This window comes from Shewanella glacialipiscicola (genome assembly GCF_023283485.1).
In the GTDB taxonomy this organism is placed as follows: Bacteria; Pseudomonadota; Gammaproteobacteria; order Enterobacterales; family Shewanellaceae; genus Shewanella; species Shewanella glacialipiscicola.
This window is the reverse complement of the sequence record NZ_JAKILU010000007.1, coordinates 57,672-115,342: the sequence shown is the minus strand read 5'-3', so window position 1 is coordinate 115,342 and position 57,671 is coordinate 57,672. Positions and strand designations below refer to the sequence as shown.

Sequence of the window (57,671 nt, the reverse complement as noted above, 5' to 3'; positions counted from 1 at the left end):
ACGTAAAACAGTATCATCATAATGTACCCAGTTTTGGCGAATGGGGCTGGAGCATTGCCACCACAGACGGCCTTGATGCACAGCACAGGTTGGCCAAGCTGACTGAGCTGCCCATCAAAGATGACTGGCTCACCTTAGGCTTAGTGGATGGTGCTTTTGAATTTCCTGCAAACTTTTACCAAGATGCCGCTAAGATTAAGCCAAATGAATTGGGTTCGTTGCAACTGTATCACTACCATTTGCAAGATTGGTCCGAGAATCAAGGACTGAATCTTTTTTAATAGGATGCGATAGTGCTTGACATATTATGTCTCAGTGCTATCTTTGAACACAGACATAATATGTCAACAAGGACAAATATGAATATCCATACCATTGCCAACCACCTCAACAGTCTAGGCAACAACAGCCAAACAGGCTTCCAGTTTGATTGTTATCCAATTACTGGTGAAGTCGAAGTGTTGCAAGTGAATGTCGTTGGCCGTGAAGAAATCCCGGTATTTGTATCGGTAACGGACAATCAGATTTTGTGCATCAGCTATTTGTGGGGCGAGAACGAAGTAAACCAAGAGCGTCGCAGTGAAATGTTTGAAACTATGCTAGAGCTCAACATTCCAATGCCCTTGTCAGCCTTTGCAAAAATTGATGACAAATACGTGGTTTACGGTGCGCTATCACTTCAATCTAGCATGCTTGAAATTGAACAAGAATTAGCAGTTTTATCCGATAACTGTTTAGAAGTTATTGATGAAATGGTCGACTATCTTAAATAAGGAGCCACAAAATGGGCATTTTAAATAAAATTTTAACAGCGTTTCGCGGTGGTGCCACCGAAGTTGGCCAAAGTATCATTGATGCCAACTCAACCCGTATTTTTGAACAGGAAGTCCGTGACGCTGAAAAGCATTTAACCAATGCTAAACGTGAACTAACTGATGTGATGGCGAAAGAAATGCAAGCCAGCCGTGAAATTGATCGCCTAAAGCGTTCAATTGCCGAACACGAAAGTTATGTGACGCAGGCGCTCGATAAGGGTAATGAAGCATTAGCGATTGAAGTGGCTGAAAAAATTGCTATGTTAGATCAAGAGTTAGCAGAGCAACAAAGTGCTAACGACAGCTTTAGCGCCCATGCAGCACGCTTGAAAGATTTAGTGAAAAAGACCGAGCGCCAGCTATCTGATTATCAACGCCAGTTAAGCATGGTTAAAACCACTGAAAGCGTACAAAAGGCGACGGCAACCATTACTGACTCGTTCGCGTCTAGCAACTCTAAGTTGATGAACGCCAAGGATTCATTAGAGCGCATCAAGGCTCGTCAGCAACAGTTTGACGACCGCTTGAAAGCCGCAGAAACCTTAGCCGATGAAAATAGTGACAAATCGCTGCAATCTAAGCTAGCTGAAGCTGGCATTGGTGAACAGAAATCCAATGCAAATGCCGTGCTAGACCGAATTAAAGCACGTAAAAGCTAAGTTATGATTGACCGAATGCCGAGTTCTAGAGGGATAATCCCCTACTGAACTCGGCATTTTTTGTTTTATCTATAAAATAATGATTATCTTGCCCGTAAGTATTCGCAGCGAATCGATTTAAAGCCGCACCCGAGCAAGCATCACTATCGCATGCAAATCGCAGCAGGAGTCACGATGGGATTTTTCAATAGTATGTTTGGTAAAAAAGCGCCGCCACCACGCGAGCTCAATCACCCATCACAACTTAATGTGGGCGATATGATTACCCTCGATGATAGCTTTGCACTGCCGCCACAACTACGTGGCCAGCAATTACGGGTTGAAGCCGTCAATACCTATGAATCAGAGCGTAATCAACAGCCAGAGTGGTTACTTAAAGGTCATGGTCACGACACGCTGTTTTTAAGTATTGAAGAGGACGATGAAAGCTATCTTGCTTTTTCTATTAAGATTTCTCGCGCTCAAGTGGAGCAATTGTTCGCTCTCGAGCAGTTCAGTGCCATATTCGATGAACCCGGCCACGCCGAACTCACGACCCAAGCACTGCCTTCAGAGTTAGCAACGCAATTTGAACAGTGGCTTGGTAAACAGTACCATCAAGTCACTTTTGCCGGTTTTGGCTATTTCCATCGTCAGGATTATCGCGGCCAAAAGCCACCACAAGATGCTAATGGCGCCACGGGTGAACCCTTCGAGTATTATTTACTCCTCGATGACGATGAGAACCGAGCCGTCGAAGTTGAAGTTTATGAAGGTGGCGATACCGATGTCGTATTGACCTTATATCGCCCACTGACGGATATTCGCGATTACTGGCCTGCTAAATGATCTCAGAATAAGATAAAGTGCGGGCTCGCACTTTATCAATAATCCCAATACAATCTCACAGATAAGCGCGATAGAAACGATTGATAGCAATAGGTAATACGTTATGAGTAAAACCAAGCACGCTCTCCCTGAGCAATGGTTGAAAAACCAACAGGCCGCGAAAGCAACACAAGTGGCTTTCGATCTCGATGAAAAATTTCAATATTCGATTCGTAAAGCCGCATTAGATGCTGGCGTTAGCCCCTCCGATCAAATTCGCACTATTTTGGGCTTAACGGTCTCAAAACGCCCTTCTCGCCCACGCCTAACCGTATCACTCAACGCCGATGATTACGTTCAGCTAGCAGAAAAGTATGGTTTAAGTGCCGATTCACAACTCGAAATTAAACGTCGTGTACTTGATGACCTCGTCCATTTTGTTGATAAAGCCTAATACTCATATTCTGAACCTGTATGCGGGTCTTAAGTTAAACGCGCTGTGATAATAGGTATTCTCATCCATAAAAGTGCCCTTTAATTTACTAAGTCAATTTACTCACAGTCGAAAGTCTTTTACTTTAGTGATTCACCGCACTTAAACAGGAATCATGTTTGGCATGACAGATAAAACCCCATGGTCACTTCGCACCCTTGGCACGCCTTCCCCATTCGAAATGGCAATGATGATTTTATCTTTGCTGTCAGTGATTATTGTGCTCGTCATGACATTTGGCCGTCTGGATAGCGAAACCTACCGCTTACTCTTCTTTATTGACACCAGTATTTGCATGATTTTCATGCTTAACTTCTTTATCGGATTATTCCGCGCTCGTGATAAATTATTTTTTATTAAGCATCACTGGGTCGATTTTATTGCCAGCATCCCAGCAATAGAAGCACTGCGAATGGCGCGTTTGTTCCAAATTTTGCGGGTAATCCGCCTGATCCGCATGAGTCGCTCACTACTCTTACCGCTGATAAAACAACGCAAACAAGCCACCTTAGCCAGTTTATTGGTCGCTATGGTGACAATTTTAACCTTGGCCTCTGTCATTATACTCATCGTCGAAAGCGGCACTGAAGGGGCTAATATTCAAACCGCCGAGCAAGCGATTTGGTGGGCATTGGTCACCATCTCTACGGTCGGTTATGGCGACCATTATCCGGTGAGCACGGCTGGCCACATCATAGGCGGTGTAGTCATTGTCAGTGGCGTGAGTTTTTTCGGGGTTATTTCAGGCTATATGGCCTCAGTATTTGTTGCACCCGATGAAGCCGAACGTCAGGAGCGCCACGATGCAAGTAAAGCTGAACTCAAATCTGAGCTTGAATTAGCGTTAGCAAGAATGGAAGAAAACCAACTGAAGATGGAGCAAAACCAAACGCAAATGCTCGCCAAAATAACGGAGTTGCAGCTGAGTCTTGATAAAAAATCTAACCATTAATGCCGATAAAAAAAGGCCAACCCGTTATTGGATTAGGCCTGTATATCAAGCTATTACATTCAAACAACATTAACCGCTAAAGACTACCAATAAACAAGTTGTTGTAACGCGTTGTGGCGTGTTGACTCCATCGCAAACAGCAGGCTCTGCTGTTTATCATCAAGCCACTCATGTAAATCAATACCCAACTTGCAGCTCGCATGTTCTAAGGCGCTGTAACACGCTAAGGTTTTAATCCCTAGGGTTAAATCAAGCCAAGGGGCGCGAAACATATCCCGCGATTTAACATCGTACAGACTACCATAAGCCTGACCGACGAGAATGCTCTCATCAAGCACTGTAGACGCTTGTAAGTAATGTGTGCTCGTCATGGCAGTGTTACATGACATCACCTCAAATATTGCCTGCCAAGAAGCTTGTAGAGCACTATCAGCATGCTGGCGCAAACTTGGCGGCTTAATACTGCCAAGCTCACCCGCACTCACCTTAAGCAACTGTTCCACTGCCGCTAACTGTAACTGACCGTATTCAGGCTGCTGCCAAAGTGAGCTTAATTGTTCATCGAGCTTAATATTGTCTAAGTCAAACCGTAGCTGTTGTTTTAATTGACGGCTCTGCGACTGTCGATGAAACAGAAGGTACTGACTACCCAGTAACGCTGTTAACGCCTGCGCTGGTTCAATAAAATCGAGTTGCTTTTCAATCAACATGAATTGACTCAAAAGCCTTGCATCCAATAAAGCAAACTGACTTAGGGTAATGCGCAGTAAACGGATACAGGCGCGCATACGCCACCAGAGTGCAATACAGGCCTCTGGCTCATGCTCATGCTCATCTGCAATCATACTTTCTAATAATTGCCAGCGCTCAAGGGCGATTTCGAGTAATGTTTGACAGCTTGCGGTTAAATCGGGTGAGAGAGTCTCGTTGTGTTCGGCAAGCGGTAAAAATTCTAACGCGGTTAAGTGAAGCGGCGGAGCTTTACCGGCTAACCGATATCCTCGCTGCGCTTTACTGGCTTTACCTAAACGAACAGGCACAATACTCGCCACTTGAATGGCAAGCTTAAGTAAGGCTTCGGTATCGCCACTGAGCAGCTCGAATTCCAGTTCGCATAAAGCTTCTTGCTGACCATTGGCAGTGATTTCACCTATGTCTAAGGCGACTTCAACCAAACTATCATCTATATGAATATGCCAAGCGCGGCGATAAAAATCAGTATGGAAAATACAGCCCAATTGGACTTGAGTAGAAGCTAAATCGGCATTACTCGGCCAGATACTGCTGGGGAACAGGCTTAAATTTGGGCTATCCAATTGAATGGTCACATTATACTCAGGCCGAGAATGAATCCCCCCAATGACTTGTCCCGCAGTTTTTATGGTTTGTTCTCGATGTTCATCATCGCCACGCACTCTCAGTCCCATATCCCATTGGCGCAATTGCAGATCAGGCGTATCAAAGTAACCGTTTGTTAAACGACGCTGACCTTGAGGCACGCTATTATCGAGGCTATCTAACTTATTTATCAGGGATTGTTGATATTTTGGCAGGAAAAATAGTTTTAATTCAATCTCAGCATTCATTGCATAACCGCTCATTTTGTCATCAAATATTCATTGATACGTCATGTTTCGTTCATAATGTCACAAATGTGTCATAAAAATCCCGTAGGATTTGCTTTTGCAGTTGGTAGATAACCCGTTAGAATAACGCTGTGGTTTTTTCTTAAAAAACACAGTTTCAATATGCGGACGCTTAGGTTAACATGCGCCCGCTTTTTCCAATAATGGAACAATCTAAATAGGTAAACGGCAATGCCAGTAAACTCTATTTTGGGCGTGTTTGCAAAATCGCCAATTAAGCCCCTTCAAGAGCACATGGACAAAGTACACGATTGCGCATCGTTACTGGTCCCCTTTTTCGAAGCGACTCTCGCAGATGACTGGGACAGTGCAGTTCAATTACGTAAGCAAATTAGTTTAGCCGAGAAGCAAGCAGATTCACTAAAGCGTGAAATTCGCCTCACTCTGCCAAGCGGTTTGTTTATGCCTGTAGAACGTACCGATCTATTGGAACTATTAACCCAACAAGACAAAATCGCCAACAAGGCAAAAGATATTTCAGGCCGTGTTATCGGCCGTCAGTTGTTAATTCCTCAGATCATGCAAGTTCCTTTTATCGCTTACCTACAACGCTGTATCGATGCGGTTGCCCTTGCAAAACAAGTCATTAACGAACTCGAAGATCTACTCGAAACCGGTTTCCGTGGTCGTGAGCTCGACTTAGTGGCCAAAATGATCAACGAACTCGATATTATCGAAGAAGATACTGACGATCTACAAATTCAGTTACGCCGTCAGTTATTCGCTATGGAGTCGCAATTGAATCCTATCGATGTAATGTTCCTCTACAAAACGATTGAGTGGGTCGGTGGTCTTGCAGATCTTGCCGAACGCGTCGGTTCGCGTCTTGAGCTTATGCTGGCTCGCGTTTAATAAATTAAGGTTATCAAGGTATCAATATGGTTGATGCAGGTATTGAGGTGGCTAACGTCTTAGTCACTAATGGCCCGTGGCTTATTGCCATTGCGGCTGCATTTGGTTTTCTCATGGCATGGGGTATTGGCGCGAATGATGTCGCCAATGCGATGGGAACCTCTGTCGGTTCAAACGCAATTACAATTAAACAAGCGATTATTATCGCGATGATCTTTGAGTTTTCCGGTGCATTTTTAGCTGGGGGCGAAGTTACCAATACTATTCGCAGCGGTATTATTGATACGAGCTATTTCACTGCCACGCCTGAATTGCTGGTTTACGGCATGATAGGATCATTGTTGGCGGCTGGTATTTGGCTTGTAGTCGCATCAGCTCTAGGTTGGCCAGTATCAACTACTCACTCTATTGTCGGTGCCATTATTGGTTTCGCTGCCGTGGGTGTTGGCGCAGATTCAGTCTCATGGGATAAAGTGGGTGGGATTGTAGGTTCTTGGATCATAACCCCTGCTATTTCGGGCTTTATGGCATTCATCCTCTTCCAAAGCGTACAAAAACTTATCTTCAACACTGATGACCCTTTAAGTAATGCTAAGCGTTTTGTACCTTTCTATATGGCATTTGCTGGTTTCATCATGTCATTAATGACAATTATGAAAGGGTTGTCTCACGTTGGTCTGCATTTCTCTATTACCGAATCTTACCTACTCGCAGCTGCTATTGCCGCCGTAGTTGGCATCACAGGTAAAATTGCCATTTCACGCTTACAAATGAGCGATAAAGCAGATCGTCAAACACAGTTCAAAAACGTTGAAAAAGTGTTTGCGATCTTGATGGTACTGACAGCCTGTTGTATGGCTTTTGCCCATGGTTCAAACGATGTCGCAAATGCGATTGGCCCATTAGCTGCGGTTGTGGCTGTAGTGAATAGTGGTGGTGAAATAGCCGCTAAATCAGCTCTAGTCTGGTGGATTTTACCTTTAGGTGCAGTCGGTATTGTGATGGGTCTGGCTATTTTTGGTCAGCGTGTAATGCAAACTATCGGTAAAAACATCACTCACTTGACGCCAAGTCGTGGCTTTGCGGCAGAATTAGCTGCGGCAACCACTGTCGTTATCGCTTCAAGCACTGGTTTACCTATTTCGACCACACAAACCTTAGTGGGTGCGGTATTAGGTGTAGGTATGGCCCGTGGTATCGCAGCTATCAATATCGGTGTAGTACGTAATATTGTTGTCTCTTGGGTAGTGACTCTACCTGCAGGAGCAGGTTTATCTATTATTTTCTTCTTTATGATTAAAGGTGTCTTTAATTAATAAGTCTCGCAGGGGCGCTTATAACGAGTAAGTCATCCCCACACCGAGGGCAAGAAGATTGTCGAAAATCGTGCATTAAAGTGGAATATACATAGCATGGATGCAGTAAAGTAGAGGGAAGTCTATGACTTCCCTCTTGCATTACAGGCCTCAAATCCATAGCATGTGCAGACTATTTCGTTGATGAGAATACAAAAGTGTTTAGACTCCTTACTCTGGTAGGAATGATGTTACTGTCTTCCAACCTGCTGGCCGAAGGCCAATCCCGCTACATATCAGATAATGTGTTTCTTTATCTTCTAGGCGGCCCAGGTACTGAGTTTCGAATAGTAGGATCAATCGAAGCTGGGCAACCTGTGACACTGCTCAATGAAACTCAGGGCGATTATTCCAAAATAATCGATCATAAAAATCGCGAAGGCTGGGTGCAAACGAGCTTAATTAGTTCAACTCAAAGTTTTCGTGAACAGGTGCCAGCCTTAACCGCGGAATTAACCCAAGCTAAGGCTAAATTGACCGAAGTGTTAGGGTCAACGGATAACCACGCTGACGAAGTTACCGAGCTAAAAGCTAAGTTAACCGAGCTAGAAAGCAATCTAGCCACCACCACCCAAGAACGTGATAAGCTCAAAGTTGCCTTAGATCGCACCGCACAAGATGAACGTTTCGAATTATGGCGTCAAGGCGGATTAATTGCTGGTATGGGCTTGCTCGTAGGGATTATTTTAGTTTATTTACCTAGACCACAGCGTCGCAATAAAAAGCGCTGGATGTAGTCTAATACGCTTTTCTTTAGCCACTAAAGCCAGTGTTTTTAAACACTGGCTTTTTTGTCAACTCCGCATTACATCTGGCTATTAACAAACCAGTCAAACAAGCCTTACAATTACTCACACTATGGTGTTGTCCGTCACATTTTGGTTGTATAATCGGCGCGCGCAAACCTTCATATTGTATACAAAATACTAAATGCGTTTAGCGCCTCCCCATTTGTTTCAACAATAACGCCCTAAAAACGGCCAAGATGGAAGCGATTACTATGTTCAAAGCGAGTGAAGTGCTGGCAGGCCGCTACGATTCTGCCAATCTCGACGAACTGTTCCAAGCTGTCAGCGATAACTATATTGTCGACGAAGAACAATACTTGTCAGAGCTAATCAAACTAGTTCCCTCCAGTGATGAAACCATAGAGCGTGTCACTCGTCGCGCCCACGAACTGGTCAGTAAAGTTCGTCAATTCGATAAAAAAGGCTTAATGGTCGGTATAGACGCCTTTCTGCAACAGTACAGCTTAGAAACGCAGGAGGGGATTATCCTAATGTGTTTAGCCGAAGCGTTGTTACGTATTCCCGATGCAGCCACTGCAGATGCACTGATTGAAGATAAGCTTTCAGGGGCTAAGTGGGATGAGCACATGAGCAAGAGTGACTCAGTGCTGGTTAACGCATCAACTTGGGGGCTGATGCTCACAGGCAAAATCGTTAAGCTGGATAAAAAAATCGATGGTACCCCGAGCAACTTACTGAGCCGTTTAGTCAATCGCCTCGGCGAACCTGTGATCCGCCAAGCCATGATGGCTGCAATGAAAATCATGGGTAAGCAGTTCGTGTTAGGGCGCAATATGAAAGAAGCCCTTAAAAACAGCGAAGACAAACGTAAACTCGGTTATACCCACTCCTACGATATGCTCGGTGAAGCGGCATTAACCCGTAAAGATGCCGATAAATATTTTACCGATTACGCCAATGCCATCACTGAGCTGGGGGCGCAAAACTATAACGAAAATGAATCACCGCGACCAACTATCTCAATCAAACTATCAGCGTTGCATCCACGCTATGAAGTCGCGAATGAAGATCGCGTCTTAACTGAATTATATGACACCGTTATTCGCCTGATTAAATTAGCGCGCGGCTTAAATATCGGTATTTCTATCGATGCTGAAGAAGTCGATCGCCTCGAGTTGTCACTGAAACTGTTCCAAAAACTGTTTAATTCAGAAGCGGCAAAAGGCTGGGGATTACTCGGCATTGTGGTTCAAGCTTACTCTAAGCGTGCCCTGCCCGTACTGGTTTGGTTAACTCGTCTTGCGAAAGAGCAAGGGGACGAAATTCCCTTACGTCTGGTAAAAGGCGCCTATTGGGATAGCGAACTTAAATGGGCCCAACAATCTGGCGAAGCCGCTTACCCACTTTACACTCGCAAAGCCGGTACTGACGTTTCTTACCTTGCTTGCGCCCGTTACCTGTTATCGGATGCGACCAGCGGCGCTATATACCCACAGTTTGCTAGCCACAATGCGCAAACCGTTGCTGCGATTGCAGATATGGCGGGCGAACGTCACCATGAGTTCCAACGCTTACACGGTATGGGGCAAGAGTTGTACGACACCATTTTGTCAGAAGCGGGCGCCAAATCGGTACGTATTTATGCGCCCATCGGTGCCCATAAAGATCTACTGCCCTACTTAGTGCGTCGTCTGCTAGAGAATGGTGCTAACACCTCGTTCGTCCACAAATTGGTTGACCCAAAAACCCCAATCGAGTCATTAGTGGTACACCCGCTAACAACGCTTATGGGCTATAAAACCCTGGCTAACAAAAAAATCGTTTTGCCTGCCGATATATTTGGTAGCGATCGCAAAAACTCCAAGGGACTCAATATGAACATCATTTCCGAATCTGAGCCATTTTTCGCCGCATTAGAGCAGTTTAAAGATACCCAATGGCAAGCAGGTACTCTGGTTAACGGTAAAACCTTAACTGGCGAGTACAAGACCGTTGTTAGTCCATACGACACCACTCAAACCGTAGGTCAAGTGGCCTTTGCTGACGATGCTGCCATAGAGTTAGCACTGGCGTCTGCTGACGCGGCATTTGCTTCGTGGACGCGTACGCCTGTAGAAATTCGCGCCTCTGCGCTGCAAAAATTAGCTGATTTATTAGAAGAAAACCGCGAAGAGTTAATTGTCCTTTGTACCCGTGAAGCGGGCAAGAGTATTCAAGATGGTATCGATGAAGTGCGTGAAGCCGTTGATTTCTGTCGTTACTACGCCATACAAGCCAAGAAGATGATGGCAAAACCTGAACTGCTTCCAGGCCCAACGGGTGAATTAAACGAACTGTTCCTCCAAGGCCGCGGTGTATTCGTGTGCATTAGCCCATGGAACTTCCCACTAGCTATTTTCTTAGGCCAAGTTTCTGCGGCGTTAGCGGCAGGCAATACCGTTATTGCTAAACCTGCGGAGCAAACCTCAATTATTGGTTACCGTGCGGTGCAGCTGGCTCACCAAGCCGGTATTCCTGTTGAAGTACTGCAATTCTTACCAGGTACTGGCGCCACTGTGGGTAGCGCGATTACAGCGGATGAACGTATCGGTGGCGTGTGCTTTACGGGTTCCACTGGCACGGCAAAACTGATTAACCGCACACTCGCCAACCGTGATGGCGCGATTATTCCTTTAATTGCTGAAACTGGCGGCCAAAATGCCATGGTAGTGGACTCTACCTCGCAACCTGAGCAAGTGGTTAACGATGTGGTGTCATCGTCATTCACTAGTGCGGGTCAACGCTGCTCGGCGCTGCGAGTGCTCTTCTTGCAAGAAGATATCGCCGATCGCGTTATTGAAGTATTGCAAGGCGCGATGGACGAATTAGTCATTGGTAACCCAAGTTCAGTTAAAACTGACGTGGGCCCTGTGATTGACGCCACCGCAAAAGCCAACTTAGATGCGCATATCGACCATATCAAGCAAGTCGGTAAGCTTATCAAGCAAATGCCGCTGCCTGCGGGCACTGAAAACGGCCATTTTGTATCACCTACGGCGGTTGAAATCGATTCGATTAAAGTACTTGAGAAAGAACACTTCGGCCCAATCCTGCACGTTATTCGCTACAAGGCGGCAGAACTTAGCCAAGTGATTAATGAAATCAATAGCACAGGCTTTGGTTTAACGCTGGGCATTCATAGCCGTAACGAAGGCCATGCATTAGAAGTCGCGGATAAAGTGAATGTAGGTAACGTGTATATTAACCGTAACCAAATCGGCGCAGTGGTTGGCGTACAACCTTTTGGTGGCCAAGGTTTGTCAGGCACTGGTCCTAAAGCCGGTGGTCCGCACTACTTAACCCGTTTTGTGACCGAAAAGACTCGCACTAACAACATCACCGCCATCGGTGGTAATGCGACCTTGCTATCATTGGGTGACGGTGACGAATAAACTCACTGCATCATTGTCTTAAGTAGTCACGATATTTCTTGATATCGCCCTTAAATATTGTGACGCTCTAAGCCTAAGCAAATAAAAAACTAAGCCAACAAAAAGCCAGACTTTCGTCTGGCTTTTTTATTTATGATATCAATTACATAAGCTGTTACTAGGGTCAGAACAAGGCACATACCGACTATTTCGTTGTCCTTATAAATTAACATTAAGCCATCACATATCGGTCATTAATACCGGCTGACCAAAACCTTTGAGTTCGGCATGGGATGATGCAAAATATTGCTGCCAAAACTGCTTTAACGGCAACATGACTTGGCCACCACGAAATCCTTTTGACGTTGCCGGAACCCAGCCTGCACCTAGAACATAAATATCTGCCTGCTTAAAATCACTGAGCATATTAGCTTTAGTAATTTTTTGCATTTCTTGCTCAGGAGCAATAACTTTTAAGGCATTTTTACTGTAAAAGCTGGTGACATCCGAGTTCTCAACCATATCAGAGACCAATAACAACACTCGTCGCCCTTCGTTATCAGCTGCCACTTGCGGCGCTATTACTTGCGAAAGGTTGCTGAGGATTTCCGTTTTGGGTAAATCCACATCATCAGCTTTAAAAGCATGTTTGATATGAGCATCAATTTTACTCTTAACAAACTGAGCCTGTTTATTCATGCAGCTATCAAAGGTCATCAAGTTTTTCTTTGAAACATCATCTCTATCAGCAATGTTGGTGTCCAATCGGCCACTAAACAAGACATCGGTATAATAATCTTTCACATAAGCACTAAAGCTGATGATGGTGATTTTGTCGCCTGGCTGAAGAAAAAGGTGCACCTTTTCATGTACTGATTGTTTGATATTAAGATCAGGGGAAAAGGTGCCATCGATTGCCACAAATAAGTGCCGCCCTGGGACTGATGTCGCGGTACTGGGATCAATTTTGGCAAACTCGTAGCAACTTTTAATGTCATTTCGCTCGGCAGCGATGAGCGGTAAGCTCGCAGAAATAGCGAAAGACCCCAATAGGCCACCGATAACGAACTTAGCGAGCTTTGTCACGCATGCCATTAACTTAATTCTCCCAGCAACTCTTTGCGTAAACGATCGCGCATCTGCTCTTCCGTTTCAGCCACCTTTGGTAGTGGCGCCATTTCAGCAAGCAATTCTTGGCGAATACGCTGCTCAGCTTGCTCAGGTGTTTCTACTTGAGCTGCGGCTTTAGCTTCTGCTGCTTGCTTTGCAGCTGCATCGGCAATCAACTCAGCTTTAAGTCTGGCTTCCATTTGTTCTGGCGACTCAGTGACAACATCGTCTACCACTTTGACCACAGCGACTTTTTCTGCCGCAGCAGGTGCATTTTTCAGCGCCTGATGACTGGCTAACGTTTGGTGTTCGCGTAAACGTACCGATTGATCATAGCGATTTTCGGCATTGCCTAAATCTTCCATATACATCAAGAATGAACGATCGCCGCACGCTTCTAATACTTGCAACACTTTAGGATCTTGGCAGTTAATCTCAGCCTTTTGATTCATTCTTTGTTGTAAGTTGGTTAAGCGTTTTTGCGCCACACGTGCAACTTGCTGCTTTAAGCGTGAATAATGCGTCTTAAACTCACGCTCACTCTTAAAGTTACCGATTTCTTTACGGGCATCTTTAGAGTGCTTACCTGCAAATCCGGTTTTAAAACCAATCAAAATACCGAAAATTTGTAACAGTACAAACAGGAATGCCAAGAAGATGAAGGTTCCCCAACCACCTTTCTGTTCACGTTCCCAAATATCACCACCGGCTTTATCGTCGGCACTTTTCGCTTCTGCCACTAAAAATGTGGGCGGCGCTTCAGCGTAGGGATCTTGAGTTTGATACATTTCACCAGAAGTTTTTATCAACACTTCGTCAATGTGCATTTTTTCAAGCACTTGACCACGAACATACGTCGCCAACACTGCAATGACAATAATCGCAATCGCGGTAACCGCCGTGATGAAATAACGGGGTTTAACTTCAGCATTTGTAGAAATCCGATTAATGACTTGTTTGTATTGCGGCTCGTCATCATCGTCAAAGGTTTTATCTAAATTAATGCGGGTATTAGGCGCGAGTTCTGGGGTGGCTTTATCACGATTTTTAGCATTTTTCCACCATACCTTCGCCTTTTTAATCAGCGAGTTGGCATGTAATTCATGCCCAGTAAAATGGGTTAAACCAACCAGTAAAACTGAAATGATAAAAGCAATACCCACAGCACCTTGCTGTTGCAACTTTTCTGATGCGCCAGGGATAGTGAAACCAGACAGCACATAGCTAAATCCCATCGCCTCCACAAAAACCAAGGCGGCGATCAGGACCCAACCTAAAATGTGTAAGTTATTACGACCGTTTTCAGTCACTTTACCCAAGTAATCTTGGCTTTTACTAAACAATTCTTCGTCTTTATTTACTTTTTCATAATGAGCAGCAAAGTCGGTACACAGCGCGACTTCAGTGTTCAGCCAATCTTTATCGTAAATCTTAACTTGGGTTTCATAATCTTTCGCTAGGCGACTTTCCTTACCGATCAATGGGAAGGCATACCACATATTGAGCCACCAAAAGCTCACTTTATCCCACCAAAGGGTCATCACGACCACTAAGACCATTAAAGAAAGTAACAGCGACACTAACGCGCGATACTCGTTAAACAGCGTAGACACCAAATCCATTTCTAACTCCTAAGCGCGTTTCTTATAACAATTTTGGTTCAAAATCGGCTTCATAAACCGCTTTATTCTTCTCGTAATACAGTTTGCCGGCAATCGCAGCAGCTGAACGATCAATGGGCATCACTAAATCCATGCAGCGCACTGGCGAGTCTTTCTCACTTGTAAACACTCGATATAACAAACCTTTATCGCCATAATAAGTTTCTACATGACTAGTCAGTTGATAATTAGGCGCGTCTTTGCTTGAACCTTTATAATTCTTCCAAATATTTACCTTGGGTGCAGAGACCGCTGTGCCACTGTCTTTAATGACAGCCACCGGTGTTAAACCAATATAATGGCCGTTAACCTTACTCACCCAAACCGTCCCGTTCATGCCGGGTAAGTAATCTGCGGTGTTATAATCATTACGATTGTAGCTCTCACCCGTAGATAAACTCTTCACATCACCCGTCACCCGAGGCCCTTCTACGGCGCAGTTTAAACTGGATATTTCTGACGCATAGGCCTTGCTGAATAATGCAAAACCGCTCTCTTTTTTAACTCCCACTAATTGGGCAAAGTTAGTCGAGGCGTCTGCCATTTTTTTGCCACCAAAATCAACGAGGGCTTGTTGCTGCTTTACGGGCTCAAGTAATTTCACGATTTCTGACGGCGTCATTTCGATTGATGCAGACTCTGCGGTCGATGAGCTTGGGGCTGGAGTAGTTTGAGCGGTTTCTTTTGTCGGTTGAACCGTAGCCACTTTATCCTGCGAACGGCGGGATAAATAACTCAGATTCGTTTTTTGCTTATAGGAGTAAGCCAATAATTGATCCGGTTTACCCTCAATTTCAACAATCTCAACGCGGCGATTTTTAGCCTTACCCGCATCATCACTGTTGACGGCAACCGGTTGTGATTCGCCCGCACCTTGGAAGAATAATCGTTCTGTCGGAATACCCGCTTGATTAAAAAGCGTTGCGACATAGCGCGCTCTTGCTTCGCTGAGTTCCTGATTTAGCGCCTCTCCACCACTGGCATCTGTGTGCCCAGTAATCAAGATATTTTGTTTAGAATCTTTATAAATAGCAGCGAGTTTTTGAAACTTTTGTTTAGCCGTTGCCGTGGCTTCAGCGGATCCCGAAGCAAACATCACCTCATTACTCGAAACGGTCGCAGCCATACCCACAACTTGATAATCAGCATACTTTTGCTGCTCATCCTTAGACATAGTCTGCTCAGGAGAACTAATCAACAGGCTGCTTTGTTGCGTATCACTGTCCTGTGAAGCACTAATTGAAGTGAATTGAATATCGAGGTTTTCAGTTTTGGCTAATTGTTCTAACGCTTCACGTTTCTTCTGAAAATCATAACCGACGGTACAACCTATCGCCGCGCCTGCAGCGCCGCCATAAACCATGCCTTTCTTCCCACCCAAATAATTACCAATCAGTACGCCTAAACCTGTACCAACGGCGCAACCAATAACGGTTTCTTTATTATTTTCGACAGATTGAGTGATTGCACAACTACTGAGCGATAATACGCCAGCAATGGCTAGCGATATGGATTTGAAATTGAACGTCATCGTCATCCCTAACTTTTTTAAAATTCAAACGGAATTCTATACATAAAATAAGTTAGGGATTAGAGTGAATTAGCCTTAAAAAGTCAATCTAAAGTTGACAATTATGTAATCAAAACATTAATTAAAGCTGCAATTTGTAAGTAATTTTCTACCTAAAATAGCTTTAATGACCGATGCCTAAGCGTTTGCAAAACAGTTTAATGTGAACTCTTAAACACTATCAAAAAAAATTATCCAAGGTCGTCGTTTCTCTGTTGCGCCGACTCTTTCAAACAGCCCATAATTAGCACCTGACGCTGTTCTCGTTTTATCTCATGTTAATTTTACTAAGGTTGCTATGACATTTTCGCTGTTAGATATTTCTGCATTGATGTGGTTTATCGTTTCTTGGGCTGGCTATACCGCCTTTGCCCGTATTAAGGCGAAAGATACTGATTGTATTGCCCGTGGCCTGAATAAGCATAGAATTTATTGGATGCTTGAGGTAATGACCCGTAATGTGCGTGTTGGTGATGCTGCGCTACTGGCCAACCTTGAACGAAATATTGCTTTTTTTGCCTCAACAACCCTATTTGTTCTCGCGGGTGTGCTGACTTTATTTGCCCAAGTTGAACGGTTAGAGAGCGTGATATCGACGATTCCTTTCGCTGCACCACCCAATCATTCACTGGTGCAAGTCAAACTTGCCCTATTAGTTGGCATCTTTGTGATGGCCTTCTTTCAGTTTACTTGGTCAATGCGCCAATATGGATTTGTGAATGTCATGATTGGCGCGGGGCCATTAGACAGCGATGGCTCAAACGATAATCTCAAAGCCTACGCCAGACAAATGGCAACGGTACAAGATCAAGCCGCACACTCCTATAACTATGGGTTGCGAGCCTATTATTTCTCGATGGCGGTATTGTGCTGGTTTGTACACCCAATATTGTTTATCTCAGCGAGTTTATTTGTGGTGGCAACTTTATATCGCCGCGAGTTCAAGTCCCGCGCGGTTACTGCTATTACAGCAGCACAAGGCTACTTACTGGTAGAAAGCCAAATAAGAGGAGACTCGCACGATCATCATAGCTAATTAAATTCGCTAATTAGCGCGTGTTCAAGGTTTTCATTATTGTCCTATACTGCTGTTACCGTAACGAAATGATAGGAAAGCCCAATGAATGAGAACTTACTGACCTTAGATGAAGTATGCAAAATGCTCGATAAGACACCAGCAACGATCAAACGCTTTGCGCGGGAAAGCTTACTATCGAGTGTGCAAGAAGGTGACGAATTAAAATTCAACGAAGCTGAAGTAAAACGTTACCTTTCATTTTCGCAACGCTTAGGTTAATTGTTAATATCTGGCCGTATAACAGCCTGATATTTATGCGAATATATAAGTATTACGAATATATCAGCAATATGACTACTTAGTTAACAAGCCCCAATCATCTTGGGGCAATATCATTTTTTAAGCCCGTTGGTCTTCAAAGCTTGAGAGAGTTGTCGGTAGGATAAAAGCTCCCGCTGCGCTTCACATAAACCTAATTCGGTAGCTAGTTGCAGTAATTGCGCTTCAAACTCAGGCAGCAGGGCTTCATCATCGGTCATAATCGCCAGCTCAGCAAAATCCCCTAGCCCATCGAGATTGTCCAGTGTTAGATGAAATTTACCGAGAAAATAAATACTACGGCGCTTTTTGATTTCAAGTACACACTCGTAACCTAAGGTATGCAGCATACTCTTAGCCTTAGTCGCATCTGTGATATTAACTGCTTCACAGCGGTCTTTTTCAGGGCCTTTGACTATCCACAACATAATGCCCGATGGCTGCATCTCACGGATACACAAACTCTTATGCTCGCTTATCAGTGAGTGTGACGCTAAATCAAAGTAACAGTCATGCTCTAGATTATCTTCGAGCATGACCTCGGGGTTTCTTGTTTGCAAAACCGCAAAAAAGGCATCTCGATCTAGTAAGCGATATTTAAGCTCAACCTCAAATTTACCACTAAAGTGGGCATTAATTTGAGGGGCAAAGGCGACTGGCATTGCAGGGTTCATCGACACGGTTCCAGTTTTAATATGCAAAATATAGCGTGATGTCTTTTATATAAATACTTATGCAAGCCTTTGATATAAAGCTTGGTACTCTTTACTGTTTGCCATCAAACTTTGATGAGTGCCAGAGGCATTAATTTTGCCCTCTTGCAGCAGATGAATTTGGTCCATCTTCGCCATTGCGGTCAAACGGTGGCTGATCATCAGTAAGGTTTTATCTTTAGCAAACTCAAATAGTAAACTTAAAATTTCTCGCTCAGTACGCTTATCTAAGCCTTCGGTTGGCTCATCGAGCAAGAGTAATGGTGCGTCACGCAATAAGGCGCGCGCGACACCAATACGGCGCTGCTCGCCGCCTGAAAGCTGCCGCCCACCTTCACCAATCCATAGCTCCAGCGGTTTATCACCCGTCAACAAAGCGCTAAGCCCGACTCTTTGTAGCACTTCAATCAAACGCGCATCATGGGCGGTGCGTTTTTCACCTTCGACAACCGGTAAGGCCAATACTAAGTTTTCGCGCAAGGTGCCTGCAAATAGATAAATCCGTTGACTCACCACAGTAATCGCCTCACGCAGACCGCGCTCGCTATAATCTGAAAGTACATGACCATCGAGTTTGATAAGTCCTTGCTGCGCCTGCCATTCACGGGTGATGAGCGCCAATAAGCTCGACTTACCGCAACCCGTTGGCCCAAGTAGCGCCACTTTTTCTCCGGCTTTGATTTCAAGGGACAACCCTTGCAGCACACTTTGCCCTTCACGATAGCCAAAATGGATATCTTCAATCAACAGCGCCCCCGATTTAGCTCTTAAGCCTGTATCGGTCATAAATTGAATATTGGCCTCTTGTTCGGTGATTTCATTAATCCGCGTCGCCGCGAGCACACAGCCAGACAGATGCTGAAACGCGCCCGCAATCGGCATCATCATTTCAACGCAGGCCATTGTGGCAAACACCATAAGCGCAAACATCGGCCCTGGCGGCACTGCATCGCCTACCCCTTGAGCGGCTAAATACAGCATCATAATCAAGGCTGAACCCGTTGAGATAATCAACATGGCTTGGCTAAGCGCGGTAATATTGGCCATCGCACTTTGGCTTTTGAACAAACTAGCCTCTGCCTCATTCAGTTTTTGCCTAAATCTGTCGTTAGCACCAAATAAGCTCAGCTCGGCTTGGCCTTGCAACACATCTAATAATTGCACCCGATATTGACGTTTTGTTTCGAGCATCGTGCGGCTTGGCGTGTGTCCCAGTCGATAAAATAGTAATGGCATCACTAACCAAACCGCCACTAAGAACAGGCAAAGACTCAGGGCAAGCTTGGCATCAAACCAAGCGAGGAACAGATACAACAGCCCCGTCATCAATAATGATGCCGCCATTGGCGTGAGCAGACGAAGATAGAGATGATCAAGGGTATCAATATCGGCAACTAAGCGATTGAGCATGTCGCCACGGCGTAACCCTTGTAGGTTTTTAGCACTGAGCGGTAACAACTTACGCCACGCCCAGACGCGCAGCTCAGTCAGTAGTTTAAAGGTTGCTTCGTGGGTGGCTAAACGCTCACCGTAACGACTGGCGGTGCGCGCTATTGAGAAAAATCGTACCCCGCCCGCGGGCGTAAAAAAGTTAAATGTTTGTGCTGTGACTATCGCTAAACCCGCTACCGCAGTAGCAGAAAGAAACCAGCCCGACAGTGACAGCAAACCTATACCTGTGATGAGGGTAATAATGGTCAACAATAAGCCCACGGACATCATGAGCCATTGGCGCGAAAACAATCGAATAAAGGGGATCAGCACTCTCATTGGCGGTCTCCTTGAGTGATATCTGCGGCAATATCGAGCGTGGAGTCAACCAAGCTAGTGTTTGATAACGGTACAAGTTCAATATCTGCCACAGATTCAACATTCTCCCGCAATAGCGTTTGAAATAACCCTGGCGTGTTAGACAAAGTGGTAAAGTTGCCGCGCTGCGCTATCGAGCCTTTATCGAGCACGAGAATGCTGTCCATTTCATCGAGCTTATCTAATCTGTGAGTCACCATAATGCACATCTTGCCAGCCATCGCAGTGTTTAAGGCTGCGCTTACCGCTTGCTCACTCTGGCTATCTAAACTCGCAGTAGGCTCATCAAGTACAAATAAACTTGCCTGCTGTCCAAGCGCCCTTGCTAGCGCAATACGCTGGGCTTGGCCAACGGACAACCCTGAAGATTGCTCCCCAATCGGCGAGTCTAAACCCAATGGCTGCGCTTTAATAAACTCGGCTATATTGGCCGCAGTTAACAACTGCCAAATCTTATCTTCTGCCATCGCTTGATTGGCTAAGGCAACGTTATCACGCACTGTGCCGTGAAATAACTGCGGCTCTTGTCCAAGCCAAGCTAAGTGTTGCCGCCAGTGGGGTAAATCGATTGCAGATAACTCATGGCCATTAATCAATAAATGACCTTTGTAGGGTAAAAATCCCAGTAGCGCATTGAGCAAGCTGGTTTTACCCGCGCCACTTGGGCCAACCAAAGCTAAATGTTCACCACTTTGGACATCAAAACTCAATGGGCCCAATAAACGCGTGCCATCTACACTGAATACTTCAAGATTATCAGCGCGGAGCGTCTGGATATTATTAATACGGATTGTTCCCACAAACTCGGGCTCAGGATATTCAAGCAAGGTAATCAAGGCCTCTGCAGCGCCAATGGCCTGCGCTTTTGCGTGATAATGCGTGCCCATATCCCGTAGTGGTTGATAAAACTCAGGGGCTAAGATGAGAATAAACAACCCAGTAAACAAACTAAAAGGAATCCCACCCAGTTCAGGATCGACACTCGCGCTAATATTGGCATGAGCGCCATAGTAGCCAAAATCTAAGTTACCTAAATAACTAAAACCAAAATATACCGCTAACACCGCAATCGACACCGCCGCAAAAAACTCTAATACCGCCGAGCTTAAAAATGCGAGCCGCAGTACCGACATGGTACGGCTGCGAAACTCTTCCGAAGCCGTGGCTATGACGTTCAGTTCAGCATCGCCACGGTGGAATAGTTTTAGGGTGCTTAAGCCCTTTAATCTATCCATAAAATGACCACTCAACCTAGCTAGTGCATTAAAATTTTTACGGTTAGCATCGGCAGCGCCCATGCCGACTAAAATCATAAACAGAGGAATTAACGGCGCGGTGAGCAATAAAATTAATCCTGCCGCCCAGTTGAGTGGGAATACTGCTGCCAAAATAAGAATCGGGATAAAACCAGCCAGACTCACTTGCGGAAGATATCTGGCATAAAAGTCTTGTAAGTCTTCAACTTGCTCTAACACTATGCTGGCCCAACTACCGGCGGGCTTACCTTTAATAAACGCAGGCCCAAGCTTAATCAGCTTGTCCATTACTGCTGAGCGGATATGACCTCGTAGGCGTTTACCCGCCTCAAAACTGGCGCGTTCACGCCCATAGGCAAGTAATGCGCGCAAAAACATTAACGCAATTAAACCAATAAAATGTGGCATAAAAGCGGCGATATTAACCGTTAAAGGCTGAGTGCCGCTATCGGCTATAGCTTCGCTATTTATGAACTTACCGCCAAGAATGACGCCATCAAGGATCGTCGCAATAAGATAAGCCTGCACCACCATAGCGATAGCGCTTAGCATGCCCAGCCATAATGACAACTTAAGGAACAAGCCACAGGCTCTTTTTTGTATTTTTAGCCAAACAAGAAGGGATTTTTCTAACGACTTATCCATGGTGCTCCAACAAGAAAAAATTAAGCGATGAATAGCAGAAATGTATACCGATAACGACTGAGTTAAAGTACTTGTAACCGCGAAAACGTTTCGATAGGGACGCAGTATCGCAGGCATCTACAGCAGATGAAACCCTCCCACAGACTTTTGCTAGCAGACTCACAGAAACGCGCTAAAGATAAAAAAATACCTGAGTTAACGGAACTTTCCCTAGCACTAGCCTGATAGCCAAAACTTCGATAGCATTAAGCTCTTTATATTAAGTGCCTGCTACCTATGCCAAATAAAAATGCCGGTTTCACCCTAATTGAACTCATTGTGGTCATTATTATTCTAGGAATATTAGCCATAGTTGCAGCTCCTAAATTCATCAATTTACAATCAGATGCCTATAAAAGTCAGTTATCTGGAGCATTTGCATCGATGAAATCCGCCGTCACTTTATTCAAGGCGAAATCTGAAATTGCTAACAGCGGCACCACCAATCGAGTCGTTTACGACGATATTCGTGGTGAAAACTACCAACCTTGGGCAGCTAGCACCAGCGGTATAACCCCAAGCGATGCTTACGCTACTGCGCCAGAAATCTTTAAGGCTGCAGGGCTCAATGTTAATGAATGGTCCTACCGCATTCACACCACTAGCGGCACCTATGAAGTTATTGCCGCGCCAAAGCAAAAACTAAATCTTGCCACGCCGAATCAAGCTCAAGTCGAAGCAACCAATTGCTACATCAGTTACAAATGGGAAACGACTGGTGTTCCCACCTATAAAAAAGTCGACACAGGTTGCTAGGGCGACCTTTAAACCATTAAAAAAACAGCGAGTTAACTTTAAGTTGACTCGCTGTTTTTGTTAGAGCTAAATCTTACCATTAAAGGATTTTTAAATGGCTTAGCCCTTACTGTACCGCACCGTATTTCACTAGCACATGCCAGAGCAACTTAAGTTCGTGGGCGACTTGGGCGCGATTACCGCGCTCGCGCCAATGCTGCGGTGAATGGTATAAATCCCGCATTGCCACACCAATAGCATGGGCATCAACCCTATCGTCTATCGCGATACGGCTCGCCAGTGATGGCATAGTCGGACCGCGAAAATCGCTCGGGATTTGCGCTGTGTGCAAACTAAAACCGTCGTGATATTGCAGTTCGATATCGTACTTATCGCAAATATTGCTTAACGTTAACCCAATATCCGTTCCCTTAAAGCTGGGATCTGCCACCAGCATGGCAATATCTTTATCAAGTGATACATCGCCGTGGATCTGGGCCTCAATATAATGGTCGAGATTATTTGATAACGGGCGCTCAAAACGTGCTAGCAAAGAAGCGTTGAGCTGATGCGCCAAATAATGGATCACATTTAATGGCTTAAAATCCGATTTCCCTAAAGCATAATGGCGCTCAAAACTCTCGGTCAGCAGCGCGGCTAAAATGTCATCAAAACAGGATAGCGTACCCTTTTCCTTGGGATTACGGTACGAATCTAGATAACTAAAGGTTGAGCGTGCCAGCACATTTGTTTGGGTCAGTAAATAGCAACTACCAAAACGGGGGGCCGGGCCATCCTGCCACATGCCCAGATCGAGTGCGCCGTACTTAGGCCGTGATTTAGTGCCCTTATAAACATGACCAAAAAGCTGATTTTCCCAATGATCTCGTGGGCCACCTAACTCAGGTGACAACTGACCATTAGAGATATGGGTTTCAAATTGGCTACGGTATTGGCCATCGCGCAGTAAACCTTCAGCCACTGTCATACCACGGCTATCAATTTTATCGGGATGGAAATGCAGTGCAATTCGGCCACAGTGGAGTAACTGCTTGAGGGCGAGTTGCATCTCATGCATAGGGATATTTGACATCTGTTGCACATTTTTAATTACAGCAACGGCCTGTTCGCTGCGTCCACGAGCAAGGCGTTCAATATGCTGTATGGCTGTCATAATTCACCTATTAAAGGAGTAGTTAACCGTTTACGAAGATGTTTTACCTTAAAATAAACATCCTCGCTATCGCAAGCATACACAGACGGAATCTTAAGTTATATCAGCTATAAAGCGGTGTTAAGTGCGATAGATTAATAGCCTTCATTTTATACCAATCTACTGATGACGAAGTGATCTAGCATTCACTTATGTAACATGTGTAAAAATCTGCCTATTATCGCGCCTGAATAACTAAAGATAGGCTAGTGTTGCAGCGTTAATGACTGCCAATAGCCCACCTGATTAATCTATGACACGTATTTAGCCACTAAGTTGCGCCATCCCCATTTATGCTTACAAGGTTAGCAAGCCTCTCTTCAACAGTCTGACAAGCTATTTGTGTGCCAATATGAATGAAAACTGGCGTAAAAATCTATATTCGATGGCACTTAAGGGGCCGATCCTGTAAGCTGCACGCCCGCCAGCAGACCTGGCTATTGACCATAAATGCAGCAAAGCGTTGCCACAAGAGACCAATCTATGAGTTTTACCTCCCTGGGCTTATCGGCCCCGATACTTAAAGCCGTTGCCGAACAAGGCTACGACACACCTTCGCCAATCCAAGCTCAAGCTATCCCCGCTGTGCTTGAAGGCAAAGATGTGATGGCGGCCGCCCAAACAGGAACAGGTAAAACAGCAGGTTTCACTCTGCCTATGCTCGAACTCCTGAGTAAAGGTAACCGCGCCCAAGCAGGCCAAGTGCGTGCATTAGTGTTAACGCCGACTCGCGAATTGGCGGCTCAGGTTGCAGAAAGTGTTGAAACCTATGGTAAGAACTTACCACTGCGTTCAGCGGTGATATTTGGTGGCGTGCCTATCAATCCACAAATCGCCAAATTGCGCCACGGTGTTGATATTTTAGTCGCAACTCCTGGTCGATTGATGGATTTGTACAATCAAAAAGCGGTGAAATTCAGCCAGCTTGAAATCTTAGTGTTAGATGAAGCCGATCGCATGCTCGATATGGGCTTTATTCGCGACATACGTAAGATTCTGGCCATTTTACCTAAGCAACGCCAAAACCTGATGTTCTCAGCCACCTTCTCCGACGAAATTCGTGAGCTGGCTAAAGGCTTAGTTAACAATCCGGTAGAAATTTCAGTTACGCCACGTAACGCGGCGGCAACCACAGTTAAACAGTGGATTTGCCCTGTTGATAAGAGCCAAAAGTCAGCGTTATTGATCCAACTCATCAAACAAAACGATTGGCAACAAGTGCTGGTATTTTCGCGCACTAAACATGGTGCCAACCGTTTAGCGAAAAGCCTTGAAGATGCTGGCATTAAAGCCGCTGCTATCCACGGTAACAAGAGCCAAACTGCCCGAACTAAAGCCTTAGCTGATTTTAAAAATGGCCAAGCCCGCGTATTGGTTGCGACCGATATCGCCGCCCGTGGTTTAGACATTGATCAATTACCACAAGTGGTTAACTTTGACTTACCAAACGTGCCAGAAGATTATGTGCATCGTATCGGCCGTACTGGCCGCGCGGGTGCCTCGGGTCAAGCGGTATCACTGGTCAGCAACGAAGAAATTAAACTGCTGAACGATATTGAACGTCTGATCAATCGCGTGTTAGACCGTGAAATGGTTGAAGGCTTTCACCATGTATTGCCAGAATCACGTTTAGGTGGCGGTGGGAAAAGTAACAGCAAAGCAGTAGCGACTCGTAGAAACAGCCGTAGCTCAACGCCATCGACCTCACGTGAGGGTGCACCAAGAAGCGTTGAACATAAAGACGGTCAACGCAGTGGTGACGTGGCCCGTGGCCACAAGCCAAACGATAAAAATTCACGACACAGCAATGATGCTACGAGTGCGCCACGCGCCGATGCTAAAGCACACCCACCGCGTGCAAACGATGGTCGTGCAAATAGTTCAGGTGCCAATCGCCCTAGTGAAAGCCGTTCTAGCTCAGGCGAGAATCGTAGCCAAGCAGGTGACAATCCTTACGCCAATGGCCCAAAGAAAAATACCCGTCGTCCAAATAATGGCGCGAGTCGCCCGAGAAACTCGCAGGACTAATTTACAGAGCAAATAAGCTTAGTTTGCAGTCCTCTTTGTACTTGAGTGAATACTCTCAATAAAAACGCCCAACTCCACACGGAGTTGGGCGTTTTTTATAGGTTTAATGACACCAATACTAAACCTTAAGCCCTATACCACGTGAAACGAGATAATAAGCTAACGTCCACAGTGCAATACAAAAACCAATCATGATACCGATAGAGAGCGGCACGCTAATATCAGCAAAACCTAAAAAACCATAGCGGAACACGTTGATCATATACACTATCGGGTTAAGTGCCGACACGCCTTGCCAGAAAGGAGGCAAGAGGGATAGCGAATAAAACACGCCGCCCAGGTAGGTTAATGGCGTGAGCACAAAGGTTGGAATGATACTGATATCATCGAAACTCTTAGCGTAAATAGCGTTAATTAAGCCTCCCAATGAAAACAATACAGAGGTTAAAAACACCGTCATTACCACAAGTCCTACGTGATGTAAGCTAATGTCGACAAAGAACATCGCCACTAATGTCACGATTAGCCCCACACACAAACCGCGAGCCACGCCACCACCGACATAGCCAGCAATGAGTACATAATGGGGCACTGGTGCAATCAGTAGCTCTTCTAGATTGCGCTGAAACTTAGCACTATAGAAAGAACTGGCGACGTTAGAGTAAGAGTTAGTGATCACCGACATCATGATTAAGCCTGGCGCAATAAACTCCATATACGTTACACCGCCCATCTCGCCGATACGGCTACCGACTAAGTTACCAAAAATCAAAAAGTATAAGGTCATGGTAATCGCAGGCGGCACTAATGTTTGCAACCAAATCCGGGTAAAACGATTGATTTCTTTACTTAAAATACTTTTAAAGGCGATAAAATAGAGCTGATTCATGCTGAGGCTCCCGGTGTTTTATTCACGAGTTCGACGAAGAGTTCTTCTAAGCGATTAGATTTGTTACGCATCGATAACACTTCCACATTAGCCGCACTTAATTGGCTAAAAACATCGTTTAGATTATGATCTTTCGCCACATCGACCTCTAAGGTATGTGGGTCGGTTAACCGACAAGCCATGCCATCAAGCACGGGGGCAGTTGAAATATCGCGGCGAAGATCGAGAATGAAAGTCTCCACATTCAACTGGCTCAGCAGCGCCTTCATACTCGTGCATTCCACTAAGATACCGTTATCGATAATGCCAATATTACGACATAGCATTTCCGCTTCTTCGAGGTAATGAGTGGTCAGGATAATCGTCACGCCCTGTTGATTAATTTGTTTGAGAAACTCCCACATAGAACGGCGTAGTTCAATATCGACACCTGCGGTAGGCTCATCTAAAATCAACAACTTAGGTTCATGCATGAGCGCACGGGCGATCATTAATCGCCGTTTCATGCCGCCGGATAATTCCCGCGATGGGCTATTACGTTTTTCCCACAAATCGAGTTGGCTTAAATATTTTTTAGCGCGCTCGAGGGCAACAGGTTTAGGCACGCCATAGTAACCCGCCTGATTCACCACAATCTGCAACACGGTTTCAAACTGATTGAAGTTAAATTCCTGAGGCACTAAACCAATGCAAAGCTTGGCATGTTCTAGCTGGTTATCGATATCATAATCAAAGACTTTGACCGTACCTGAACTCTTTTGCACTAAGGAGCTAATAATACCAATCGTGGTAGATTTACCCGCACCATTAGGGCCGAGCAAGGCGAAAAAATCCCCTTGATTGACTGTGAGGCTAATACCCTTAACCGCTTCGACGCCGCCTTTATAGGTTTTTTTAAGCCCTTCGAGTACCAGAGCATGGGTAATATTCGCCATATTTGTACCGTTCCTTACATATTAAGAAAGTAATAAGATGGTGCTAAAAAACACAATTACAATGATGGGTTGCTGAACTAAGGTAAACAAGTCGCTAATTGATTGAAAAGCTAGCCTTTAATGGTTCAATTATTTATTTTAATCTTTGTATAAGCGCTAAAAGTAAAACTCCCGCCTGCTGCGGGAGTTTTAAACAATATCGGACACTTAATCGAGTGGCACGACTTTGGCGATATAAGGTAGATTGCGATACTGCTCCGCATAATCGATACCATAACCGACAATAAACTCATCAGGGATAGTAAAACCGATAAAATCGACCTTTACATCTACTTCACGGCGCTCAGGTTTGTCCAGCAAAGTACACAGCGCCAAACTCTTTGGCTCACGCAGCAACAGCATTTCGCGCACTTTGCTTAAGGTGTTACCAGAATCAATCAAGTCTTCTACAATCAGCACATCACGACCCGAGATATCGGATTGCACATCTTTCAGCACTTTCACATCCCGTGAGCTGGTCATAGTATTGCCATAACTGGAAACCGACATAAAATCGATTTCAACATGGCCTTTAATGCGGCGACACAGGTCAGCCATAAAGACCACTGAGCCTTTTAATAGGCCAACCATCAACAAACGTTCACTGTTGGCATAATGAGCATTAATCAGCTCGGCCATTTCATCTAATTTCTGGCTTATCTCTTCTGCAGAGATCATCACTTCGGTGGTGTGTTTCATATAAGTCTCAATTGTCGAGGTCGCGGTTAGACTGTTTGTCATAACCCCAGCGACTCGTTAATGCATGGTCAACGCCCAAATGATCGAGAATTCGAGCGACCATGAAGTCTACCAGATCTTCAACCGATTGGGGATTGTGATAAAAGCCGGGAGCGGCAGGCATAATCGTCGCGCCGAGGCGAGAAAGACTTAGCATATGCTCTAAGTGTATGGCGCTAAAAGGTGTTTCCCTTGGTACTAGGATTAATTGGCCACGCTCTTTAAGCACCACGTCAGCAGCGCGTTCGAGTAAATTATTACTCATTCCAGTGGCCACCGCGGCCAAAGTGCCCGTCGAGCAAGGGCAAATCACCATTTGCTTAGGCGCAGCGCTGCCCGATGCCGGTGGCGAAAACCATTCATCTTTGCCTAAAACTACCAATTCGCCAGCGATACTCACGCCTTTTTCATGCAACAAAGCCAATAATTGTGCATGGGCTTTTTCACTATTGGCGCTGAGTTGTAAGCCGTGTTCAGTCGCTAATACCACCCTAGCGGCACTAGAGATCATTAAAAACACTTGATAACCCGACACCAACAAACACTCAAGTAACTTCAAACCGTAAGGGGCGCCCGAGGCACCTGTCCACGCTAAGCTAATCGCTTTAGCTGATTTTGCATAGGCCATGTTAACTAACCTGCTCTACCGCTGATAAGTTCAATTCTAATGCGGCTAACAACTTTTTATGCACACCACCAAAACCACCATTGCTCATGACCACTATAGTGTCACCCGCTTTAGCGTTAGCGGCAACTTTAGCCACAAGCTCATCAATTTGATGTAATACAGTTACCGGGATCACCGCCGCGTCCATCGCTTCTTTTATATTCCAATCGATACTATCTGCTTGATATAAATATGCTTCGTCGGCCTGCATCATAGAAAAAGCCAGCGTATCTTTATGCACGCCGCTCTTCATGGTATTTGAGCGTGGTTCTAATATTACGGTAATTTTACTCTGACCGACCTTAGCGCGCATTCCTTTTAATGTGGTTGCGATAGCGGTTGGATGATGGGCAAAGTCGTCATAAACGCTGACACCTTTAACGGTTCCGAGTAATTCGAGTCGACGTTTAGGTGGCATAAACTTAGCTAAAGCTACAATTGCAGCGCTAGGTTTAACCCCCACATGGCGCGCAGCAGCTATGGCCATAATGGCGTTTTCAATATTGTGTTGGCCAATTAAATCCCATTGGAGAATACCTTGGGACTCACCCTCAAAAAACACTTCAAATTGATGGCAATCATCACTTAAGGCTTTACCGTACCAGCCGCTAAGTGACTCAGTTAAATGATAGGTTTCTTGCTCGCTCCAGCAGCCCATATCAATGGTTTGCTTAACTGCTTGAGAATCTGCAGGCCAGATGATCTTGCCTTCACCAGGAACCGTACGCACCAGATGATTAAATTGTTTTTGAATTGCGGCTAAATCAGCAAAAATATCGGCATGATCAAATTCAAGATTATTGATCACTAAAGTACGTGGATGGTAATGCACAAATTTTGAGCGCTTATCAAAAAAGGCACTGTCGTATTCATCGGCTTCAACCACAAAAAAAGCCGTTTTGCCTAAACGCGCTGACACACCAAAATTTTGCGGCACACCACCAATTAAGAAACCGGGTTCATAACCACAATCGTCTAAAATCCACGCTAACATGCTGGATGTAGAGGTTTTACCGTGCGTTCCAGAAACCGCTAATACCCAACGTTCAGGTAAAATATGGTCAGCTAAAAACTGCGGGCCTGAGATATAAGGAATGCCAATATTCAACACGGCTTCAACACAGGGATTACCACGGCTCATGGCGTTACCAACCACCACTAAGTCAGGATACTGTCCGGCTTCACCCAGCTGACTAGGATCAAAACCTTGAATAAGCTCAATACCTTGGTCTTCAAGTTGCGTGCTCATAGGAGGATAGACGTTGGCATCTGAGCCCGTCACTCTGTGACCTTTTGCTCTAGCTAATAATGCTAAACCACCCATGAAGGTTCCACAAATTCCTAAAATATGTACGTGCATACGGCTCGCTCTGCTGTTTTGGATTCAACGCCATTCTAATCCATCGGACGACAGATTGGCAGGTAACAATCAGGGAAAGCACTTCAATAGCAGATGAAAAAGCCTAGACCAATAGATCGAACCGCTGCGTTGCTGGCTTGATATTGTAAATAACATAACAGCGCACGTTGCCAAAAATCGAATAAAAAGTGCGACGGTGAAATAGACTGACTAGCTTAATTTACTATAGAGATTAGCGTATTGGCTGCGATGACGATTAAATAAAAACTGCCGTAGAGCGTCACGCTCTTCCGATTCAGCTTTAAACTTAACAAAAGCTAAGCCTTTTTCACTTCGAATAGGCTTAATATCAACGCGCATTGTTTCTCCATTAGGCAGCTGCAATTGCAGATCTTTGCTGCTGAGTAATTGCTGCGAAGATGGAGCACGAATAGCCATACCCGAGCTGGAAAGCGACTCAACTGACCACTGCTCACCTTGGTCATGGTCAAATATCCACACATCATCGGCGCGGGCTAAACGCCAACAGCGTTCGACGCCTGATACATCTAATACTTCAGGTACGCCTAAGGTTGGTTGAAATAGACCAAAATCATCGACCTTAATGCGTAGCGGAAACCAGAGTTTATAGGCCCCGACTTCGGCCAATAGTGTGAGCTTTGCCTTGCCCAAAATAGAGGCGACGACTTGGGGCACTTCGGTTGTCACCGTCAGTAAATGATTAGCGAGGGGATCGTTAGTCAAGGCAGTGCCCACACGAGTCTGCGAAAAAATAGCACTAAAACAAGCGAGCTCCTCCGCTGATAATCGAGGTTCATCTATCATGATAAGTCCACCCAAGTTAAGATTTCTAATACAAAAAGTACCACTAAGGCGCAATATTGTACATTTTTAAGCCAAATACTGGCAAAAAACGAAATGTAGGCTAGCAGGGCTAAATTCAAGATACCATCAGCCATTTGTGCTATTTAACTTAGAAAATACAGTGGATTGTTATTCTTTGCGGTTAAAACTGCTCGCGGGTGGAGCTAATAAAATATGTAATCGCTGCTTAACACTCAATCCTGGTCTCACTACCTCAGCAAACATGTCTCGCCATTCACTAAAAGTCACTTTAAGGGGATTAAAGCTATTCACAGGCTTGGTAATGCCATAGACCACGGTTTCAACTTCTGGCTCAAAGGTGCCAAACAACCTATCCCAAATAATTAGTACTCCCGCATAATTCTTGTCTATATATTGGGGATTACGGCCGTGATGTACTCTATGGTGTGACGGCGTATTAAAAATCCATTCCAGCGGCCCGAGTGACTTAACCGCTTGGGTATGCACAAAAAATTGTAATCCAAGATTCAGTAACACCACAAAGATGACCCAATTGGGATCAAAGCCGATTACCACCAGCGGTAACCAAAATACCCACATGCCGGCAAAGGGATACATTAAACTCTGACGAAACGCAGTGCTAAAATTCATATTCTCAGAGCTATGGTGCACCACGTGAGCCGCCCACATCCAGCGGACTCTGTGGCTCGCCCTGTGGAACCAGTAATAACAAAAGTCCTGCGCGACCATCAAGGCAATAAAGCTCAATGGGCCCATTTCAATATCGAATAACTTCCAACCAAAAATCGCCAAATACAGCTTAGCGATCAGCAGACCAGTGAGCAGATCAGCGCCTTGATGCATGGCCGCGAGGCTGAAATTACACAGCACTTCTTGGCCGCGATAACGTGCACTTAACGGTAGCTTTTGTCTTTTATCGCCAAAGTACCATTCCAGCAAAATACACACGAAAAACAAAGGTGCGAGCACCAGCAGTAACAATTCTGGGTGCTGGATCAGCGAAGTGATATCCATATACGTTCATCCGGTTTAGTTTTAGTTTTTATGACGACTTAACTCATCCTCAGTGGCATATCACTGCATTTACAACTGCATTTACAACTGCATTTACAACTGCATGTTACCAGCGGGCATAGTGATCTTCTGTTAATCCAAGCACATGATTAAGCTGATAACGGCGACCTTGGTTATCTATAATAGTGCCGCTAAAGTGGCCTAAATACTGACGAAAATTACTCTTAATAACCCATAGATTACGTTTTTCTTGCCGACAATTACGCGCCGAAAACTGTAAATCAACTTGGCCGTTCTGGCTGTAAGCTCGCCAGACCTTAGTGCCCAAAGTGGCATGGCGATCAAATTCAAATTGCACAGGTCCGAGTAAATGCCGCTCACCATTAATCCAAAACACATTTTCTGTTGCGCCTGTTTCATTAACGCCTGCCGCAAGATTGAGTCCCATAATGCCTTCTTCAATCTGCGCATTGATCGATGCCCAACGCCAACTCGTATCGCGGCACATATAACCCGCTGAAAAATCATAACCCGCTAAGGCTTGGTTCAACGGTTGCGGCTCATGAGCTACAGTCAAACGGCCTTTAACGGTCAATCCATTGTGCTTTTGAGTATAAGTCCAACCGTTGTATCCGGTAGGAGTGCACATGGCCATAGGCAGGCTTAAGGGAGCTGGATGCAAAGTGACATCCGCTTGAATATTTGGGGTATCGATAACCAAGCGCCAAACACCTTCAATAATCTCAAAGCTTAACTGCGCCCCTTTACGGCCAATGCCACTGATGCCAGCAGCGGGCGATGGCGCCATGTCATAACCCAATCTTAAGGGCTTTAGCCAATCTAATTGGGTTAAAGAGTTGGCTTTTATGTCATACAAATAACAAAAAGCACTACCAAGATAGGCGATGTCGGCAAGCGCTATGCCGATGACATAACGCGGTGTGACTAAAGAGACAAACTGAAATTGCTTATAATCGAAGTGTTTTGCCCACTTAGATGCGGGTTTATCCATAGTATCGAAATAGGTAAAGTGGGCTAAGCCTAAGCTGTTAACTATGCCATCGAAATGGCCAAAATGAGGTAATCCGTTCGGACTGATTAAGCTATCTGGGGCAATTTGGGTTGCTATTGTTAACATGACTAGGCCCTACAAAAAGGATGAAACACACTTATATTCTCTCACCCTATGCATCGAACTTTTACTCTAACCTGTCACCACCTGCATTAAAAGAGTGCAAGGCCTAAATGTTATTTCTTTGTTACTTAAAAGTCTGATTTTATACTTATAAAATCTGCACAAACTCAATAGCACCATGCCGTACACTGTGATAATAATCCTAAGAGACTTGGCATCACATTATTAGGCAACTGCCAGTGTTTGTAGCATCAAAAGTGATTTCTGGTATGCTGTCCAAACTTTTTATTTGTATGAGAGATGCTATGAAACGGCTATTACTGACTTTAACTTTCCCCCTATTATTCACGGGCTGTGCCAGCCAAAGCCCAACTCATATGGCTTTTAGCCCTCAAGTGCCTAATATCAGCCAACAAACAGCACAACGCTCTCCGATTTCTATGGAAACGGTTGACTCTCGCAGCATCGATTATGTGGCCCGTTTTATTGAAGAGGGCACTAAAACACGGCTCATTAGCGCAAGTGAACCACCAAAACTGTTACTTGATGAGGTTTTCCGTGCAGGTTTTACTGAGGCAGGCTACCAAATTGACCCAAGTGCCACTAATGCGGTGCAGATCCAATTAGAAGAACTGCAAATGGATGTGACTAAAAAAACCTTTGGCTATGAAGCTAAGCACAGCGTGGTAATTGCAGTACAGGCGAAAAACTCTACCCAAGAGCTGGTTAAACGTTATAAGGCCAAAGGTATTTTAAAAGGCCCATTAACCCCTGACTTTGCGACCTTAGAACTGGATATGAATAAACTACTCGGTCAACTGACAGGGGAAATTTTAAATGATCCTGAGTTAAACCAGTTTTTACAACAGTAATATCGCCAGTCTTTTAAGGAAATTAATATGCTCCGCTTGATATCTGCCCTGTTGTTTCTCGGTATCAGTTTTAATAGTCTCGCACTCGATATTCAAGCTGATAACCTGTACCCCAGAGTCGAATTTGAAACGAGTCTGGGGAAAATAGTGGTAGAGCTAGATAGAACTCGCGCGCCGATCACTATTGATAACTTTTTGACTTATGTGGTTAAAGGCGAATACGACAATACAATATTTCACCGCGTGATCAGTGATTTTGTTGTGCAAGGCGGCGGGCTTAATCCCAAATTTGAAGAACTGCCAGCGGGTAAACCAATAGCCAACGAATCTGGCAATGGCCTCACCAACAGCATAGGCACCATCGCAATGGCGCGGGAGAATGAACCGCACTCGGCCACACGTCAGTTCTACTTTAATGTGGCTGACAACACTAAGCTTGATCCATCTAAGCGCCGTTGGGGTTATGCGGTATTTGGTGACGTCATTGAGGGCAGACTTATTCTCGAAGCCATGGCCATAGTGGAAACGGGAACCAATAGGAAACTAAATTGGCCCGACGTACCAGTGACACCTATCATATTGAAAACGGCGAAATTACTACCCAAAAAGTAATTTATCTCTCATTTTGAGTAAAAGCGCTAATTTTGCTTCTATACTGTAATGACAAACAGCAAGGAGACACTATGAGAACGATTGAATTCATCGATAATAAGGCACCCCAGCTCGCCTTTTATGGCAAAGCGTTTTTGAATGGTGAACTCGATTTCCAAGAGGTTCAGCTTTATTTGTGGGACACGTTAGAGGAATGGCAACAACTGAATTCAACTGGCGAAGCACAATCAGAAATGGAAAAGGTCTTTTGGCACTTGCTCCACAGCTTTAATCAGTGGCCTGACTATGTCATTCGCGGCAATCAATATCTGCGTAAGCAAGTTAATGATTGCTGTGATTACCTGAGTTTAGGTGGCCGAGTGCCGCAGGGATGCGTCGGGATAAGACCTTAAGTTTAGCATTCCTATCGATAGAAAATGGCCCTGTTATCAGGGCCTTTTTTATCGCGCAATTCATTCCTCCCCCTTCATTTTTGTGGTCTCTTTTACTCAACTTATTAATACTGACAATCAATGCCGACAATTAATGCTGACGATAAAAACCGCTGCAAACGCTTAGCAACAGAAGATTAACGCTTAAGCCATATTCAATCATCAAAATGCGCCAAAAAAGAGCCTTGTACAAAAGGAATGCCATTAGCCCTTGAACCCTATGGCACCTTACCCGTAAGCTAGGCGGATTAAACACTTAGACTTATACCTATGCCCGCAACAGGTTTTATCCAACGCACCCTCGACGCGCTCAGTGTCTATTACCATAAGCGGGTTTTGATCCTGTTATTACTGGGGTTTTCTGCTGGTCTACCGTTAATGCTCGTCTTTTCAACATTATCGTTTTGGTTACGCGAAGCAGGGGTCGACCGCACTTCAATTGGCTATTTTAGCTGGATTGCCCTCGCCTACGCATTTAAATGGGCTTGGTCTCCCTTGGTTGATAGGCTCTCATTGCCACTGTTAACCCGATTTTTAGGCCGTCGTCGAAGTTGGATGCTCTTTGCGCAGTTATTGTTAGTCGGCGCAATTTTAGGGATGTCGTTCAGCGATCCACTCCAAGATCTTCAACATTTGGCGCTGTTCGCGTTAATGGTTGCCTTTGCGTCTGCCACTCAAGATATTGTCATTGATGCTTTTCGAATTGAATCGGCTCCACAGAAAATGCAAGCCGCATTAGCGGCTGCTTATCAAGTGGGTTATCGCAGCGCCATGATTGTCGCGACTGCTGGTGCGCTCACTATCGCAGCTTGGGTCGAGCCGGGGAATACCGCCTACAACTTAGTGGCGTGGCAAACCTCTTACCTGATTATGGCGGGTTTAATGTCAGTAGGGATTTTAACTACGCTGTTTAGCCGCGAGCCTATCGTTGATACCCGCGCCGCCGATGCCACCGAATTAGCGTTAAAACAGCGCCTAAGCGATAGTTATCCCAAAGTGGTTGCCGCTACGATGTCTTGGGTATATACGGCCAGTATTTTACCCTTTATCGACTTTTTCAAACGTTATGGCCGCAGTGCTATCCTCATCTTGCTGCTCATATCCTGCTACCGTATCTCAGATATTGTCATGGGAATTATGGCGAATGTATTTTATGTAGATATGGGATTCACTAAGGAGGAAATCGCTTATTTAAGTAAAATTTATGGCCTTATCATGACCTTAGTTGGCGCGGCTTTTGGAGGCGTACTCTTAGCACGCTTTGGCACAATGAAGATTCTTTTCCTCGGCGCTTTATTGGTTGCGGTAACTAATTTGTTATTCGCGTGGCAGGCGGTAATTGGTTATAACGTATCCTTTTTAACCTTTGCAATTTCAATAGACAATTTTAGTGCCGGTATCGCTACCGCCGCCTTTATTGCCTATTTATCGAGCTTGACCAGCAACGGCTACAGTGCAACACAATACGCTTTATTATCTTCAATTATGTTGCTGTTTCCTAAGTTTATTGCGGGCTTCTCGGGGGCATATGTCGACTCATTCGGTTATGTTAACTTCTTTGTTGCCGCCAGTATCATTGGTTTTCCAGTATTATTTTTGATCTACTTAGTCAATAAATATGCACCGCACCCCAGCACCTCGTTAATGGATGACACTGCAGAAACCAGTGAGTTAAAGCCTGATTAAACGGTCAAAGACGCGCCATAGCTCATAAATAAGCGATATAAATAAGCCACACAAAAAAGCCCTCAAACCGTTAAGTTGAGGGCTTTATATTTAACTGCAAAAAAGCGATGGTATAGAGTATTTAAATTAACCTGACCTCGGCATAGTGGCTGTGGTAACTGATTAATCTTAATTTCCTTATCCAAAAAATTCACTTACAGTGGACGTTGTTTCGTTATCAAGACCCTTTTGCTACTAATAGCGGGCTATTTTGTAGCAAACTTAACGCAGATAAAGGGGGGTAAATAGCCTGTAGAGACGCAGGGCTTATCCCAAGTTCAGCTTAAATTAGTCTTTAAAGTTATCAAACTGAAAAGGCTGGCCTAAATCAGACTCACGCGCCAATGCCATTACCGCTTGTAAATCATCGCGTTTTTTACCCGTCACTCGCACTTTTTCGCCTTGGATAGACGCTTGCACTTTAAGTTTACTGTCCTTAATGTGCTTAACCAGTTTTTTAGCGGTTAAGGTTTCGATGCCTTCTTTAAACTTCACCTTTAAAGAAAAGGTTTTACCACTGTGGATAGCTTTATCATCAACTTCCATCGAAGACGGATCAACATTACGCTTGCTAAGTTGCATACGTAAAATATCCACTAACTGTTTGCATTGAAAGTCATCTTCAGCAGTTAACGTCACCACGTGGTCTTTATATTCTACATCTGCGGTTTTACCACGAAAATCAAAACGAGTTGCTAGCTCACGCTTAGCGTTGTCGACCGCATTACGCAGCTCAACTTCGTTTACTTCTGACACAATATCCATTGAAGGCATAATTTTTATGTCCTATTTCAAATTAATATGTCGCTAGTTTACCCATACACTGGCCTAAGTTGAAGATAAAGCCAAGAATAAAGCCGGATCATGGATGACATTAGTGGCAGATTTTTCTATCATGACGCTATCTTAGTATTATAAAACCTGCGCTGTGATAAATAAAAATACCCTATTTAAACTGGTGTTAGCCGTAGCCGTTGTAGTGATCAGTTATCTGGTATTTTCCAGACCGACCTATTCGCAAAGTATTCCAAATATTGACAAGGTAGGCCATCTTGGCAGCTTTTTTTGCCTCTCTTACCTTACCTATCTGGCGTTCAAACCCAAGTGGTATTGGTTATCCCTCACGCTTGCCAGCTATGCCATTTTGATTGAGCTAGTGCAATCTCGTTTACCGTATCGGAGCGCGTCTGTAGGTGATGTTGTTGCTGACTTTGCTGGTATTGCCTTGTTTTACTTTTGTAATTGGGGCTATGGTAAATACTTTCGAGCAGCTCAACTACAAGAAGATTAGCTCAAACAGCTCGCATTAATACTTTAAAGGCTGACATATATGACACGCGCGGTGGATATTGCAATTTTAGGCGCTGGCGCCATTGGGCAACTTATTTGTCGCCAACTGACTGCTGCGGGTGAGCATGTGGGATTTATCGCCCGTGATCGCCAAGAGCCCCTGTCACTCCAAGACTCTCAGGCGCAGCAATACTCGCAGTCACAAAAGCTCAGCTTTACGCCATTAATCGCAAGTGATGATAGTCACTCTCCCCAACCAATCGACTATCGCGTCCCCATCATTGCAGCCAATGCACTTGATCATATTCGTCTTGTCATTGTGTGCGTTAAAGCCTATCAAGTCATCGATGCCCTTTTGCCTTTGTTCCATCAACTCCCGCGTCAATGCCATATTTTACTACTCCACAATGGTATGGGGCCCCACTTAGCCCTAGCGCCACTGATTGAAAAAATGGAGAGTCGAGGCTTAAGCCTAGGCACAACATCGCAGGGGGTGTTACGCCAAGCCCGTTGGCAAATTAAACAAACGGGTAAAGGACTGACTCAGTTGGGGCATTTTACTGGCATAGAACTGGCTGAGCATTACCGCAGCGCCATACTGGCAGCCATCCCTAACAGCGAATGGGTTGATACCATAGTGCCTTGTTTATGGCAAAAGCTGGCCGTCAATGCCGCGATTAACCCTCTGACGGCTTTGCATCAATGTCCTAATGGCGCACTGGCCAAAACGGATTTTAGCGCCATCATTGAGGGTATTCTCGATGAGTTAGTCACGGTTGCAGCGCAAGATGGCGTGCCGATCGATAAACCTTTACTGCACGATAGGATTTACCAAGTTATCCAGCTCACCGCCGCAAACTTCTCGTCAATGCACCAAGATGTCGCGCATCAAAGGCAAACCGAGATAGACCAAATTAATGGTTATATCTGTGAACGCGCACAAGCGCACGGTTTAACCACGCCCATCAATGCTAAGCTCTGCCAACAAATCAAACAGTTAACCGTTGCGACTTAACGCACTAAAATAGCATCGCTACACTTAGTATTATTACAAAGCCATTGACTAGCTCAAAGATGCACCAAAAATGGGCGATATAATTTTAGCTTGCACCGTTTTGAATCAAATTTAGTGTTGTTTCAGTATGTGATAACGACAACATAATGATAATACATGCCTTATTCATCTGGCCTGATTCCTGCTTTATTCTATTCATTGAGCCTGATGCTGGTTGGAGAGAAGATTGAAACTGATCACCGCAATAATTAAACCATTTAAATTAGACGATGTACGTGAAGCCTTAACTCAGCTTAATGTCCATGGTATGACAGTGACTGAAGTGCGTGGTTTTGGCCGTCAAAAGGGCCATACTGAACTGTATCGTGGCGCCGAATATACTGTGGATTTTTTACCTAAAATAAAGCTCGAAGTGGCTATTCATGCCGATCAAGAAGAAGCGGTTGTCGATGCAATCATTGCCGCGGCTCATACAGGTAAAGTTGGCGATGGCAAAATTTTTGTCACAGCACTCGAACAAGTGGTTCGTGTGCGCACCTCAGAAGAAGGCGCCGATGCGATATAAGCCAGCCTATTGATAAGCGCGATATAGACTCAACCTGTTGATAATAATATTTTTATTCGCAATTTCATAAGATTGCCGCTTTGCTATATCCCATCAAATATTGCTCATTCAATTACGGTTAAAATATCTCTTTTATCTTCACGTTATTCTCTAAGCTAACTGGTTATGCTTACACTTTAAAAACAAAAGCCCCGACGAATCGAGGCTTTAGATTAAGCAATATCGTTGAGATTACTTACTGGTATCGATAGGCTCAAAAGATTTAACCAAATCATCGATTGCTTTCATTTGCTTTAGATAATTTTCTAACTGATGCAAAGGTAAAGCACATGGGCCGTCGCACTTAGCATTATCAGGATCGGGATGCGCTTCAATAAATAAGCCCGCTAAACCTAACGCCATGCCACTGCGCGCTAACTCCGTGGCTTGTGCACGACGTCCGCCAGCAGAATCAGCTCGGCCGCCAGGGCGTTGCAGCGCATGGGTCGCATCGAAAATCACCGGATACCCAGATTGCTTCATCTCGTCCATACCGAGCATATCAACCACTAAATTGTTATAACCAAAGCTTGAGCCACGTTCACACAGAATAATTTCGTCATTACCCGCTTCATTAAACTTAGTGATGATGTGGCGCATTTCGTGCGGCGCTAAAAACTGCGGTTTTTTCACGTTGATGATGGCACCGGTTTTTGCCATTGCAACAACCAAATCGGTTTGACGCGCTAAGAATGCAGGCAACTGAATAATATCCACTACTTCAGCAACGGGTGCACACTGATAAACTTCATGCACGTCGGTGATCAACGGTAAGTTAAAGGTCTTTTTGATTTCTTCAAAAATTTTCAAACCTTCTTCCATACCTGGGCCACGGTAAGAATTGATTGAAGAGCGATTCGCTTTATCAAAGGAAGCCTTAAACACATAAGGGATCCCCAGTTTTTGGGTCACTTCGGCATAGGTTTCAGCAACCGACATAGCAAGATCGCGAGACTCAAGCACGTTCATGCCACCAAACAACACGAAAGGTTTATCGTTAGCAATCTCGATTGAACCTAGGTTTATGATTTTATTACTCATCGCAACTTCTCTCTAAAATGCTGGAACCGTTCCCAGCGATAAACTGAATATAGGGCTAAGACGGCTATGCCGCAACTGCCTGTAAAAGCTGGCCACAGAGCCATGCCATGTAAGTTCCTAATGCATAACCCAATACGGCTAATAATACTCCCACTGGTGCTAAAGCCGGATGGAATGCTGCAGCCACAATTGGAGCCGATGCAGCGCCGCCCACGTTAGCTTGACTTCCCACGGCCATATAAAATAATGGTGCTTTAATCAACTTCGCCACCAATAACATAAAGCCTGCGTGTACTAGCATCCACACAAAACCTATTAAAAAGTACAAGGGCGTGTCGAGTACTTTACTCACATCCATATGCAGACCAATGGTCGCCACTAAAACATACAAAAATGCGGAAGCCACTCTTGATGCTCCAGCAGCCTCGAGATGGCGCACTGGGCCGAATGACATCGCTAAACCAATGGTAGTCACAATCACCACTAGCCAGAAAAATTTAGAGGTTAAACTGTAATCTTCGGTCCAAGGGTAATTAACTTCAAAAAATGGCCCGAGAAAGTCAGCTGCCATATGGGCGATGCCAGTAACACCAAAACCTACGGCCACAATCAGCATCAAATCGCGTAAATTAGGAATACGCGCATTTTCAGCGTGATACTTTTCAACCTTATCTTTTAACGCTTCAAGAGCTGTAGTATCCGCGCCCGTTCTAGCATCGATTTCTTTCGCTTTTGAAGCCATAAATAACAATACGGCCATCCAGATGTTGGCAACAATGACATCTACAGTCACCATCACAGAGAAAATATTGCCACCGACTCCATAAATTTCTTTCATCGCCGCTTGGTTTGCGCCGCCGCCGATCCAACTCCCAGCTAAGGTTGTCATACCGCGCCATACGGCATCAGGACCATCGACCCCAATCAAAGAGGGTTCGATAATCGATACCAAAAATAATGCAATCGGGCCACCAATGACAATACCCACAGTGCCAGTTAAAAACATAATTAAAGCTTTGGGGCCTAGACTTAAAATAGCTTTAAAATCAACACTTAGTATCAGCAACACTAAACAAGCGGGGAGTAGATAGCGCGATGCCACAAAATACAGTTGTGAGGTATTAGCGTCAATGACGCCAAAGGTGTTCAATAACGAGGGTAAAAAATAACATAATAAAAAGGCAGGAATAAAACGATAAAACTTTTGCCAAAATGGATGACTGCTACTACTGGTATAAAATACAAAACCTAAAATAATCGCGAGTATCCCTAACGCCGTGGCATCGTTCGTCACTAAAGCCGTGCTTGTCATGTTAATTGCTCCCTGTTGATTCAGTTATTATTTTATTTATATTAGAGACTTAACCTTAAGTCTTTGAGTCAAATTCTTCGTTGGCTCAGTGTTATTATTTTTGCTGATTGAATTTTGCGATGATATAGATAAAAAGAGCCCCGAAAGGCTCTGCTTTAATGATAAATTTCTGCGTGCTCGTTAAGTTCTTTGAGCTGCATTTTAACGATTTCGATCACCGGATCATGCGGGCTATTATCGACAAAGTGCTGTAAATCCGCAGCCGCCACACTAATACAGCCCAATTGCTGGGCGATAAATGCGCGTTCGCGATTTAAATGCACATCGTCGCTATGCCATTGCAGTAGTAGACTACAACATTCCATCGCCGCCTCAAATTGGTGCGATACAATGCAACCGGCTTTAAGCTCATGCAGCATACGCGTCAGTAACTTTTTTACCGTAGCGGGTTTTAAATAGCTTTGCTTAAGCAAAGCGGCATTACCCAGCTCACCGCGCACTAACACATGTAACTGGTGACGAGTCAGCGCTTTACCCGTTAAAGGGTCAAGATAACTCACTTCTCCGGCAATTTTGCAACGCAGCACCGTATTACCTGGTAGCAATATGGGTTCAAACTCAAGATCTAGCTGTTTAGCCAATAACATCAACACCGTTGCCAACGTTGTACTATTGCCTTGGCGGCTAATCAAACAAGTGCCTAAATCTGCCGCCTCAGTGCTAAAGTAGTTATCACGTACGCAAAAGCCTAAGTCGTTATAAAACCAATGCAACAGCGCATTAAAGCGCTGTTGTTGATCGACTAAGTAATAACTTAATACCGCTCCCGCCATTTCAAACCAAGCAAATCTAGCCGCTTCAAGTTTAGAAAATCCAAGGTGTGCACCTATATCCAATGCCGACTCAGGCAATGAAATGCCATCTTGCAGAGTGTAGTTACTCATTAACCCAATAATACCGCTTGTTTAAAATGAGCCATTTTTGCAGCATAAACCAACCAACCAATAGCACCCAAAAAGGCGAATACTTTGAACAGCTTGTTTCTATTTGATTTTATTGCGATCACACCTAAGGCAATATAGGCGACAACGGCACCGATTTTTTCGGTTAACCAAGGATCTACAAAAGGAAATTGTTGGATCATAAAACACAAGGTTAAGCCCGATAGCAGTAGGAAAGTGTCAATCACATGGGGGGCGATTTTGATCACTTTCTTATTCATTAGCTCAGACTGACGTAAATGCAGCACAAAACGAACAGTAAAAAAGAGCGCGCTTACGGCAATCAAGGTTAAATGCAGATGCTTAGTTGCAGGATATAGACTGTAAAAAGTTTCCATTGCGATACTTATGGCCTGTGACAAAGGCGCTAGTTTACCCTAATCCGTTACGGCATACCAATGCCTATCAACCCTGAATAACAGCGCAAACCGCATAAAAAATCAAATGAGAAGTGATGATGAATTTAAACTTAATTAATGACGAATCAACCGAATTTGCCGATGCCGTAAAACAAAAAATAGTTGAGTTCAACCAAGTGCAATGGCAAGGGCTTAGCCGTAAAAATATTGGACTCAAATTACAAAATGAAGAGGGCAAACTGCTAGCCGGTATTAGCGGCAAAACTTTCGGCAACTGGTTTTCAATCGATTACCTGTGGGTTGATGACAGCCTAAGGCAGCAAAAAATCGGTACTCGTTTATTGTTAGCGGCAGAAGGCCAGGCAAAGGAACGTGGCTGCCGATTTGTATTGCTCGATACCTTAGATTTTCAAGCCAAGCCCTTTTACGAGCGTCACGGCTATAAAGTGCAATGGATACAACAAGCTTACCCAGAAAGCGGCAGTAAATTTTTTATGTTGAAAGTATTGTGAACTTGGCCTCAGCGATTATAACAAGAGCTTAATCATCCCGAATCTTAGTCACTCTAAAACAAGCGGTTTATATTTTAAAAAGGCTAACCTATCAGTAAGTCAGCGTTGTCATTATAGTGACTCGCATCATGTACATCCGTGCATGCTCGTCAGTGGTATCCATGACTGTGCTTAATCCAATGAAGCTTGGCGTATGTCTGCCCCAATGGCACAGTTTCAGGCAAGAAAAAGCCCCAAGCGAATGGGGCTGATTGATAAAGATTCACCTAACACAAACTTATGAACAACCTCGTAGTCAGTGACTATTTTTCATTGTTACATTTCAAACCGACGAAGTTTGAATTTGTAGTCATCATCTACCGTGAATCGTTTTACTTGACTGCTTTGGCTTGGTCTGTATTTTCGCCAATTCCATTCTTCATCAATTAGGATAATATTAGTTATACCAAAACGGTGTATATCTTTCAGTGAATAATCCCAACCGTCTTTGTTTTGCCCGAATAAGAATAATATATGGTCGAAGACGTTTTTATTTATTTGACCATAAACGGTAATAAGATTATCAACACCAAACCTGTCGAGTAACATGGTTTCTTTCATCCTAATTGGAGTCAGATAACTGGATTGAAAGTCTTTCGGCAAATCATCAGTGTCCCAGCTTTGCTGCCAAGCGCTTCCATGCCATATCAATACGGAGTCTTTTCTAAGGTATTTTTTATTTCCCGCTGGAAAGACATAGTTTGCGCATGAGGAAGCGCAAATATTAGATATCTCAATATCTAAATTATTATCTTTCACCCAACTTCCTAACTCCATTCCTAGACTAATATCGCCGCCATGACTAGATATAATGAGCTTATCCGGCTTTATTTCCGCCTGCATAAATGATTTAAAAATAATCGTATTTGATATCTGGGTAATTTCACCTTGATAAATGAGCTCATCATTCATTATACCAACGAAAGACTCTTCCTTTGGTGCTATTGTCTCATTGTTTTTTGATGTACAGGCGTTAAGTCCTAGTATGAGAATTAAGACTAAAACTTTCATATCACTTCCTACAGCGATTTTGAGTCAACATTGTTAGGGAAAAGTTGTTTATTAATCTCTTCCGCATTTTTGACCGAATCAATTAAAAGCCTTCTATATTCAAAAAGGGCTAATACACTTTTCTGTTCATCACTGCTTAATTTTGTTTCAGATGCCGTTATGAAGGGTTCACCGTCAGCATCATCTTTGTTGGCCACTGTGAATTTTCTTGAAGCTTTATTTACAAAATCAACAACAACTACATTATTGGTTCCATATTTAATCAGCCCTTCTGTTGCGGCTATTTGCATTGCAGAAGCAGAGCAATCATTGCATACAATTGTTTCAGTAATAGCGTGACTCGGTGAAGGGAAAATTAATTGGATAAACAATAATATGCAGCATAAAAATATTTTTTGCATGACTAACACTCCATGTGCTTTACCTAATCCCGATGCCGCAGTCGACATTGATTACAGCAAAAAAATAATTACATAAAATGCAACAACTAACAACCATAAAAACAACATTTAAAAGATGTAATTTCGGTGAGTAATGAAGGTGTATGCGAAAATTAAGCACTAGCTATAGAAATACGTCTTGGCAGAATGGATGCACTTGTCGAGCCTATAAAGATACTTCTTTAAAAAAACAGACGGCGTGCAACAGAAATAACATGTTTAATATCGAGATAATAAGTAAAAAATAATCTGAGATCCCCAAATTATCATCCGACATTATAGCTTAGGTATTTATCTAGAAAATAAAAACGCCATTGGCGATAACCAATAGCGTTCAATAAATCGATATAACTTGGCAAACAATTTAACGTACGCAATAGTGGCTTATTCAGCCCATTTGCCCATTGTGCATCTGTCGTTACTGCCAAAGTCTCGCACTGTAGCGACATTCTCGTAGCCCAGTTCGATAAGTTTTGCTCTGAGGCGTACCGCCTGCTCAAAACCATGTTCGAGTAAGATATAACCGTTAGGTTTTAAGTAATCTCGGGCGGTGTTGGCAATATAGTAAAGATCGGCAAAGCCTTCCTCTGCGGCGGTTAACGCGCTTTGGGGTTCAAAGCGCACGTCACCTTGGTGTAAGTGTTCATCGGCTTCGTCAATATAGGGCGGGTTTGAAACAATTAAATCAAAATCCCGCGATTTCACCGCGCTAAACCAATCACTTTGAAGAATTTCAACCTGTGGTAACTTTAAGTTTTCGCGGTTTGCGATAGCCAAAGCGACGGCATCGTCAACTTTATCAACGGCGGTGATTTCCCATGATTCACGCTCAGACGCCAACGCCAGCGCAATGGCTCCGGTGCCAGTACCTAAGTCGAGCACTTTGGCATAGGTAGAAAGCGGCATATTTAATGCGGTTTCTACTAAAATTTCGGTGTCAGGCCGCGGGATCAACGTGGTGTCGTTAACGATAAATGGCAAAGACCAAAATTCGCGCTCACCAACAATATGCGCCACAGGTACACCTTTTTGGCGTTTTAGCACCATTTGCTGAAAGCGTTTCCACTGCTCAACTGTCAGAGATTTTTCAGGCCAAGTGTATAAATAGCTGCGGCTTTTATTGAGGCAATACAGCAACAAAACCTCTGCATCCAGATGAGCGGATTCAGAGGTTGTCGCTAACTGTACATAAGCCCATTGCAGGGCTTCGGCAATGCTAGATTGATCTGACAAAGTTACCCCTGTTCGCCAGCCAGAGCGGCTAGCTGATCGGCTTGATGCTCTTGCATCAGAGGCAATAAAATAGCATCGAGGTCGCCTTCCATCACTTCGTTTAAGCGATATAAGGTTAGGTTGATGCGGTGTTCACTCACGCGACCTTGCGGAAAGTTGTAAGTACGCACACGTTCGGAGCGATCGCCACTGGCAACCAGACTACGACGGGTTGATTCTTCCGCGCTACGACGCTTTTCGTCTTCAATTGCTTGAATACGAGCGGCCAGTACACTCATGGCTTGAGCGCGGTTTTTGTGTTGCGAGCGCTGATCTTGGCATTCCACCACAAGTCCTGTCGGAATATGGGTAATACGAATAGCTGAGTCAGTTTTGTTAACGTGCTGACCACCCGCGCCCGATGAGCGGAAAGTATCCACTTTTAGATCGGCAGGGTTGATTGAAATCGCTTCAGCTTCAGGCACTTCATGTAATACCACAACGGTTACCGCTGATGTATGTACACGACCTTGAGATTCAGTTTCAGGCACACGTTGTACGCGGTGACCGCCTGACTCGAATTTGAGTTTACCGTAAACGCCATCACCACTGACTTTCATTATGACTTCTTTAAAGCCACCATGTTCGCCTTCGTTGCTGCTCATGATCTCAACCTGCCAGCGATTAGCTTCGGCATAACGGCTATACATGCGGAATAAGTCACCGGCGAAAATCGCCGCTTCGTCACCACCAGCGCCAGCACGAATTTCAACGAACGCATTTTTATCGTCGTCGGGGTCTTTTGGCAGTAATAAAATTTGCAGCTCGCCTTCCAGATGCTCGAGTTTGGCCTTGGCGGCTTTCATCTCTTCCTGCGCCATTTCGCGCATTTCAGCATCGTCTTCTTCCAGCATTTCTTTCGCTGAATCAAGGTCGGCTTGTGCTTGCTGATAGGCTTTAAAGCCTGCAACCACATCTTCTAACTGGGCATATTCTTTCGATAATGCACGAAACCTGTCTTGATCAGCAATGACGCTAGCGTCACCCAGCAAAGCCATGACTTCTTCATTACGCTCGAGCAAGCCTTCCAGCTTGCGGATAACGGATTCATTCATTTAACTCGCGAACCTTAGTGTTTATCTAATCCAAGCGCTGATCTTAACTGACCGAGAGTATTCAAATCGCCCTGACGACTGGCGGCCGTAAGGGCCTGTGTCGGTGCGTGGATAAGTTTGTTAGTCAGGCGATTGGCTAGTTCAATCAATACCTGTTCAGCATCAGAACCCTGCGCTAGTTTATTCAGGGCCCGCTCCACTAACTCATCTTTTACCGCCATGCTCTGGCTGCGATACTCGCGAATACTATCGACCGACTCTAAAGAACGGATCCAATCCATAAACAAAAAAGATTGTTCTTCAGTAATTACTTCAGCTTGCTCGGCGGCTTCTTTTCGAGAGGCCATATTCTGTTCAATAATGCTATGCAGGTCGTCCACTGTATACAGATATGCATCGTCCAAATCAGCAACTTCCGCCTCAATATCGCGGGGAACTGCTATATCAACCAATAACATAGGTTGATGACGACGCTGCTTTAGCGCTTTTTCGACCATGCCCTTACCTAAGATAGGCAGTGGGCTGGCGGTAGAGGATATCACGATATCGGCTTTGGGGAGATAATCTGGTATCTGCGCCAGTGTAATTGCTGTGGCGCCAAACTCCTCACACATGGCTTGGGCACGTTCAAGTGTACGGTTTGCCACCACCATGGAGGCTACGCCGTTGTCTTTAAGATGCTTAGCAACCAGTTCGATGGTTTCACCCGCACCAATTAATAACACTTTCGTGGTCGATATCGACGAGAAAATATGTTTCGCCATACTCACGGCGGCAAAGGCGACAGAAACAGCAGCAGCGCCAATTTCAGTATCAGTGCGAACTTTTTTGGCAACTGAAAAAGTATTTTGGAAAAGTCTATCTATGGTTAAAGCAACCGTGCCAGCTTCTTTGGCCTTCACGAATGCTTGCTTTACTTGGCCAAGAATTTGCGGCTCACCTAAGATTAGCGAATCGAGCCCCGATGCCACGCGCATCAAATGCCTTACTGCTTCTTGACCGTGATAATTATACAAGCAAGGCGCCACGTCCTCATGATTTAGGCCATGATATTCTTCAAGCCAAGCAATGATGTCAGCCTCATCGCCGTTGTTGCAATACAACTCTGTGCGATTACAGGTAGAGACAATAACGGCTTCACCCGAGCGCGTACGACTGGCCAGACTCTTCATGGCATCATGAATTTTGTCCGGAGAGAAGGCAACTTTCTCACGCAGGTCTACCGTGGCTGTTTTGTGGTTTATACCAATTGCTACTAGGCTCATCTGACTCTTTCTAGATTCTTGGCGACTCTCTTAATAAGACCATTCTACTTAATTGGCCCAACTAAAAACAGAATACGCTTAACAAAACCGAATAAAGGTCTAACTTCTTACCTAAATTTCCTATTAATCATAGGTAAGGCAGGATTTATCCCGAAGGAGTAAATCGAAGTGACCGCCGATGGAAATTTTACGTTTGGCATTGGTATTCTTGCCAAGCCCTCGTATCATAAGGACTTTGGTATATCAGTCATAGATGAATAATTTGAAGCGTCTCACAAAATCTATTTTCTCTTGCATCGTCTTGAGCAGCTTACTGTTTTTAGGCGCTTGCCAAAGCCTGCCGCCTGCGGACGATTTACAGCCGATTAACGTAACGGATGCGCGCCAAGCCAAAGCGTGGGAATTACAGGGCAAATTGGCCATAAAAACCCCTGACGACAAACTCAGCGCTAATATCTACTGGCGCCATAGTGAAAATGGCGATGCACTCACGCTCACAACTATGCTAGGTACAACGGTGTTGACGCTTAACTCAACGCCCAATTCAGCCCATTTACACATTGATGGCAAAGATTTTCGCGACGATAACGCCCAGCGTTTGCTTGAGCGCGTTAGCGGCTGGTCGATTCCGTTAGCCGATTTACCACTGTGGATCATCGGCCAAGTTGGCCCTAATGATCAGGTCATCGAAAGTGACAGCCAAGGTAAACCTAAACTGCTAACCAATACTCAAACTCCACCGCCTTGGCTAGTCACATTTTTAAGCTGGCAATTCCAAAGTGGCGCCAACGTGCCCCACCAATTAAAGCTGGATCGCGGCGACTTACAACTCAAGCTACAACTTAATCAATGGCAAGCACTTGGCAAAACCGTAAAAGTCGCTGGAGAACAACCTTAATATGTCAGCTGTCATTTCTCGTAACTGGCCCGCACCAGCCAAACTCAATTTGTTTTTACACGTTAATGGCCGCCGCAAGGACGGTTATCACGAACTGCAAACGCTGTTTCAGTTTATCGATTGCTGCGACATGCTCGATTTTAGCGTCACTGACACCACAGAATTGGTGTTGCATTCGAATATGTCGGGCGTTGTCGCTGACAGCGATAACTTAATTCTGCGAGCCGCAAAATCATTGCAGCAAGCCACCAGCTTTAAAGGTGGCGCTGAAATCTGGTTAGATAAACGCCTACCTATGGGTGGCGGCTTAGGCGGCGGCTCGTCAGATGCGGCGACGACTTTAGTGGCGTTAAACAAACTCTGGAACACTCAATTATCAACTGAACAACTGGCTCAAATCGGCCTTAAACTGGGTGCCGATATTCCTGTTTTTATTCATGGTTTTGCCGCTTTTGCTGAGGGTGTGGGTGAGCGTTTACACGCTGTTAATCCAAGTGAACTTTGGTACCTAGTTATCGCCCCCAATGCCCATGTTTCTACTGCAGAAGTGTTCCAAGATCCACTTCTACCGCGCGCTACCCCCAAATTGGCCATAGATACCTTAATGAGCCAACCTTGGGCAAATGATTGTCAAAAACTGGTCGTTTCTAAATACCCTCAAGTTGCCAAGGCATTAGGCTGGCTGCTAGAATATGCGCCGTCGAGAATGACAGGAACAGGCGCATGCGTGTTTGGGGAATTCACACAACAGCAACAAGCTCTCGCGGCTTTGGCGAATTTACCGTCTGATATGCAAGGATTTGTTGCAAAAGGGATGAATCGTTCGCCGCTCATGGCGCGACTGAATCATCCGTAAACTACTTTCTTCTAGCGTAACATCTATACGATAACGCCTCGGGTTCCTCCCGTCCCATATCGTCGTTACGCTAGCCACTAAAATATAAAGCAAACGCCTGAGGTTTATACAGTGCCCGACATCAAGCTCTTTGCTGGGAACGCCACCCCCAGTCTCGCTAGAAAGATAGCCGATCGTCTATTTTGCAAACTCGGAGACGCAGTGGTTGGTCGTTTCAGCGATGGTGAAATCAGTGTCCAAATTAACGAAAATGTACGTGGTGCCGATGTGTTCATCATCCAATCCACTTGTGCGCCGACAAACGACAACCTGATGGAACTCATCGTGATGGTTGACGCGCTGCGCCGTGCATCTGCTGGCCGTATCACCGCAGTGATTCCTTACTTTGGTTATGCTCGTCAAGACCGTCGTGTTCGTAGTGCACGTGTACCTATTACCGCTAAAGTTGTTGCCGATTTCCTGTCTAGCGTGGGTGTTGACCGCGTTTTGACCTGTGACCTGCACGCTGAGCAAATTCAAGGCTTCTTTGATGTTCCCGTTGATAACGTATTCGGTAGCCCTGTGCTGCTAGAAGATATGTTGGCGAAGAACTTAGATAACCCTGTGGTTGTTTCTCCTGATATCGGTGGTGTTGTTCGCGCTCGCGCAGTAGCAAAACTGTTGGATGATTCTGATCTAGCTATTATTGATAAACGTCGCCCACAGGCAAACGTTGCTCAAGTAATGCATATCATTGGGGATGTTCAAGGCCGTGACTGCATTATCGTTGACGATATGATCGACACAGGCGGCACTCTGTGTAAAGCGGCTGAAGCCTTGAAAGAACATGGTGCAAACCGCGTATTTGCCTACGCAACTCACCCTGTATTCTCAGGCAATGCGGCTGAAAATATCGCTAACTCAGTGATTGACGAAGTGATTGTGACCGACACTGTCCCTCTAAGCGCTGAAATGCTGAAAGTGGCTAAAGTAACGCAGTTAACTATGTCAGCAGTACTGGCAGAGGCGATTCGTCGCGTGAGCAACGAAGAGTCAATCTCTGCGATGTTCCGTCACTAATCGTTATAAACTGATTTAGGTTATTTCAATACAGCGAATTTAGTGGGCTGTGTGGCCATAACCCGTCAGACAAAAAAACGCACTCTTATGAGTGCGTTTTTGTTATTGTTTTTTATGCGAATCGCTTTTATGTAAACCGTTTTTTATGCTCGTCGTTTTAATGTACTAGATTTTAAAGTTACTCACAGCGCGGAATAAAAACTCCGCCTGCGCTTTAAGATCATCCGACGCATTTGCATTCGCAGCAGCGGCATGTGATGACTCCTCAGCAATATCTCTGATCACTACCACGTTCTTACTCACTTCGGCAGCAACCATACTTTGCTCTTCAATCGCCGCAGCAATTTGAGTGCTCATGTCCATGATATTACGCACGTCTGTATTGATAAGTTTCAATAATGATCCCGCGCTCGCGGCTTGCTGCGTGCTCTCTTCGCCTTGCTTTTGGCTCGACTCCATTAACTGCACAATTGAGCGGGTACGAGTCTGCAGCGTTTGAATTATGCTAGCAATCTCTTGAGTTGATGATTGCGTGCGCATCGCTAAATTACGTACTTCATCGGCAACAACGGCAAAACCACGGCCCTGCTCACCCGCTCGCGCTGCTTCAATCGCAGCATTTAAGGCCAAGAGATTAGTCTGCTCGGCAATACCGCGGATCACATCTAATACGCTACCGATTGTTTCACTGTCACGCTCTAATTCATTCACTACTGTTGCCGAACTATTTAGCTGTTCTGCAAGCGACTGAATTTTATGAATCGTTTGCTCGACCTCCAGTTGACCACTTTGCGCATTATCATGGGTTTGACTCGCTTTAGATGCTGCTAATTCGGTTGTTTTAGCAATTTCCTCAATAGTAGCGCCCATTTCAGTTATCGCTGTTGCAACCATATCGGTCTCATTAAGCTGCTTACCTACGCCTTGGGAGGCGAGCTCAGCATTTTCGGACACACGTTTACAGGAAATATTGATAGTTTCTACAGAATCGATCACTTGCTCGATAAGATGTTGGAAACTACTCACCATACTATTGAAATGTTGCGCAATTTCGCCAAGTTCGTCTTGCGTGGAAGCATCGCACCTCAATGTCAAATCTTTACTCACTTCGATGCGAGCAATAATCTGCGTGATACGTGCAACCGGCGCGATAATACTGCGGATAATCAAGTAAGTAATGATTGATAGTAGTAACGCAATAAATATGAACACAGTAATACCGATATTAACGCTACTACTCTCAGCATCATAAATAGCCTTAAGCGCTAGATTATGTAAGTCATTCGCACTGCTTTCCGTTTGTAGGTTTGCAGCTAAGACCCGCGCCATAGTACCGTCATTATCGGTCAAACCAAGCTGCTGCTCTTTATTAATTAAGCTTTTGAAATCCTTTTGATATTGAGTAATAAGCTCTTCAATTTTCTGTTGAGTATTAATATCAATACTCGAGGCATGAAGCTTGTCATTGAACTTACCAATATTGGTGTCGAAGGTTTCAACATAACTTAACTCACGACGCAGCATAAAATCTTTTTCATTACGCCTCAGTTGCAGCATAGCCACTTCAAGTTCAAGCTGATTGTATTGCTTAAGCAGCGCTTCAACGTTATGCACCGCAGCTCGTAATGTGCCGTACAAACCCGTTTTAGGTGTTAAACCAATCTCTTGTTGTAGCTGCACCACTTCAGAGAAAGCGGTTTGATACTGATTTAAATTATGGTCAAAACTTTCAAGTGATACAGTCGACACACCGTAATCTTTAAAGACTTTCTCTAACTCAGGGACAATATTGTCGATTGCCATGTGGCTTTGCTTATGCAGTTCGACATATTTTAAGTCCTTGCGAGCGAAAAAATCCTTTTCATTTTTACGCAGAATTAAGACGTCGCGCTCTAACTCAAGCACACTTTGAGCCGCTTTGGAAAGTTCCGATTTCACCGAATTTGAATGGAGTTGTAAGCCAAACATGGCAATTAGTGCCGAAATCGACACGGCAGCACTGAGTAACAACTTTGAGCGGATTAGCATAAAATGCCTCGATTGAATAATCTATCTTAAAAAATAGTTGGGAGCAGGCCTTTAACAGCGCTTATATATCAATATGTTAGTTAGCACTTAACTTTTAACATTTGATTTTTGATTTTTGTCGATTTAGGTTCCTATATTAATCTATCAGACCATTTTAGCGGCTCACTTACGTCATACATAACATCTTTCTATAGCATTCTGCTTTAATAAACTCATAAATAGTTTTGCCACAACCAGTCTGTCTAATTTTAGACAAACATATTCAATGAGTTAAATAAAATAAATTCAGATTGAAATGCATTTCACTCCAAATAATTAAAATGTTATGCGGTAATATTTATCGTTCTAAATCTTTTGTCTATTGACTACGGTAAAACGACAACACTCCATTATTATGGCAGGGTACTATGATGACCGCAGGGTTCCTGCCACTCGATAGCGCAATATTCGACTTCAAACGAATTATCTTAATAAGCCAAGACAACACGGATTGACCAAGCATAACGAACAAATCCAATTAACAACTTTGCTCACTCGGACTTTGGGTACTGCAACGTGAACTAGACCTCTTGCTATAGGCTAAAAAATTAACGACTTAAAACTCAATACAAGGAAGCACACTCTATGAGTAACCTCAATTTGACTGACACTAGCCTATTTATTTCTATGCTTTATTTAAGTCTGATAGCTAATGTATTCGCAGCGCAAAGCATCGATAAAAAACTCAGCATAGGTAATGATGTTCAACTGCAAATAAAAGTCCAACGTGGGGATGTAACCATTCAAACCTGGGATAAAAACGAGGTGAGTGTTAGCGGAACATTGGATGAATTGAGCGAAGGTTTTATATTCGAGCAACAGGAAAACAATCTTAATATCGAAGACAAAATGCCCCGCCACTACAATAGTGGTAGTAACACTAGCTCGCAGCTCACCATTAAAGTGCCACAAGCAGTAAAACTCAGTGTCGATACCGTCTCTGCTAATTTGCAACTCACGGGCATAAAAGGTGAGCTCGAGTTAAATACTGTGAGTGGCAATATCAGCGCCAAAGCCGTTGATGGTAAAATCCAATTTGAAACCGTATCAGGCATGCTTCAAGATACTGATAGTCAAGGTGAAATTAGCTATCACCTCGTGAGCGGCGATTTAACTAGTCAATCTCGGGCCGAAAAGGTCACGATTGAACAGGTATCTGGTGAAGTGAATGCAAACTTGAGTGTTGCCAAGGAAGTCACCCTCAAAACGGTCAGTGGCGACGTGCAAATATCACTGGCGAAAAATCTCACAAAAGCCAATTTAGAAAGTGTGAGTGGCGATATTATGCTGACTTTTGTTGATATGCCCGATGCTAGCTTTGATTTAAATGGCGGCCCTAGTGGAAAAATCAATAACGCGTTAACCCAAGATAAGCCTGAAAAACAAAAATATGCTCCACGTGCAGAGCTTGCATTCCAAACAGGCTCAGGCGCTGCCAAGGTAAAAGTGAATACCATCAGTGGCGAACTGACACTAAAAAAGCGGTAGTCATTCCAGCTTTTAGCACACAAAAATGCCACCACGAGTAAAACTCGGGCGGCATTGTTATATCAAGTTAGCGAACTTGAACGATAAATTAGACTGACGTAATTTCTTCAGCAGTCAAATATCGCCACTCGCCTAACGCGAGTGCGGGATCTAATTCTATTTGCCCAATGCTTTCACGGTGCAAATCTGCCACGTGATTACCCACAGCGGCAAACATACGTTTCACTTGATGGTACTTACCTTCGGTGATGGTTAATCGCACTAATTGCGGCTCAATAATCTCCAGTAGAGCAGGCTTTGTTAAACCATCCTCACCGCGTAATTCAACACCGGCAGCAAATAGCGCAATTAAGCTAGTATCAACCGGATCAGCCAGTTGCACTAAGTAACGTTTGGCGCACTCTTTTTTCGGCGAGGTGACTTTGTGTGACCACTGGCCGTCGGTCGTGATGAGCACAAGCCCTGTGGTATCAGCATCTAAACGGCCAGCAATATGCAAAGTTTCAGGCTTTGGTACATCGAGTAAACTTAATACCGAAGGATAGGTCTCATCAATCGTTGAACAAATCGTATCGACCGGTTTGTTAAGCATCAAATAGCGCGCGCCCACTAGCGCTATCCGTTCGCCCTCAAGGCAAACATGCATAACTTCACTCACTTTAAAGCCCGAATCTTTAACCACCACACCATCGCAAGTAATGTCACCGCGATGCAGGGCTTTTTTCGCTAATGAGCGAGTCAGTGAGGTGCTCTCACAGATAAATTTGTCTAAACGCACGTTAATACTCAACTTCAATAAAGAAAACTGCCATATTATGAGGCCGACCACTTCAAAGGGCAAAACATTGCTACTGCCAAGCGATGCCTCCAGTAAGAATTATTCGCTGTCGTTAAGGGAGAAATGACATGACAGAAAACCAAAAGATGATCACTGGCCAAGAATATGATTGCTTTGCCAGCGAACTATTGAGTGTAAGAGCGCAGCAACAACGACTAAATCGGTAATTAAATCAAATGATTGAGCAAGATAATCAAGATTACGCTCAACGCTGCCAACAACTCATTCCCCATAAAGCATCAACGGCGACAATATCTACGCCTATTTTTATCAGTTACGGCCTCAACCTCACCCTTGCCGATAAGGTGTTTATTAATGTGAATGTCACCTTGCAGGATAACGCGCCCATTGTGATTGGTGAACAGACCATGGTTGGCCCCAACGCCCAGTTTTACACTTCGTGTCATCCGCTCGATGCAAAGCTGCGTTGTTTCGGTTTAGAAACCGCAAAAGCCATTAACGTGGGTAAACGGGTATGGATTGGCGGCGGCGCAATCATAATGCCAGGAGTCAGTATTGGTGATGATGCGATTATCGGTGCTGGCGCTGTAGTGACTAAAAATGTCGCCGCGAAGAGTGTCGTGGTAGGTAATCTTGCCAAACCAATTAAGCAACTGAGCTAACCGATTTTAAAATCTTGCGCTAACCTCAAATAGCTTACATACGCTAGTGCTACCGAGAGTCATATCAATCATCTAATTGGTAACCTTTAGTTACATATGACTCAAGTTAATCCCACGATATAAAGAGTAATGATCTTGTTTCAATTCACACTAAAGCATTAACATACGTTCCATTGCGCCTGAAGCAACCCCATCTTTACCAAAATAACAGCCCCTATAATGGGCACAATAATAAACTCGAAGGAAACAACATGAGAAAAGTACTTATTGGGGGACTGTGTGCCTCACTTATCGCAAGCCTAACTGCTTGTAATGACAAGCCAGCCGAAGTCAAAGCCCCTGAAGCCGCTAAAACAGCCACCGCAGCTGCCGTGACACAAGCATTAGGTTCTGGTATTGAATTTGCTAATTTTGACAAATCCATTCGTCCACAGGATGACTTTTACCAATATGTTAACGGCGCCTGGCTGAAGAAAACCGAAATCCCAGCCGACCGCACTAGCATCGGTG

General features: G+C 44.5%; 55 protein-coding genes and 1 pseudogene (2 of these 56 cut by a window edge). 28 read left to right on the top strand and 28 right to left on the bottom strand.

The window, feature by feature from the left end; translation table 11 throughout:
• The 6 genes from L2717_RS08120 to L2717_RS08095 form a co-directional block, all read left to right on the top strand.
• Positions 1 to 281, top strand: the 3' end of a protein-coding gene (locus L2717_RS08120; protein ID WP_220772561.1) for a polyamine aminopropyltransferase. The gene continues 1,444 nt to the left of window position 1, outside the view; 281 of the gene's 1,725 nt are visible here — the last part of the coding sequence; the start codon falls outside the window, past its left edge; it ends in the stop codon at positions 279 to 281.
• 78 nt (positions 282 to 359) lie between these two features.
• Entirely contained in the window at positions 360 to 773 is a 414-nt protein-coding gene (locus L2717_RS08115; RefSeq protein ID WP_076497768.1) for a YjfI family protein, read from the top strand.
• 11 nt (positions 774 to 784) lie between these two features.
• Positions 785 to 1,474, top strand: coding sequence for a PspA/IM30 family protein (locus tag L2717_RS08110; protein ID WP_220772562.1), 690 nt, complete (start codon positions 785 to 787; stop codon positions 1,472 to 1,474).
• Between the two features lie 174 nt (positions 1,475 to 1,648).
• Entirely contained in the window at positions 1,649 to 2,302 is a 654-nt protein-coding gene (locus L2717_RS08105) for a DUF4178 domain-containing protein (RefSeq protein WP_220772563.1), read from the top strand.
• Positions 2,303 to 2,405: 103 nt separating this feature from the next.
• On the top strand, positions 2,406 to 2,735 hold the full coding sequence (locus L2717_RS08100) for a hypothetical protein (RefSeq protein ID WP_076497774.1): 330 nt from the start codon (positions 2,406 to 2,408) through the stop codon (positions 2,733 to 2,735).
• Between the two features lie 163 nt (positions 2,736 to 2,898).
• Positions 2,899 to 3,726: an ion transporter gene (locus L2717_RS08095; protein ID WP_220772564.1), complete on the top strand. Its 828-nt coding sequence runs from the start codon at positions 2,899 to 2,901 to the stop codon at positions 3,724 to 3,726.
• An 83-nt stretch (positions 3,727 to 3,809) separates the two neighbouring features.
• Here the strand turns inward: L2717_RS08095 and L2717_RS08090 are convergent, their stop codons facing one another.
• A complete protein-coding gene (locus L2717_RS08090) occupies positions 3,810 to 5,312 on the bottom strand; it encodes a CYTH domain-containing protein (RefSeq protein ID WP_220772587.1) in 1,503 nt (500 codons plus the stop codon).
• Positions 5,313 to 5,543: 231 nt separating this feature from the next.
• Here L2717_RS08090 and L2717_RS08085 point away from each other — a divergent pair, with 231 nt between their 5' ends.
• From L2717_RS08085 to putA, 4 genes are all read left to right on the top strand, one after another.
• Positions 5,544 to 6,224 carry a TIGR00153 family protein gene (locus L2717_RS08085; RefSeq protein WP_220772565.1) on the top strand — a complete coding sequence of 227 codons (681 nt, stop codon included), beginning with the start codon at positions 5,544 to 5,546 and terminating at the stop codon, positions 6,222 to 6,224.
• A gap of 26 nt (positions 6,225 to 6,250) precedes the next feature.
• Complete coding sequence (locus L2717_RS08080) at positions 6,251 to 7,540, top strand: inorganic phosphate transporter (protein ID WP_220772566.1); 1,290 nt, start codon at positions 6,251 to 6,253, stop codon at positions 7,538 to 7,540.
• A gap of 227 nt (positions 7,541 to 7,767) precedes the next feature.
• Complete coding sequence (locus tag L2717_RS08075) at positions 7,768 to 8,316, top strand: TIGR04211 family SH3 domain-containing protein (protein ID WP_220772588.1); 549 nt, start codon at positions 7,768 to 7,770, stop codon at positions 8,314 to 8,316.
• A gap of 248 nt (positions 8,317 to 8,564) precedes the next feature.
• The gene (gene putA / locus L2717_RS08070; RefSeq protein WP_220772567.1) at positions 8,565 to 11,759 is read left to right on the top strand and encodes a bifunctional proline dehydrogenase/L-glutamate gamma-semialdehyde dehydrogenase PutA; all 3,195 of its coding nucleotides are present in this window, start codon (positions 8,565 to 8,567) and stop codon (positions 11,757 to 11,759) included.
• Positions 11,760 to 11,978: 219 nt separating this feature from the next.
• On the opposite strand, the gene L2717_RS08065 is transcribed toward putA, so the two are convergent.
• The 3 genes from L2717_RS08065 to L2717_RS08055 are packed head-to-tail and all read right to left on the bottom strand — an operon-like array spanning position 11,979 to position 16,040.
• A complete protein-coding gene (locus L2717_RS08065) occupies positions 11,979 to 12,833 on the bottom strand; it encodes a hypothetical protein (RefSeq protein WP_220772568.1) in 855 nt (284 codons plus the stop codon).
• The gene (locus L2717_RS08060; protein WP_220772569.1) at positions 12,833 to 14,470 is read right to left on the bottom strand and encodes a hypothetical protein; all 1,638 of its coding nucleotides are present in this window, start codon (positions 14,468 to 14,470) and stop codon (positions 12,833 to 12,835) included. The genes L2717_RS08065 and L2717_RS08060 overlap by 1 nt, the downstream gene beginning before the upstream one ends.
• Before the next feature lie 22 nt (positions 14,471 to 14,492).
• Positions 14,493 to 16,040, bottom strand: a complete 1,548-nt coding sequence (locus L2717_RS08055; protein ID WP_220772570.1) for an OmpA family protein — start codon at positions 16,038 to 16,040, stop codon at positions 14,493 to 14,495.
• A 337-nt stretch (positions 16,041 to 16,377) separates the two neighbouring features.
• Between L2717_RS08055 and L2717_RS08050 the strand changes: the two genes are divergently transcribed.
• Positions 16,378 to 17,115: a DUF599 domain-containing protein gene (locus L2717_RS08050; protein ID WP_248938023.1), complete on the top strand. Its 738-nt coding sequence runs from the start codon at positions 16,378 to 16,380 to the stop codon at positions 17,113 to 17,115.
• An 84-nt stretch (positions 17,116 to 17,199) separates the two neighbouring features.
• Positions 17,200 to 17,376: a helix-turn-helix domain-containing protein gene (locus L2717_RS08045; RefSeq protein ID WP_220772572.1), complete on the top strand. Its 177-nt coding sequence runs from the start codon at positions 17,200 to 17,202 to the stop codon at positions 17,374 to 17,376.
• A 113-nt stretch (positions 17,377 to 17,489) separates the two neighbouring features.
• Here L2717_RS08045 and L2717_RS08040 read toward each other — a convergent pair whose 3' ends face one another.
• The 3 genes from L2717_RS08040 to cydD are packed head-to-tail and all read right to left on the bottom strand — an operon-like array spanning position 17,490 to position 21,838.
• Positions 17,490 to 18,089 (bottom strand): class IV adenylate cyclase, encoded by a 600-nt coding sequence (locus tag L2717_RS08040; protein WP_220772573.1) that lies wholly within the window; start codon positions 18,087 to 18,089, stop codon positions 17,490 to 17,492.
• A 57-nt stretch (positions 18,090 to 18,146) separates the two neighbouring features.
• Positions 18,147 to 19,898, bottom strand: coding sequence for a heme ABC transporter ATP-binding protein/permease CydC (gene cydC, locus L2717_RS08035; protein WP_220772574.1), 1,752 nt, complete (start codon positions 19,896 to 19,898; stop codon positions 18,147 to 18,149).
• Positions 19,895 to 21,838, bottom strand: a complete 1,944-nt coding sequence (gene cydD / locus L2717_RS08030; RefSeq protein WP_220772575.1) for a heme ABC transporter permease/ATP-binding protein CydD — start codon at positions 21,836 to 21,838, stop codon at positions 19,895 to 19,897. Before cydD ends, cydC begins: the two co-directional genes overlap by 4 nt.
• Before the next feature lie 276 nt (positions 21,839 to 22,114).
• Between cydD and L2717_RS08025 the strand changes: the two genes are divergently transcribed.
• On the top strand, positions 22,115 to 22,633 hold the full coding sequence (locus L2717_RS08025) for a prepilin-type N-terminal cleavage/methylation domain-containing protein (RefSeq protein WP_220772576.1): 519 nt from the start codon (positions 22,115 to 22,117) through the stop codon (positions 22,631 to 22,633).
• Positions 22,634 to 22,739: 106 nt separating this feature from the next.
• Here the strand turns inward: L2717_RS08025 and L2717_RS08020 are convergent, their stop codons facing one another.
• Complete coding sequence (locus L2717_RS08020) at positions 22,740 to 23,786, bottom strand: DUF3626 domain-containing protein (RefSeq protein ID WP_220772577.1); 1,047 nt, start codon at positions 23,784 to 23,786, stop codon at positions 22,740 to 22,742.
• A gap of 522 nt (positions 23,787 to 24,308) precedes the next feature.
• On the opposite strand from L2717_RS08020, the gene L2717_RS08015 reads away from it, so the two are divergent.
• Positions 24,309 to 25,853, top strand: a complete 1,545-nt coding sequence (locus L2717_RS08015) for a DEAD/DEAH box helicase (protein ID WP_220772578.1) — start codon at positions 24,309 to 24,311, stop codon at positions 25,851 to 25,853.
• Positions 25,854 to 25,971: 118 nt separating this feature from the next.
• Here the strand turns inward: L2717_RS08015 and L2717_RS08010 are convergent, their stop codons facing one another.
• The 8 genes from L2717_RS08010 to L2717_RS07975 form a co-directional block, all read right to left on the bottom strand.
• Positions 25,972 to 26,742 (bottom strand): ABC transporter permease, encoded by a 771-nt coding sequence (locus L2717_RS08010; protein WP_220772579.1) that lies wholly within the window; start codon positions 26,740 to 26,742, stop codon positions 25,972 to 25,974.
• Positions 26,739 to 27,677 carry an ABC transporter ATP-binding protein gene (locus L2717_RS08005; RefSeq protein WP_220772580.1) on the bottom strand — a complete coding sequence of 313 codons (939 nt, stop codon included), beginning with the start codon at positions 27,675 to 27,677 and terminating at the stop codon, positions 26,739 to 26,741. Before L2717_RS08005 ends, L2717_RS08010 begins: the two co-directional genes overlap by 4 nt.
• A 207-nt stretch (positions 27,678 to 27,884) precedes the next feature.
• A complete protein-coding gene (gene hpt, locus L2717_RS08000; RefSeq protein ID WP_220772581.1) occupies positions 27,885 to 28,415 on the bottom strand; it encodes a hypoxanthine phosphoribosyltransferase in 531 nt (176 codons plus the stop codon).
• Positions 28,416 to 28,422: 7 nt separating this feature from the next.
• Positions 28,423 to 29,082, bottom strand: a complete 660-nt coding sequence (locus L2717_RS07995; RefSeq protein WP_220772582.1) for a flavin prenyltransferase UbiX — start codon at positions 29,080 to 29,082, stop codon at positions 28,423 to 28,425.
• A 1-nt stretch (position 29,083) separates the two neighbouring features.
• Complete coding sequence (gene mpl / locus L2717_RS07990) at positions 29,084 to 30,481, bottom strand: UDP-N-acetylmuramate:L-alanyl-gamma-D-glutamyl-meso-diaminopimelate ligase (protein ID WP_220772583.1); 1,398 nt, start codon at positions 30,479 to 30,481, stop codon at positions 29,084 to 29,086.
• Positions 30,482 to 30,691: 210 nt separating this feature from the next.
• Entirely contained in the window at positions 30,692 to 31,306 is a 615-nt protein-coding gene (locus L2717_RS07985) for a hypothetical protein (RefSeq protein WP_220772584.1), read from the bottom strand.
• Positions 31,307 to 31,474: 168 nt separating this feature from the next.
• Positions 31,475 to 32,341 (bottom strand): sterol desaturase family protein, encoded by an 867-nt coding sequence (locus tag L2717_RS07980; RefSeq protein ID WP_220772585.1) that lies wholly within the window; start codon positions 32,339 to 32,341, stop codon positions 31,475 to 31,477.
• Between the two features lie 106 nt (positions 32,342 to 32,447).
• Positions 32,448 to 33,479 (bottom strand): DUF2804 domain-containing protein, encoded by a 1,032-nt coding sequence (locus tag L2717_RS07975; RefSeq protein WP_220772586.1) that lies wholly within the window; start codon positions 33,477 to 33,479, stop codon positions 32,448 to 32,450.
• 302 nt (positions 33,480 to 33,781) lie between these two features.
• Between L2717_RS07975 and L2717_RS07970 the strand changes: the two genes are divergently transcribed.
• The 4 genes from L2717_RS07970 (at position 33,782) to L2717_RS07955 (ending at position 37,077) form a co-directional block, all read left to right on the top strand.
• Positions 33,782 to 34,348, top strand: a complete 567-nt coding sequence (locus L2717_RS07970; RefSeq protein WP_220773775.1) for a YajG family lipoprotein — start codon at positions 33,782 to 33,784, stop codon at positions 34,346 to 34,348.
• Between the two features lie 27 nt (positions 34,349 to 34,375).
• Positions 34,376 to 34,960, top strand: a complete 585-nt coding sequence (locus L2717_RS07965; RefSeq protein ID WP_220773774.1) for a peptidylprolyl isomerase — start codon at positions 34,376 to 34,378, stop codon at positions 34,958 to 34,960.
• A gap of 71 nt (positions 34,961 to 35,031) precedes the next feature.
• Complete coding sequence (locus L2717_RS07960; RefSeq protein WP_220773773.1) at positions 35,032 to 35,352, top strand: hypothetical protein; 321 nt, start codon at positions 35,032 to 35,034, stop codon at positions 35,350 to 35,352.
• A gap of 309 nt (positions 35,353 to 35,661) precedes the next feature.
• Positions 35,662 to 37,077 (top strand): AmpG family muropeptide MFS transporter, encoded by a 1,416-nt coding sequence (locus L2717_RS07955; protein ID WP_220773772.1) that lies wholly within the window; start codon positions 35,662 to 35,664, stop codon positions 37,075 to 37,077.
• Between the two features lie 327 nt (positions 37,078 to 37,404).
• On the opposite strand, the gene L2717_RS07950 is transcribed toward L2717_RS07955, so the two are convergent.
• Positions 37,405 to 37,890, bottom strand: a complete 486-nt coding sequence (locus tag L2717_RS07950; protein WP_220773771.1) for a YajQ family cyclic di-GMP-binding protein — start codon at positions 37,888 to 37,890, stop codon at positions 37,405 to 37,407.
• Positions 37,891 to 38,044: 154 nt separating this feature from the next.
• Here L2717_RS07950 and L2717_RS07945 point away from each other — a divergent pair, with 154 nt between their 5' ends.
• The 3 genes from L2717_RS07945 to L2717_RS07935 all read left to right on the top strand — a co-directional run bounded on the left by L2717_RS07945 (position 38,045) and on the right by L2717_RS07935 (position 39,986).
• The gene (locus L2717_RS07945; RefSeq protein WP_220773770.1) at positions 38,045 to 38,407 is read left to right on the top strand and encodes a VanZ family protein; all 363 of its coding nucleotides are present in this window, start codon (positions 38,045 to 38,047) and stop codon (positions 38,405 to 38,407) included.
• Positions 38,408 to 38,446: 39 nt separating this feature from the next.
• Positions 38,447 to 39,421, top strand: coding sequence for a ketopantoate reductase family protein (locus L2717_RS07940; protein WP_220773769.1), 975 nt, complete (start codon positions 38,447 to 38,449; stop codon positions 39,419 to 39,421).
• Between the two features lie 226 nt (positions 39,422 to 39,647).
• Complete coding sequence (locus L2717_RS07935; RefSeq protein WP_220773768.1) at positions 39,648 to 39,986, top strand: P-II family nitrogen regulator; 339 nt, start codon at positions 39,648 to 39,650, stop codon at positions 39,984 to 39,986.
• Positions 39,987 to 40,217: 231 nt separating this feature from the next.
• On the opposite strand, the gene kdsA is transcribed toward L2717_RS07935, so the two are convergent.
• From kdsA to L2717_RS07915, 4 genes are all read right to left on the bottom strand, one after another.
• Positions 40,218 to 41,066, bottom strand: a complete 849-nt coding sequence (kdsA, locus tag L2717_RS07930; RefSeq protein ID WP_220773767.1) for a 3-deoxy-8-phosphooctulonate synthase — start codon at positions 41,064 to 41,066, stop codon at positions 40,218 to 40,220.
• Positions 41,067 to 41,130: 64 nt separating this feature from the next.
• Positions 41,131 to 42,378 carry a DUF819 family protein gene (locus tag L2717_RS07925; RefSeq protein WP_220773766.1) on the bottom strand — a complete coding sequence of 416 codons (1,248 nt, stop codon included), beginning with the start codon at positions 42,376 to 42,378 and terminating at the stop codon, positions 41,131 to 41,133.
• A gap of 155 nt (positions 42,379 to 42,533) precedes the next feature.
• The gene (locus tag L2717_RS07920) at positions 42,534 to 43,322 is read right to left on the bottom strand and encodes a SirB1 family protein (protein ID WP_220773765.1); all 789 of its coding nucleotides are present in this window, start codon (positions 43,320 to 43,322) and stop codon (positions 42,534 to 42,536) included.
• Positions 43,322 to 43,717, bottom strand: a complete 396-nt coding sequence (locus tag L2717_RS07915) for a SirB2 family protein (RefSeq protein WP_220773764.1) — start codon at positions 43,715 to 43,717, stop codon at positions 43,322 to 43,324. Before L2717_RS07915 ends, L2717_RS07920 begins: the two co-directional genes overlap by 1 nt.
• 119 nt (positions 43,718 to 43,836) lie before the next feature.
• On the opposite strand from L2717_RS07915, the gene L2717_RS07910 reads away from it, so the two are divergent.
• On the top strand, positions 43,837 to 44,250 hold the full coding sequence (locus L2717_RS07910; RefSeq protein WP_220773776.1) for a GNAT family N-acetyltransferase: 414 nt from the start codon (positions 43,837 to 43,839) through the stop codon (positions 44,248 to 44,250).
• A 315-nt stretch (positions 44,251 to 44,565) separates the two neighbouring features.
• Here the strand turns inward: L2717_RS07910 and L2717_RS07905 are convergent, their stop codons facing one another.
• From L2717_RS07905 to hemA, 5 genes are all read right to left on the bottom strand, one after another.
• Positions 44,566 to 45,300: a hypothetical protein gene (locus L2717_RS07905; RefSeq protein WP_220773763.1), complete on the bottom strand. Its 735-nt coding sequence runs from the start codon at positions 45,298 to 45,300 to the stop codon at positions 44,566 to 44,568.
• A gap of 8 nt (positions 45,301 to 45,308) precedes the next feature.
• Positions 45,309 to 45,701: a hypothetical protein gene (locus tag L2717_RS07900; RefSeq protein WP_220773762.1), complete on the bottom strand. Its 393-nt coding sequence runs from the start codon at positions 45,699 to 45,701 to the stop codon at positions 45,309 to 45,311.
• 423 nt (positions 45,702 to 46,124) lie between these two features.
• On the bottom strand, positions 46,125 to 46,973 hold the full coding sequence (gene prmC / locus L2717_RS07895) for a peptide chain release factor N(5)-glutamine methyltransferase (protein ID WP_220773761.1): 849 nt from the start codon (positions 46,971 to 46,973) through the stop codon (positions 46,125 to 46,127).
• A gap of 2 nt (positions 46,974 to 46,975) precedes the next feature.
• Complete coding sequence (prfA, locus tag L2717_RS07890) at positions 46,976 to 48,067, bottom strand: peptide chain release factor 1 (protein ID WP_220773760.1); 1,092 nt, start codon at positions 48,065 to 48,067, stop codon at positions 46,976 to 46,978.
• A 14-nt stretch (positions 48,068 to 48,081) separates the two neighbouring features.
• Entirely contained in the window at positions 48,082 to 49,332 is a 1,251-nt protein-coding gene (gene hemA, locus L2717_RS07885) for a glutamyl-tRNA reductase (protein ID WP_220773759.1), read from the bottom strand.
• Between the two features lie 253 nt (positions 49,333 to 49,585).
• Between hemA and lolB the strand changes: the two genes are divergently transcribed.
• The 3 genes from lolB to L2717_RS07870 all read left to right on the top strand — a co-directional run bounded on the left by lolB (position 49,586) and on the right by L2717_RS07870 (position 52,145).
• Entirely contained in the window at positions 49,586 to 50,230 is a 645-nt protein-coding gene (gene lolB, locus L2717_RS07880; protein ID WP_220773758.1) for a lipoprotein insertase outer membrane protein LolB, read from the top strand.
• A 1-nt stretch (position 50,231) separates the two neighbouring features.
• Positions 50,232 to 51,086 (top strand): 4-(cytidine 5'-diphospho)-2-C-methyl-D-erythritol kinase, encoded by an 855-nt coding sequence (ispE, locus tag L2717_RS07875; RefSeq protein ID WP_220773757.1) that lies wholly within the window; start codon positions 50,232 to 50,234, stop codon positions 51,084 to 51,086.
• A gap of 111 nt (positions 51,087 to 51,197) precedes the next feature.
• Positions 51,198 to 52,145 carry a ribose-phosphate pyrophosphokinase gene (locus L2717_RS07870; RefSeq protein ID WP_220773756.1) on the top strand — a complete coding sequence of 316 codons (948 nt, stop codon included), beginning with the start codon at positions 51,198 to 51,200 and terminating at the stop codon, positions 52,143 to 52,145.
• 165 nt (positions 52,146 to 52,310) lie between these two features.
• On the opposite strand, the gene L2717_RS07865 is transcribed toward L2717_RS07870, so the two are convergent.
• Complete coding sequence (locus L2717_RS07865) at positions 52,311 to 54,173, bottom strand: methyl-accepting chemotaxis protein (protein WP_220773755.1); 1,863 nt, start codon at positions 54,171 to 54,173, stop codon at positions 52,311 to 52,313.
• 624 nt (positions 54,174 to 54,797) lie between these two features.
• Here L2717_RS07865 and L2717_RS07860 point away from each other — a divergent pair.
• Entirely contained in the window at positions 54,798 to 55,700 is a 903-nt protein-coding gene (locus L2717_RS07860) for a DUF4097 family beta strand repeat-containing protein (RefSeq protein ID WP_220774768.1), read from the top strand.
• Positions 55,701 to 55,788: 88 nt separating this feature from the next.
• Here the strand turns inward: L2717_RS07860 and rsuA are convergent, their stop codons facing one another.
• Positions 55,789 to 56,541: a 16S rRNA pseudouridine(516) synthase RsuA gene (gene rsuA, locus L2717_RS07855; protein ID WP_220774769.1), complete on the bottom strand. Its 753-nt coding sequence runs from the start codon at positions 56,539 to 56,541 to the stop codon at positions 55,789 to 55,791.
• 65 nt (positions 56,542 to 56,606) lie between these two features.
• Here rsuA and L2717_RS18125 point away from each other — a divergent pair.
• Positions 56,607 to 57,161 (top strand): annotated as a pseudogene (locus tag L2717_RS18125) (sugar O-acetyltransferase).
• Positions 57,162 to 57,412: 251 nt separating this feature from the next.
• On the top strand, positions 57,413 to 57,671 hold the beginning of the coding sequence (locus tag L2717_RS07845) for a M13 family metallopeptidase (protein WP_220774770.1). Its footprint extends 1,826 nt past the window's final position; 259 of the gene's 2,085 nt are visible here — the first part of the coding sequence; the start codon lies at positions 57,413 to 57,415; the stop codon falls past the right edge of the window.

Coding starts and splice junctions, on each gene's coding strand:
- L2717_RS07960 (WP_220773773.1), top strand. CDS start 35,032: ATGAGAACGATTGAATTCATCGATAATAAGGCACCCCAGCTCGCCTTT.
- L2717_RS08105 (WP_220772563.1), top strand. CDS start 1,649: ATGGGATTTTTCAATAGTATGTTTGGTAAAAAAGCGCCGCCACCACGC.
- L2717_RS07965 (WP_220773774.1), top strand. CDS start 34,376: ATGCTCCGCTTGATATCTGCCCTGTTGTTTCTCGGTATCAGTTTTAAT.
- L2717_RS07860 (WP_220774768.1), top strand. CDS start 54,798: ATGAGTAACCTCAATTTGACTGACACTAGCCTATTTATTTCTATGCTT.
- L2717_RS08015 (WP_220772578.1), top strand. CDS start 24,309: ATGAGTTTTACCTCCCTGGGCTTATCGGCCCCGATACTTAAAGCCGTT.
- L2717_RS08010 (WP_220772579.1), bottom strand. CDS start 26,742: ATGAATCAGCTCTATTTTATCGCCTTTAAAAGTATTTTAAGTAAAGAA.
- L2717_RS08095 (WP_220772564.1), top strand. CDS start 2,899: ATGACAGATAAAACCCCATGGTCACTTCGCACCCTTGGCACGCCTTCC.
- L2717_RS07985 (WP_220772584.1), bottom strand. CDS start 31,306: ATGATAGATGAACCTCGATTATCAGCGGAGGAGCTCGCTTGTTTTAGT.
- L2717_RS08110 (WP_220772562.1), top strand. CDS start 785: ATGGGCATTTTAAATAAAATTTTAACAGCGTTTCGCGGTGGTGCCACC.
- mpl (WP_220772583.1), bottom strand. CDS start 30,481: ATGCACGTACATATTTTAGGAATTTGTGGAACCTTCATGGGTGGTTTA.
- L2717_RS07915 (WP_220773764.1), bottom strand. CDS start 43,717: ATGGAAACTTTTTACAGTCTATATCCTGCAACTAAGCATCTGCATTTA.
- L2717_RS08115 (WP_076497768.1), top strand. CDS start 360: ATGAATATCCATACCATTGCCAACCACCTCAACAGTCTAGGCAACAAC.
- L2717_RS07905 (WP_220773763.1), bottom strand. CDS start 45,300: ATGAAAGTTTTAGTCTTAATTCTCATACTAGGACTTAACGCCTGTACA.
- L2717_RS08085 (WP_220772565.1), top strand. CDS start 5,544: ATGCCAGTAAACTCTATTTTGGGCGTGTTTGCAAAATCGCCAATTAAG.
- L2717_RS08025 (WP_220772576.1), top strand. CDS start 22,115: ATGCCAAATAAAAATGCCGGTTTCACCCTAATTGAACTCATTGTGGTC.
- L2717_RS08100 (WP_076497774.1), top strand. CDS start 2,406: ATGAGTAAAACCAAGCACGCTCTCCCTGAGCAATGGTTGAAAAACCAA.
- ispE (WP_220773757.1), top strand. CDS start 50,232: ATGTCAGCTGTCATTTCTCGTAACTGGCCCGCACCAGCCAAACTCAAT.
- putA (WP_220772567.1), top strand. CDS start 8,565: ATGGAAGCGATTACTATGTTCAAAGCGAGTGAAGTGCTGGCAGGCCGC.
- L2717_RS08045 (WP_220772572.1), top strand. CDS start 17,200: ATGAATGAGAACTTACTGACCTTAGATGAAGTATGCAAAATGCTCGAT.
- L2717_RS08020 (WP_220772577.1), bottom strand. CDS start 23,786: ATGACAGCCATACAGCATATTGAACGCCTTGCTCGTGGACGCAGCGAA.
- lolB (WP_220773758.1), top strand. CDS start 49,586: ATGAATAATTTGAAGCGTCTCACAAAATCTATTTTCTCTTGCATCGTC.
- L2717_RS07910 (WP_220773776.1), top strand. CDS start 43,837: ATGAATTTAAACTTAATTAATGACGAATCAACCGAATTTGCCGATGCC.
- L2717_RS08090 (WP_220772587.1), bottom strand. CDS start 5,312: ATGAATGCTGAGATTGAATTAAAACTATTTTTCCTGCCAAAATATCAA.
- L2717_RS07940 (WP_220773769.1), top strand. CDS start 38,447: ATGACACGCGCGGTGGATATTGCAATTTTAGGCGCTGGCGCCATTGGG.
- L2717_RS08055 (WP_220772570.1), bottom strand. CDS start 16,040: ATGACGTTCAATTTCAAATCCATATCGCTAGCCATTGCTGGCGTATTA.
- hemA (WP_220773759.1), bottom strand. CDS start 49,332: ATGAGCCTAGTAGCAATTGGTATAAACCACAAAACAGCCACGGTAGAC.
- L2717_RS07955 (WP_220773772.1), top strand. CDS start 35,662: ATGCCCGCAACAGGTTTTATCCAACGCACCCTCGACGCGCTCAGTGTC.
- L2717_RS07980 (WP_220772585.1), bottom strand. CDS start 32,341: ATGGATATCACTTCGCTGATCCAGCACCCAGAATTGTTACTGCTGGTG.
- L2717_RS08065 (WP_220772568.1), bottom strand. CDS start 12,833: ATGGCATGCGTGACAAAGCTCGCTAAGTTCGTTATCGGTGGCCTATTG.
- cydC (WP_220772574.1), bottom strand. CDS start 19,898: ATGAGAGTGCTGATCCCCTTTATTCGATTGTTTTCGCGCCAATGGCTC.
- L2717_RS08005 (WP_220772580.1), bottom strand. CDS start 27,677: ATGGCGAATATTACCCATGCTCTGGTACTCGAAGGGCTTAAAAAAACC.
- cydD (WP_220772575.1), bottom strand. CDS start 21,838: ATGGATAAGTCGTTAGAAAAATCCCTTCTTGTTTGGCTAAAAATACAA.
- L2717_RS07970 (WP_220773775.1), top strand. CDS start 33,782: ATGAAACGGCTATTACTGACTTTAACTTTCCCCCTATTATTCACGGGC.
- L2717_RS08040 (WP_220772573.1), bottom strand. CDS start 18,089: ATGAACCCTGCAATGCCAGTCGCCTTTGCCCCTCAAATTAATGCCCAC.
- L2717_RS07925 (WP_220773766.1), bottom strand. CDS start 42,378: ATGACAAGCACGGCTTTAGTGACGAACGATGCCACGGCGTTAGGGATA.
- L2717_RS07995 (WP_220772582.1), bottom strand. CDS start 29,082: ATGGCCTATGCAAAATCAGCTAAAGCGATTAGCTTAGCGTGGACAGGT.
- L2717_RS08080 (WP_220772566.1), top strand. CDS start 6,251: ATGGTTGATGCAGGTATTGAGGTGGCTAACGTCTTAGTCACTAATGGC.
- L2717_RS07865 (WP_220773755.1), bottom strand. CDS start 54,173: ATGCTAATCCGCTCAAAGTTGTTACTCAGTGCTGCCGTGTCGATTTCG.
- L2717_RS07920 (WP_220773765.1), bottom strand. CDS start 43,322: ATGAGTAACTACACTCTGCAAGATGGCATTTCATTGCCTGAGTCGGCA.
- kdsA (WP_220773767.1), bottom strand. CDS start 41,066: ATGAGTAATAAAATCATAAACCTAGGTTCAATCGAGATTGCTAACGAT.
- L2717_RS08050 (WP_248938023.1), top strand. CDS start 16,378: ATGACATTTTCGCTGTTAGATATTTCTGCATTGATGTGGTTTATCGTT.
- L2717_RS07975 (WP_220772586.1), bottom strand. CDS start 33,479: ATGTTAACAATAGCAACCCAAATTGCCCCAGATAGCTTAATCAGTCCG.
- L2717_RS07950 (WP_220773771.1), bottom strand. CDS start 37,890: ATGCCTTCAATGGATATTGTGTCAGAAGTAAACGAAGTTGAGCTGCGT.
- L2717_RS07900 (WP_220773762.1), bottom strand. CDS start 45,701: ATGCAAAAAATATTTTTATGCTGCATATTATTGTTTATCCAATTAATT.
- hpt (WP_220772581.1), bottom strand. CDS start 28,415: ATGAAACACACCACCGAAGTGATGATCTCTGCAGAAGAGATAAGCCAG.
- L2717_RS08060 (WP_220772569.1), bottom strand. CDS start 14,470: ATGGATTTGGTGTCTACGCTGTTTAACGAGTATCGCGCGTTAGTGTCG.
- prfA (WP_220773760.1), bottom strand. CDS start 48,067: ATGAATGAATCCGTTATCCGCAAGCTGGAAGGCTTGCTCGAGCGTAAT.
- L2717_RS08075 (WP_220772588.1), top strand. CDS start 7,768: ATGTTACTGTCTTCCAACCTGCTGGCCGAAGGCCAATCCCGCTACATA.